The 54,219-nt window shown below is 72.1% G+C and carries 54 protein-coding genes and 1 pseudogene; 23 read left to right on the top strand and 32 right to left on the bottom strand.

Going from position 1 to position 54,219, the window contains the following annotated elements; all coding sequences use genetic code 11:
• Window positions 1-222: 222 nt before the first annotated feature.
• Window positions 223-1,032 carry a Crp/Fnr family transcriptional regulator gene (locus tag MFF61_RS24990; protein WP_238240346.1) on the bottom strand — a complete coding sequence of 270 codons (810 nt, stop codon included), beginning with the start codon at window positions 1,030-1,032 and terminating at the stop codon, window positions 223-225.
• Between the two features lie 67 nt (window positions 1,033-1,099).
• A complete protein-coding gene (locus MFF61_RS24995) occupies window positions 1,100-2,197 on the bottom strand; it encodes a two pore domain potassium channel family protein (protein WP_373324797.1) in 1,098 nt (365 codons plus the stop codon).
• A 421-nt stretch (window positions 2,198-2,618) separates the two neighbouring features.
• Between MFF61_RS24995 and MFF61_RS25000 the strand changes: the two genes are divergently transcribed.
• A complete protein-coding gene (locus MFF61_RS25000) occupies window positions 2,619-3,794 on the top strand; it encodes a zinc-dependent alcohol dehydrogenase (RefSeq protein ID WP_238240349.1) in 1,176 nt (391 codons plus the stop codon).
• A gap of 27 nt (window positions 3,795-3,821) precedes the next feature.
• Window positions 3,822-4,412, top strand: coding sequence for a hypothetical protein (locus MFF61_RS25005; RefSeq protein WP_238240497.1), 591 nt, complete (start codon window positions 3,822-3,824; stop codon window positions 4,410-4,412).
• A gap of 219 nt (window positions 4,413-4,631) precedes the next feature.
• On the opposite strand, the gene MFF61_RS25010 is transcribed toward MFF61_RS25005, so the two are convergent.
• Window positions 4,632-4,799, bottom strand: a complete 168-nt coding sequence (locus tag MFF61_RS25010) for a hypothetical protein (protein WP_238240350.1) — start codon at window positions 4,797-4,799, stop codon at window positions 4,632-4,634.
• On the opposite strand from MFF61_RS25010, the gene MFF61_RS25015 reads away from it, so the two are divergent.
• Window positions 4,786-5,910 (top strand): L-dopachrome tautomerase-related protein, encoded by a 1,125-nt coding sequence (locus MFF61_RS25015; protein ID WP_238240351.1) that lies wholly within the window; start codon window positions 4,786-4,788, stop codon window positions 5,908-5,910. The genes MFF61_RS25010 and MFF61_RS25015 overlap by 14 nt on opposite strands.
• Window positions 5,911-6,288: 378 nt before the next feature.
• Here MFF61_RS25015 and MFF61_RS25020 read toward each other — a convergent pair whose 3' ends face one another.
• From MFF61_RS25020 to MFF61_RS25040, 5 genes are all read right to left on the bottom strand, one after another.
• A complete protein-coding gene (locus MFF61_RS25020; RefSeq protein ID WP_238240352.1) occupies window positions 6,289-6,951 on the bottom strand; it encodes a DoxX family protein in 663 nt (220 codons plus the stop codon).
• Window positions 6,952-6,963: 12 nt separating this feature from the next.
• Window positions 6,964-8,523 (bottom strand): PhnE/PtxC family ABC transporter permease, encoded by a 1,560-nt coding sequence (locus MFF61_RS25025; protein ID WP_238240353.1) that lies wholly within the window; start codon window positions 8,521-8,523, stop codon window positions 6,964-6,966.
• Complete coding sequence (locus tag MFF61_RS25030) at window positions 8,520-9,197, bottom strand: ATP-binding cassette domain-containing protein (protein ID WP_238240354.1); 678 nt, start codon at window positions 9,195-9,197, stop codon at window positions 8,520-8,522. Before MFF61_RS25030 ends, MFF61_RS25025 begins: the two co-directional genes overlap by 4 nt.
• 10 nt (window positions 9,198-9,207) lie before the next feature.
• Window positions 9,208-10,098: a putative selenate ABC transporter substrate-binding protein gene (locus tag MFF61_RS25035; protein WP_238240356.1), complete on the bottom strand. Its 891-nt coding sequence runs from the start codon at window positions 10,096-10,098 to the stop codon at window positions 9,208-9,210.
• A 75-nt stretch (window positions 10,099-10,173) separates the two neighbouring features.
• Complete coding sequence (locus tag MFF61_RS25040) at window positions 10,174-11,004, bottom strand: class I SAM-dependent methyltransferase (protein ID WP_238240357.1); 831 nt, start codon at window positions 11,002-11,004, stop codon at window positions 10,174-10,176.
• 94 nt (window positions 11,005-11,098) lie between these two features.
• On the opposite strand from MFF61_RS25040, the gene MFF61_RS25045 reads away from it, so the two are divergent.
• From MFF61_RS25045 to selD, 3 genes are read left to right on the top strand one after another with little or no spacing between them, the layout of a single operon-like run.
• Window positions 11,099-12,172 carry a radical SAM/SPASM domain-containing protein gene (locus tag MFF61_RS25045; protein WP_238240358.1) on the top strand — a complete coding sequence of 358 codons (1,074 nt, stop codon included), beginning with the start codon at window positions 11,099-11,101 and terminating at the stop codon, window positions 12,170-12,172.
• On the top strand, window positions 12,169-12,996 hold the full coding sequence (locus MFF61_RS25050) for a TIGR01459 family HAD-type hydrolase (RefSeq protein ID WP_238240359.1): 828 nt from the start codon (window positions 12,169-12,171) through the stop codon (window positions 12,994-12,996). Before MFF61_RS25045 ends, MFF61_RS25050 begins: the two co-directional genes overlap by 4 nt.
• A 25-nt stretch (window positions 12,997-13,021) precedes the next feature.
• Entirely contained in the window at window positions 13,022-14,068 is a 1,047-nt protein-coding gene (gene selD, locus MFF61_RS25055; protein ID WP_238240360.1) for a selenide, water dikinase SelD, read from the top strand.
• Window positions 14,069-14,570: 502 nt separating this feature from the next.
• Here selD and MFF61_RS25060 read toward each other — a convergent pair.
• Entirely contained in the window at window positions 14,571-15,212 is a 642-nt protein-coding gene (locus tag MFF61_RS25060; RefSeq protein ID WP_306423418.1) for a substrate binding domain-containing protein, read from the bottom strand.
• A 142-nt stretch (window positions 15,213-15,354) separates the two neighbouring features.
• A pseudogene (locus tag MFF61_RS25065) lies at window positions 15,355-15,486 on the bottom strand (helix-turn-helix domain-containing protein); the annotation flags it as partial.
• A 223-nt stretch (window positions 15,487-15,709) separates the two neighbouring features.
• On the opposite strand from MFF61_RS25065, the gene MFF61_RS25070 reads away from it, so the two are divergent.
• The 3 genes from MFF61_RS25070 to MFF61_RS25080 are packed head-to-tail and all read left to right on the top strand — an operon-like array spanning window position 15,710 to window position 17,803.
• Window positions 15,710-16,159, top strand: a complete 450-nt coding sequence (locus MFF61_RS25070; RefSeq protein ID WP_238240361.1) for a carboxymuconolactone decarboxylase family protein — start codon at window positions 15,710-15,712, stop codon at window positions 16,157-16,159.
• 29 nt (window positions 16,160-16,188) lie between these two features.
• Complete coding sequence (locus MFF61_RS25075; protein WP_238240363.1) at window positions 16,189-16,860, top strand: peroxiredoxin-like family protein; 672 nt, start codon at window positions 16,189-16,191, stop codon at window positions 16,858-16,860.
• 10 nt (window positions 16,861-16,870) lie between these two features.
• Window positions 16,871-17,803, top strand: a complete 933-nt coding sequence (locus tag MFF61_RS25080; protein WP_238240364.1) for an EamA family transporter — start codon at window positions 16,871-16,873, stop codon at window positions 17,801-17,803.
• Here the strand turns inward: MFF61_RS25080 and MFF61_RS25085 are convergent.
• Both MFF61_RS25085 and MFF61_RS25090 read right to left on the bottom strand, forming a co-directional pair.
• Window positions 17,775-19,016: an MFS transporter gene (locus MFF61_RS25085; protein ID WP_238240365.1), complete on the bottom strand. Its 1,242-nt coding sequence runs from the start codon at window positions 19,014-19,016 to the stop codon at window positions 17,775-17,777. The genes MFF61_RS25080 and MFF61_RS25085 overlap by 29 nt on opposite strands.
• A gap of 179 nt (window positions 19,017-19,195) precedes the next feature.
• Entirely contained in the window at window positions 19,196-19,660 is a 465-nt protein-coding gene (locus MFF61_RS25090) for a cupin domain-containing protein (protein WP_238240366.1), read from the bottom strand.
• A gap of 301 nt (window positions 19,661-19,961) precedes the next feature.
• Here MFF61_RS25090 and MFF61_RS25095 point away from each other — a divergent pair, with 301 nt between their 5' ends.
• Window positions 19,962-20,621, top strand: a complete 660-nt coding sequence (locus MFF61_RS25095) for a peroxiredoxin-like family protein (protein WP_238240367.1) — start codon at window positions 19,962-19,964, stop codon at window positions 20,619-20,621.
• 4 nt (window positions 20,622-20,625) lie between these two features.
• On the opposite strand, the gene MFF61_RS25100 is transcribed toward MFF61_RS25095, so the two are convergent.
• Complete coding sequence (locus tag MFF61_RS25100; protein WP_238240368.1) at window positions 20,626-21,540, bottom strand: LysR family transcriptional regulator; 915 nt, start codon at window positions 21,538-21,540, stop codon at window positions 20,626-20,628.
• Between the two features lie 392 nt (window positions 21,541-21,932).
• Here MFF61_RS25100 and MFF61_RS25105 point away from each other — a divergent pair, with 392 nt between their 5' ends.
• From MFF61_RS25105 to MFF61_RS34075, 4 genes are all read left to right on the top strand, one after another.
• Window positions 21,933-22,787, top strand: coding sequence for an AraC family transcriptional regulator (locus tag MFF61_RS25105; protein WP_238240369.1), 855 nt, complete (start codon window positions 21,933-21,935; stop codon window positions 22,785-22,787).
• Between the two features lie 77 nt (window positions 22,788-22,864).
• Window positions 22,865-23,170 carry a hypothetical protein gene (locus MFF61_RS25110; RefSeq protein ID WP_238240371.1) on the top strand — a complete coding sequence of 102 codons (306 nt, stop codon included), beginning with the start codon at window positions 22,865-22,867 and terminating at the stop codon, window positions 23,168-23,170.
• A gap of 24 nt (window positions 23,171-23,194) precedes the next feature.
• Window positions 23,195-24,355 (top strand): patatin-like phospholipase family protein, encoded by a 1,161-nt coding sequence (locus tag MFF61_RS25115; protein ID WP_238240374.1) that lies wholly within the window; start codon window positions 23,195-23,197, stop codon window positions 24,353-24,355.
• Window positions 24,356-24,362: 7 nt separating this feature from the next.
• Window positions 24,363-24,752: a sigma factor gene (locus MFF61_RS34075; protein WP_373324798.1), complete on the top strand. Its 390-nt coding sequence runs from the start codon at window positions 24,363-24,365 to the stop codon at window positions 24,750-24,752.
• Between the two features lie 308 nt (window positions 24,753-25,060).
• Here MFF61_RS34075 and MFF61_RS25125 read toward each other — a convergent pair whose 3' ends face one another.
• On the bottom strand, window positions 25,061-25,912 hold the full coding sequence (locus MFF61_RS25125; protein WP_238240376.1) for an IclR family transcriptional regulator: 852 nt from the start codon (window positions 25,910-25,912) through the stop codon (window positions 25,061-25,063).
• A 318-nt stretch (window positions 25,913-26,230) separates the two neighbouring features.
• On the opposite strand from MFF61_RS25125, the gene MFF61_RS25130 reads away from it, so the two are divergent.
• From MFF61_RS25130 to MFF61_RS25150, 5 genes are all read left to right on the top strand, one after another.
• Window positions 26,231-27,445, top strand: coding sequence for a branched-chain amino acid ABC transporter substrate-binding protein (locus tag MFF61_RS25130; protein ID WP_238240499.1), 1,215 nt, complete (start codon window positions 26,231-26,233; stop codon window positions 27,443-27,445).
• 291 nt (window positions 27,446-27,736) lie between these two features.
• Window positions 27,737-28,690, top strand: a complete 954-nt coding sequence (locus MFF61_RS25135; protein WP_238240378.1) for a branched-chain amino acid ABC transporter permease — start codon at window positions 27,737-27,739, stop codon at window positions 28,688-28,690.
• Window positions 28,687-30,009, top strand: a complete 1,323-nt coding sequence (locus MFF61_RS25140; RefSeq protein WP_238240381.1) for a branched-chain amino acid ABC transporter permease — start codon at window positions 28,687-28,689, stop codon at window positions 30,007-30,009. Before MFF61_RS25135 ends, MFF61_RS25140 begins: the two co-directional genes overlap by 4 nt.
• Window positions 30,010-30,762: an ABC transporter ATP-binding protein gene (locus tag MFF61_RS25145; protein ID WP_238240383.1), complete on the top strand. Its 753-nt coding sequence runs from the start codon at window positions 30,010-30,012 to the stop codon at window positions 30,760-30,762.
• A gap of 47 nt (window positions 30,763-30,809) precedes the next feature.
• Window positions 30,810-31,514, top strand: a complete 705-nt coding sequence (locus MFF61_RS25150; RefSeq protein WP_238240500.1) for an ABC transporter ATP-binding protein — start codon at window positions 30,810-30,812, stop codon at window positions 31,512-31,514.
• An 18-nt stretch (window positions 31,515-31,532) separates the two neighbouring features.
• On the opposite strand, the gene MFF61_RS25155 is transcribed toward MFF61_RS25150, so the two are convergent.
• Together MFF61_RS25155 and otsB are read right to left on the bottom strand one after the other, a co-directional pair.
• Window positions 31,533-31,955 (bottom strand): FKBP-type peptidyl-prolyl cis-trans isomerase, encoded by a 423-nt coding sequence (locus tag MFF61_RS25155; RefSeq protein WP_238240384.1) that lies wholly within the window; start codon window positions 31,953-31,955, stop codon window positions 31,533-31,535.
• An 81-nt stretch (window positions 31,956-32,036) separates the two neighbouring features.
• Window positions 32,037-32,789 (bottom strand): trehalose-phosphatase, encoded by a 753-nt coding sequence (gene otsB / locus MFF61_RS25160; RefSeq protein WP_238240385.1) that lies wholly within the window; start codon window positions 32,787-32,789, stop codon window positions 32,037-32,039.
• A gap of 179 nt (window positions 32,790-32,968) precedes the next feature.
• On the opposite strand from otsB, the gene MFF61_RS25165 reads away from it, so the two are divergent.
• Window positions 32,969-33,463 carry a DUF427 domain-containing protein gene (locus MFF61_RS25165; RefSeq protein ID WP_238240386.1) on the top strand — a complete coding sequence of 165 codons (495 nt, stop codon included), beginning with the start codon at window positions 32,969-32,971 and terminating at the stop codon, window positions 33,461-33,463.
• Here the strand turns inward: MFF61_RS25165 and MFF61_RS25170 are convergent.
• Complete coding sequence (locus MFF61_RS25170) at window positions 33,432-33,917, bottom strand: Mut7-C RNAse domain-containing protein (protein WP_238240387.1); 486 nt, start codon at window positions 33,915-33,917, stop codon at window positions 33,432-33,434. The two genes, MFF61_RS25165 and MFF61_RS25170, sit on opposite strands and share 32 nt — an antisense overlap.
• 10 nt (window positions 33,918-33,927) lie before the next feature.
• On the bottom strand, window positions 33,928-34,701 hold the full coding sequence (locus tag MFF61_RS25175) for an SDR family NAD(P)-dependent oxidoreductase (protein WP_238240388.1): 774 nt from the start codon (window positions 34,699-34,701) through the stop codon (window positions 33,928-33,930).
• Window positions 34,702-34,911: 210 nt separating this feature from the next.
• Here MFF61_RS25175 and MFF61_RS25180 point away from each other — a divergent pair, with 210 nt between their 5' ends.
• Window positions 34,912-35,883, top strand: a complete 972-nt coding sequence (locus MFF61_RS25180; protein ID WP_238240389.1) for a TAXI family TRAP transporter solute-binding subunit — start codon at window positions 34,912-34,914, stop codon at window positions 35,881-35,883.
• A gap of 64 nt (window positions 35,884-35,947) precedes the next feature.
• Here the strand turns inward: MFF61_RS25180 and MFF61_RS25185 are convergent, their stop codons facing one another.
• The 6 genes from MFF61_RS25185 to MFF61_RS25210 all read right to left on the bottom strand — a co-directional run bounded on the left by MFF61_RS25185 (window position 35,948) and on the right by MFF61_RS25210 (window position 42,131).
• Entirely contained in the window at window positions 35,948-36,544 is a 597-nt protein-coding gene (locus MFF61_RS25185; RefSeq protein ID WP_238240390.1) for a LysE family translocator, read from the bottom strand.
• A gap of 36 nt (window positions 36,545-36,580) precedes the next feature.
• A complete protein-coding gene (locus MFF61_RS25190; protein WP_238240391.1) occupies window positions 36,581-37,987 on the bottom strand; it encodes an amidase in 1,407 nt (468 codons plus the stop codon).
• A gap of 63 nt (window positions 37,988-38,050) precedes the next feature.
• Window positions 38,051-39,145 (bottom strand): glycosyltransferase family 2 protein, encoded by a 1,095-nt coding sequence (locus MFF61_RS25195; RefSeq protein ID WP_238240392.1) that lies wholly within the window; start codon window positions 39,143-39,145, stop codon window positions 38,051-38,053.
• The gene (locus MFF61_RS25200) at window positions 39,142-39,888 is read right to left on the bottom strand and encodes a lysophospholipid acyltransferase family protein (protein WP_238240501.1); all 747 of its coding nucleotides are present in this window, start codon (window positions 39,886-39,888) and stop codon (window positions 39,142-39,144) included. Before MFF61_RS25200 ends, MFF61_RS25195 begins: the two co-directional genes overlap by 4 nt.
• 56 nt (window positions 39,889-39,944) lie before the next feature.
• Window positions 39,945-41,489, bottom strand: coding sequence for a phytoene desaturase family protein (locus tag MFF61_RS25205; RefSeq protein WP_238240502.1), 1,545 nt, complete (start codon window positions 41,487-41,489; stop codon window positions 39,945-39,947).
• 105 nt (window positions 41,490-41,594) lie between these two features.
• On the bottom strand, window positions 41,595-42,131 hold the full coding sequence (locus MFF61_RS25210) for a histidine phosphatase family protein (protein WP_238240396.1): 537 nt from the start codon (window positions 42,129-42,131) through the stop codon (window positions 41,595-41,597).
• 333 nt (window positions 42,132-42,464) lie between these two features.
• On the opposite strand from MFF61_RS25210, the gene MFF61_RS25215 reads away from it, so the two are divergent.
• Window positions 42,465-42,920: a hypothetical protein gene (locus MFF61_RS25215; protein WP_238240398.1), complete on the top strand. Its 456-nt coding sequence runs from the start codon at window positions 42,465-42,467 to the stop codon at window positions 42,918-42,920.
• 4 nt (window positions 42,921-42,924) lie between these two features.
• Here the strand turns inward: MFF61_RS25215 and MFF61_RS25220 are convergent, their stop codons facing one another.
• The 8 genes from MFF61_RS25220 to MFF61_RS25255 all read right to left on the bottom strand — a co-directional run bounded on the left by MFF61_RS25220 (window position 42,925) and on the right by MFF61_RS25255 (window position 53,693).
• Complete coding sequence (locus MFF61_RS25220; protein ID WP_238240399.1) at window positions 42,925-44,112, bottom strand: ABC transporter permease; 1,188 nt, start codon at window positions 44,110-44,112, stop codon at window positions 42,925-42,927.
• A complete protein-coding gene (locus tag MFF61_RS25225; protein ID WP_238240400.1) occupies window positions 44,109-45,065 on the bottom strand; it encodes an ABC transporter ATP-binding protein in 957 nt (318 codons plus the stop codon). Before MFF61_RS25225 ends, MFF61_RS25220 begins: the two co-directional genes overlap by 4 nt.
• A 20-nt stretch (window positions 45,066-45,085) precedes the next feature.
• Window positions 45,086-46,534 (bottom strand): peptidoglycan L,D-endopeptidase MepK, encoded by a 1,449-nt coding sequence (locus MFF61_RS25230; RefSeq protein ID WP_238240401.1) that lies wholly within the window; start codon window positions 46,532-46,534, stop codon window positions 45,086-45,088.
• 262 nt (window positions 46,535-46,796) lie between these two features.
• Window positions 46,797-48,773, bottom strand: coding sequence for a L,D-transpeptidase family protein (locus MFF61_RS25235; protein ID WP_238240402.1), 1,977 nt, complete (start codon window positions 48,771-48,773; stop codon window positions 46,797-46,799).
• A gap of 135 nt (window positions 48,774-48,908) precedes the next feature.
• Entirely contained in the window at window positions 48,909-50,396 is a 1,488-nt protein-coding gene (locus tag MFF61_RS25240; RefSeq protein ID WP_238240403.1) for a sigma-54-dependent transcriptional regulator, read from the bottom strand.
• 265 nt (window positions 50,397-50,661) lie between these two features.
• Window positions 50,662-51,090 carry an HIT family protein gene (locus MFF61_RS25245; protein WP_238240404.1) on the bottom strand — a complete coding sequence of 143 codons (429 nt, stop codon included), beginning with the start codon at window positions 51,088-51,090 and terminating at the stop codon, window positions 50,662-50,664.
• Between the two features lie 109 nt (window positions 51,091-51,199).
• Window positions 51,200-52,366: a M20 aminoacylase family protein gene (locus MFF61_RS25250; protein ID WP_238240406.1), complete on the bottom strand. Its 1,167-nt coding sequence runs from the start codon at window positions 52,364-52,366 to the stop codon at window positions 51,200-51,202.
• A gap of 115 nt (window positions 52,367-52,481) precedes the next feature.
• On the bottom strand, window positions 52,482-53,693 hold the full coding sequence (locus MFF61_RS25255; protein WP_373324799.1) for a GNAT family N-acetyltransferase: 1,212 nt from the start codon (window positions 53,691-53,693) through the stop codon (window positions 52,482-52,484).
• 102 nt (window positions 53,694-53,795) lie between these two features.
• Between MFF61_RS25255 and MFF61_RS25260 the strand changes: the two genes are divergently transcribed.
• On the top strand, window positions 53,796-54,095 hold the full coding sequence (locus MFF61_RS25260) for a hypothetical protein (RefSeq protein ID WP_373324800.1): 300 nt from the start codon (window positions 53,796-53,798) through the stop codon (window positions 54,093-54,095).
• The last annotated feature ends 124 nt before the right edge of the window (window positions 54,096-54,219 follow it).

The raw sequence follows: 54,219 nt of genomic DNA on the forward strand, positions 1-54,219 counted from the left end.
GGAGGCGGTGCTGATCGCGACTGCGGCCGGCGTGCACCCGACCGATCCCGGCGCCTAGGGCGCGCAGCCCGGCGCCTGCGAGGGAGGCGGGCCGCTACGCTCCCGTGACAGCCAGCGAACGCTAAGCAGATTTCGCAAAAGTGGTCGCCGGTTTTGCGATAAAATCCGCGAAGAAACAAGAACCTAAGCGGACGAAGCGTTGGCTTGCCAACGCAAGTCTGCTTAGAGGTACCCGGCCTTGAGATACGCGACCTCGAACTCCGCGAGTTGGCGCAGCCGCCGCGGCGCGAGGATGTGCAGACAGCGTCCTTGCAGCGAGATCAACCCGTCACGCCGCAGAACTTGCAGCACCCGGTTCACGTGCACGCTCGATAGTCCGAGCGTGTCGGCGAGGTCCAACTGCGTCAGCGGCAGATCATACTGACCATCCGTCACCTGGCCGATCGATCCGAGGCGCTCCATCAGCTCGCACAGGAGATGCGCCATGCGCTCGACACCCGAGCGCATGCCGAGATTGACCACCCACTCGCGCGCCGTCGCCTCTTCGACGAATCTGGCGCGCTGCAGCGCGAGCGCGATGCGAGGGTGCCGGCCGAGCAGGTCGAGGTACGCCGCGCGCGGAACCTTGGCGATGTGACAGGGCGTGAGGGTCTCGAGCGTGTGGTGGAGCGGGTGGCCGTGGAGAGCGCCGCGGTCGCATAGATCGCCGGGGACCAGATAGGCGACGATCTGGCGGCGGCCGGACACGCGGCGCTTGTAGCGGCTCGCGAACCCGGCGAAGACGATGAGCGCGTGGTCGGGCACGCTGTCCTGCTCCACGAGAACGGCGTGCCGCTCGACCGGTCGGACATGGCCGATCAGGTCCACGAGCGCCGTTCGATCCTGCTCCGTGAGCGGGGCAAAGCCATCGAGCTTGCGAGCCAGCGCACAGGCGGGCCGGTCCCCTTCCGGCGTCGGAGCCAAACGAGGTGGTACGCGCGCGCCTCCGGAGACGGCCGACTCCATCACGGCGATTGGGACTGGGGTCTCCATCGGGGCTCCTCCAGGATGACGCCCCTTCTCACTCACCGCCGCGGGGCGAGTACATCCGGCCCGTCCCTTAGGAGCCCTCCGGTCCGCGCGCTTCGATGTCCTTGCTCCGGTAGGCCATCGCGGGAGCAAGCCGCGCGATGTGCGGCCACCATCGCGCGCGCAAGTCGAGGTAGGCCTGCGCGGCCGTCTCGTCTCGTGCGACCGCGATGCCTGCCTCGGCAAGCCGGGACGCTGCCCTCTCCCAATGGGCGCGCCACCGCTGTCGCTCGTGGGGATCGCCCGCCTCTGCCTCCGGCGGATGGTTTGGCAGGAACGCCGTTTCAAGCGTGACGACCAGCATCTGGGCCACGCGCCAGAGTGCCTCGACCGCGGCGGCCTGCTTCAGCCACGCCGTCTCCTCGCCCGCGAGCGTGCTGCGGATCAACGATGCCGTATCGAGCGCGAGGTGGGCCTGCGCCGAGACCGAATAGTAAGGCTGCTGGAACCGGAAGTAGAACAGCACCGGGTAGAAATGATGGGTCTCCTTCATGGCGGCCATCGCTTCGCCGAGCGTGACAAGATGGCTGTAGCCGGCGCTGAACTGCCCGCGGGGTCCGAGCCTTGCCAGCAACTCACCCGCGTCCGAGGTCTCCCCCGAGAGGACATGGAATTGCAGCCCGAGCGCATTGCGCTGCCGCAGGGCGCCGTAGACCTGCATGATGTAGGTCAAGACCAGCGACGTCACTGACATTCCGATCAGCGAATTCGCCAGATAAACGGCGCGGTAGGCATCGGTCATGGGCTTGAAGTCGCTGGCGCCGACGATCGCCATGCTGCTGCCCCCGGCATAGAGCGCGGTGAGGAAATCCGTGGGGGTTGGGCCGTTGCCCGCCTGCACGCCCGTGCCGAGACCGGGATGGATGATGAGCCCGGCGCCGAGCGTCAGGCCGCCGGCCCAGAGCAGGACGTAGAGAAGGAGGATAGCCGGGCCGCAGAATGACAACACGATCGCGCGTCGCCTGCCGGCCGCCTCGGCGGTGCGGCGAAAGGCGATCCAGGCGAGATGCGCGGCACGCTCGGCGATCAGCCCGGTGCCGATGCGGGCATACAGGATGGTGAGGAAGACGTCGACGAGGACGATCCCCATCACGAGGGCGCCTGACGCGCGTTCGAGGACGGATAGCATGGGACAGCCCGCCGCGAGGCCCTGTGCGCCGCAGGCGCCGCTCCCGTGGCGAACCGGCCGCTGCCGTCTCGGTTCCTGCGATGCATCCCTAGGGCGATCCCGGCGGTCGAACGTCCAGGCTCGATCGTGATGCCGCTTCCGTCCGCAAGCCGGGTGAGTCGTCCCGCCGATCGAACGGAGCCACGGCGGTCCAGAAGGCGATTTTCAGCTCGGGGCACCGGCGGTCGAGCACAGCCTCGGTCGCCGTGAAAGCGGCCCGCATCGGAGGTTTCCTAGGGAGTCGTCCGCAGGAACTGGGCGTCGCTCGTCCCGGTTCGGCTCGTTGCAGTCCCGACCACCATCCCCGCGAGGGCTCAAGCCCGACAGGGCCGCACGGCGTCGACGCCGGCTCTCGCACCTCAGCCGATGGGAGAAGAAGGCGATGCGAGCCCTGGTTTGGCATGGGAAGGAAGATATTCGCTGTGACACCGTCACCGATCCGGAGATCGAAGACGGTCGCGACGTGATCGTCAAAGTCACGAGTTGCGCGATCTGCGGCTCGGACCTGCACCTGTTTCACAACTTCATTCCCGCCATGCTCCCCGGCGATGTCATGGGCCACGAGACCATGGGCGAAGTCGTCGAGACCGGGCGCGGGCTCAATGGAAAGCTGAAGAAGGGCGATCGGGTCGTGGTGCCCTTCACCATCGTCTGCGGCGAGTGCGACCAGTGCAAGCGCGGCTACTTTTCCGTCTGTCAGAGAAGCAACCGCAAGAAGCACCTCGCCGACAAGGTCTTCGGGCACACCACCGCGGGCCTGTTCGGCTACACCCACCTCACCGGCGGCTACCCGGGCGGCCAGGCCGAGTACCTGCGCGTGCCGTTCGCCGATGCGACGGTCCAGAAGGTGCCTGACGGTATTCCTGACGAGAAGCTGCTCTTCCTCTCTGACATTTTCCCGACCGGCTGGCAGGCGGCCGTCCAGGCTGACATCCAGCCCACCGACACCGTGGCGATCTGGGGTTGCGGGCCGGTCGGCCAGATGACGATCCGCTCGGCCGTCCTCCTGGGCGCCGAACAGGTCGTCGCCATCGATCACCTGCCGGAGCGGTTGGAGATGGCCGAGGCGGGTGGCGCCATCACGATCAACTTCGACGAAGAGAACGTCGTCGAGCGGCTGAACGAGTTGACCGGGGGTGAGGGTCCCGAGAAATGCATCGACTGCATCGGCATGGAAAGCCACGTCACGCCCTCCATGCCGGATACGATCTACGACCGGGCCAAGCAGATTGTCATGGCCGAGAGCGATCGGCCGCATGTGCTGCGTGAGATGATCTATGTGTGCCGACCGGGGGGCCTGATCTCGATCCCGGGCGTCTACGGCGGTTTGATCGACAAGATCCCGATGGGCGCGGCGATGAACAAGGGCCTGACGTTCCGCATGGGCCAGACCCACGTTCAGCGCTGGACCGCCGATCTCTTGCGCCGGATCGAAGAGGAGCAGATCGACCCCTCCTTCGTCATCACGCACGAGGTCCCGCTCGACAAGGGACCGGAGATGTACCGGATGTTCCGGGACAAGCAGGACAGCTGCATCAAGGTCGTTCTCAAACCCTGACACTTCGCGGGAGAGACCATGACGAACATGTCAAGCATCGCGAACCTTTCGCGCATCGCGCGATCCGAGGGCGATCCGAAGGTCCTTCACTCCGGGCCGAGTTCGCGCGGCGTGCCGGACAGCGTCGCGCGAGGGCTCGGCTGGTTCAGCCTCGGGCTGGGTCTGACCGAACTCCTGGCGCCCGGGCGCATCACGCGTGCGCTCGGAATGGAGGGCAAGGAGGCCCTGGTGCGCGTCTACGGAGCCCGCGAGATCGGCAGCGGCATCCTCTCGCTGTCGGCCGACAAGAAGCTCGGGCTCTGGAGCCGCGTCGCCGGCGACGGCCTCGACATTGCAACCGTGCTGACGGCGCTTCGGCGAGACAACCCGAAGCGCGACAATGTCGTCATCGCTCTGGCCCTGCTGCTCGGCATCACGGCCGTCGACCTGATCGACGCCCAGGCGACCACGGTGCGGCACAGCCGCAGTGCGGGACGGAAGCGATCCTACCGGAACCGCAGTGGTTTTCCGCGCGGCGTCAAGGCATCCCGCGGCGCGGCGCGGGACTTCAAGACGCCGCCCGACCTGCGGCACGCCCCACCGCTCGCTGCGGTCTCGCAGCGTACCTCCGCTGTCTGAGGCAGCTCGGTCCAGGTCGGGACCTTGAGTCTGCCGGAGCGGCTCGCATGCCCGTGGACGTGGCGCCCTGCGTAGAGCGCAGGCCTCCACGAGCCGCCCAGCGCGTGAGGCTACTCAGTGTCGGCCCGACCGACCAGCGTTGGATCGGGCCCCGGCTGATCGAGAGGATCAGCCGGGGCCAGACGAGCTGGAGATGAAGCGAGGATGGAGGTCCAGCGCTCATAGAGCCGGGCAAACGCTGCGCCCCATCGAGCCAAAGGCCGCATCGAGCAGAATAACCGTCATCTCTTCGTTCATGAGGAAAATATCGCCGGTCTGCCGTGCGATGGAGGTACATATGTCCGGGCGCATGACGGTTCCCTTGATGATAGGAATGCTCCTGGCCACCACATCCCTCGCGCAACACAGTGCAGCACCATCTCAGGGAGCAGCGCAGCTGCAGCAGGTCGCCAGCTTTGAGCATCAAGTGACCGGAGTGACCGTTTCGAAGGATGGGCGCATCTTCGTCAATTTCCCGCGCTGGACCGAGGATGCACCGATCTCGGTTGCCGAGGTGACACGCGACGGCCGGATCAAACCTTACCCTGATGACGAGTGGAATTCCTGGCGTAATGCCAAGAAGAACCAGATGTCGGCCGGGGATCATTTTGTCTGCGTTCAGAGCGTCGTGGCCGATTCAAAAGGCAATCTCTGGATCGTCGATCCGGCAGCGCCGGCCACAGCACCTGTTGTGCAGGGCGGGCCCAAGCTCGTCGGCATCGACCTGAAGACGAACAAGGTTGCGCAGGTGATCCGCTTCGACGAGACGATCGCACCTCAGGGCAGCTACCTGAACGATGTCCGGTTTTCCCCCGATGGGCGGCATGCCTATCTGTCAGATGCCGGGGCCAAGGGTGCTCTCGTTGTCGTGGATCTCCAGAATGGCAAGGCGCGACGTGTCCTTGACGGCCATCCGAGCACCCAACCGGAGAAGGATGTGGTGGTGAGGACCGATGGGCATGAGTTGCGCCGGCCCGACGGGCGGGGCGTCGAGTTTGCCGCCGACAGCATCGCGCTCTCTCCCGATGGACGCACGCTCTATTGGAAAGCCCTGACCGGCCGAACCCTCTATCGCATTCCAACGGATGCCTTGGAGAACCCGCGTCTGTCTGCGAGGGACCTCGAAGCCCATGTGGAGCGTGCCGCCGAAACCGAACCGACGGACGGTCTTTGGATCGACGGGCGCGGCCGGCTTTATCTGAGCGCGATCGAACAGGATGCCGTGAAGGTCCGCGATGGGGATCGCGTCAGCACTCTCGTACAGGATAAGCGGCTGCGCTGGCCCGATACGTTCTCGGAAGGGCCCGACGGGACCATCTATGTCACCAGTTCCCGCATCCAGGACATGAGCTGGTTCCGGCCCGAGGCCGGCCCGCGCCTTGCGACGCAGTTGTGGCGCATCGAGGCGACGGGCGCGCGGCCGTCAGGTGAAGGTGGAAAAGCGCCTTCCCGGCCGTAGGCGATATCGGCAGACAGCGGTTCGCGCGGCGTTCGACGTTCTGTCCGTCGCACTGGTCTCATCCCAAGGAAGCTGGAACGGACTGTGTGGACCAGGGGGTTGCCGCCGACCGGAGCTTCACCGCGAGCCACGGACCCAACGGCATTCCAGCCTGTTCGCGGATGCGCGACAGCGATCGCGGTGGAGGGGCGAACCGACCCGGAGGCGGACGTGGTGCGCGGCTCTGAGGCGACCGTGCGCAGTGCGATCACCGACAATGGTCGCGCTCCGCTCGGTGCGGCCGGCATGCGACGCCCGGCCGGTGCCGCCGGGCAGCCCCGTCGATCCCGAGCTTGCCCGGGATCGAGATCGATGCGGCAGCATCCTGGGCCGGTGGGATCAGGTGGCGGTCCTGACGAGGACACCGGCCGCCCCGTAGGTCAGGTGCGGCGGATGGGAGCGGCGCAGCATCCCGTCGAGGCCGAGGCTGCGGCCGGCCCCGAGCAGGGCGAACAGCCCCATCAGGAGCATCAGGAACACGTAGCTCCAGGGCCATTCCTGCGGGTGCTTGTAGAGCCCGAGCCAGAGCTGGGCCACGAACAGCACGCCGACCAGCCCGACGAGGCGTACGCCGAGCCCAAGGATCAGCGAGGCGGCGAAGGTCAGCTCCACCAGGAAGACCGCGACGTTCACGACGTGGAAGTTCGGCGTCGGCAGGACGAGCGTCTCGATCAATCGGCCATGGACCGCGAAGGCGGCATTCCCCACCTCCTGGCCGGTCCAGTAGTAGAGCCCGTTCCCGGTGGAGAAGAGCGGCAGCTTCCAGAACAGGTTCTGGAACCACATCAGCCCGACGAGGACGCGCGCGGCGAAGAGGCCGAGGTCGCGGCCCGTGCGTTGGGCGGGATCGATCGCCCATTCGCGGACCGCCACGGCGAGGCCGCCGAGGAGAAGGAGGGCCAGCAGCCCCATCATCACCCAGCGCCAGGGGCCCAGGGCCGCTTGGTCGCCGTGCGACGCGAGCAGGAAGCCCAGGATGTCGGTGACGGGATCGGTGCGCATGGCTCGGCTCGCTCAGGCGGTGAGGGGTTCGGGGGCGGGCCTCGCATGCGGCCCGGCGAGGCGGACCGGCAGGTCGGCGATGCGCAGGCTCCGCCGCAGGGCCCGCGACAGGGCGTCGACCGCGATCGCGAGCAGCGCGGTCGCGAGGATCAGCACCGCCGCCACGTCCAGGCGCAGTTCCGCGATCGCCGCGTCCACGTAGAAGCCCAGCGTGGCGACGCCGAGAATCCCGAAGATCGCGCTCTCGCGCAGGATGATCTCCCAGCGGTAGAGCAGGTAGGCCAGGAACTGGCCGTAGAGCCGCGGCACCGTCTCGTAGGCGTAGAGGTTGAGTCCGCGCGGGGCATCGGGGCGATAGCTCAGCCCGTCGGCGTGGCGCCCCAGCAGGTAGCCGATGATGCCCGCATTGTGGATGGACAGCGCCAGGATCGCCGGCAGCATCGAGGGACCGAGGAGCTGCAGCGCCACATAGGCCAGCATGTACTCGGGCGTCGAGCGCAGGGTCACGAGCAGGACGCGGCCGAGCGGCCGCCCCAGCGGTCCCGTGAAGCGCCGCGAGGTCAGCGGGAACAGCAGCAGCGCCCCGACCGCGGTGGCGACGAGCGCGATCTGCGCCAGAACCAGGGTCTGCACGGCGCCCGGCAGGATCTGGCCGGTGAGGATCGGCCGGAACCACGCCCACAGGGCCGCTCCGGTCGCAGGCCAGCTCTCGGGAGCGAGGAGCGCCGCGCCGCGCAAGGGAGCCGGCACGATGTCGTGTCCGAGAAAGCGGGCGAGGCTGGCCCCGATCTCGACCGCCCCCACGGTCGCGGGCAGCACCAGCACTGAGCCGGCGGCGAGAAGCGGCAGGGTCCAGCCCCGCACCCAGAGCCGGCGGGTGCCGATGAGCGCGTAGAAGGCCAGGAGCCACGCTCCCGCCTCGCCGTAGCGCCCCTGCCGGAAGGCGGATTCGAGGTAGAAGCCCATGGTCGGCAGGCCGATGAAGCCGAGCACCAGCGTCGAACGCAGCCCGCATTCGAGCCGGTAGAAGGTGTAGGCGCGGATCGCGCCCGCGACCTCCGGCAGGCGCGCATAGGCGAAGGCCGACACCGTGCCGGTGCCGGCGGGCAGCGCCCTCAGGGCTGCGAGGTCGGCCTCCTCGATGATCTCGGCATAGACCTTGGCGCAGATGCCGGCGTAGGGCAGGGCGATGGCGAGGATGCCCGTGGTCGCCGAGAGGCCGAAGACCTGCATCAGGAGGAGCGCCCAGAACAGTTCGTGCACGGCGCGCAGGAGCGCGCAGGCGATCCGGACCGAGCGGAACCGGGCGAACGGAATCGCCAGCAGGAAGCCGGCCCCCGCACCGAGCCCGACGCCGAGCACCGCGAAGGCCACCGTGTAGAGGATGCTGGCGGCCTCGACCGCCAGGAAGTCCGGCCGCACGAGGCCGCCGAGCAGGCGCTGCAGATCCGCCCAGGGATGCAGGCTGGTCACGTGGAGATCGGCGGCGAGGAGCGCCGCGAGGCCGAGCGCCGCGATCCAGCGGCTGACTGCGGCGTAGCCCGCCGCTGGCGTGAGGCCCCGGGACCTCACGCCAGCGACTCCGCGTCCGCGTAGTAGCCGCGCAGGCGCGCCGCATCGAGGCGCGCGGCCGGCGCGTCGAGGACGATGCGCCCCTCCGCGATCATCACGATGCGGCTGGCATGGGCGAGCGCCAGCGGGACGTCGTGGAGGGCCATCACCAGGGTTTCGTGCGTGCGCGCGAGTTCGGCGAGGACGAGGCCGCCCTGCACCCGGTCGAGGGCCGAGACCGGCTCGTCGGCGAGGAGGATCGGCCGGCCGTTGTAGAGGGCGCGGGCCACCGAGACGCGCTGCTGCTGCCCGCCCGAGAGCGCGCCCGCCTTCTCGCGCAGCTTGTCGGAGAGGCCGACGCGGGCGAGCACGGCGGCGACCGCGTCGAGGTCGGCCCGGGCGGGCCAGACGAGATTGCGCAGATTGTGTGCCGTCCGGTTCCGGTCGAGACGGCCCATGTAGACGTTGTGGAAGACGGAGAGCGTGCGCACCAGCGCGGCGGCCTGCGGCACCAGCGCGACGCGCTCCGGGGCCTGGGCGTGGATCAGTCCGATCAGCGTCGACTTGCCGACGCCCGAGCGGCCCATCAGCGCGACGCGCTCGCCCGGCTGCACCGTCAGGTCGATGCCCTGCAGGACCGGCCGCCCGTCATAGGCGGCCGAGGCGTTCGCGAGCTGGATGGCCGCGGCGGGCATCAGTCCGGCGTCAGTCGAGGAGGCCGGTGGACCGGCCGACCTCGATCAGCGGCACATAGGCCTCGCTGGTCACGGGGATGAACTTCGAGCGCCCGAAGGGTTCGAGGATCGCCGGGTCGGTGATGCCGACGAGAGCGGCCTTGAGCCGCTCGGTGAAGCCCGTCCCGTAGACGGCATCGAGGTCGCCGCGCACCGTCCACTGGTAGTCCGGGTAGGCCGGGCTCTCCCAGATCACCGAGACGGTCTTGGGGTCGACCTTGCCGGCCTTGGTGTCGAGGTCCCAGACCGTGTAGTCGACGGCGCCGACCTCGAAGGCGCCGGACTGGACGAGCTGGATGGTGCGGCTGTGGTCGCCCGAGAAGCCGACCCGCGCGAAGACCTCCTCGGGCGTCTTGCCGGGGAAGGCCTGGCGGATGAAGTGCTCGGGCATCAGCCGGCCGGAGGTCGAGGCGCGTGAGCCGAAGGTGAAGGTTTTGCCGGCGATCACCTTGGGAAAATCCGCGGCCCTGGCGAGTCCGGTCGCCGCATTGGCGATGAAGTAGGTCTTGAAGGCCGCGTCCTCGGCCCCCTGCGCGATGGCCTGGGAGCCCGGCACCGCCTTGCGGGCCTGCACGCCGGTGAAGCCGCCGAACCACGCGAGCTGCACCTGCCCGTTGGTGAAGGCGGTGACGGCCGCCGGATAGTTCTTCACCGGGATGTAGCGCACCGGCACGCCGAGCTTGCCCTCGAGATAGGCCGCGACCCGCCCGAAGCGCTCCACGAGGCGGCTCTCGTCCTGGTCGGGGATGCCCGTGAAGACGAAGGGCCTCGCCGGCTCCCGCGGGGCGGTCTGCGCCGTGGCCGCGCCCACGAGGCTCCAGACAGCGGCCAGCACCGCGAATCCACGAAACCAAGCGCGCATGTCTCTCCCTCCGTAGGCCCTCGGATGGTATTCGCGCGCCTGCGGCCCCGGTTACCGGCCGGCGCTACGCGGGCTTCATGCGCCGTCCCGGCGGCCCGTACCGAGGAAGGCCACCGCCCCGAGCCGCACGGAACCGGTGCCCTGGTCCCTCTCCAGATCCGCGACGAAGCGGGCGAGCACCGCCTCCCGTGCCCCGCCTTGCGCCGCGAGCAGGGCCGCGAGCCCCGGCGCGAAGGCGAGCCGCGCGGCGAGCCAGGACGCCGAGGGCGCCACGAGATCGGCCTCCAGCCGCGAGACGGCGATCCGGGAGAGCCCTGCCGAGGCGAGCAGGGCGCGGAAGACGGCTTCCTCCGCGAAGCGCAGCTGCGCCGGGGCGGTGGGCGGCGGCGGTTGCGGCCCGCGCACGGCCGTCACGGCCGCGAGCAGGCGGACGATCAGGGCGTAGTTCTGCGGCTCGGTCCAGGTCACGACGGCGACCTGCCCGCCGGGCGCGAGGCTGCGCACCATCGCCCGCAGGGCGGCCTGCGCATCCGCGCACAGGATGATGCCGAAGACCGAGAGCGCCGCGTCGAAGGCGCCGTCCGCGAGCGCGAGGCGCGCGGCATCCATCACCGCCACCGAGACCGGCAGGTCCCCGGCCCGCGCCTGGATGCGGCCGGCCATGCCCTCGGCCGCATCGACCGCCAGCACCTGCGCGCCGGCCCGGGCGGCCATCAGCGCGGCGCCGCCGCAGCCGGCCGCCACGTCGAGGCAGCGCGCGCCGGGATGCAGGGCGAGCGCGCGCAGCGCCTCCTCGGCGAACCGGTTCGTCAGCGGCTCGAACACGGCCTCGTAGGCGGCGACATGCGCGCTCCAGAGGCCGGCCCGCTGGTCCGGTTGCGCCTCCGCTGTCGCGTCGGGTGTCACCGCGCCGCCTCCCCGTGCGAATACCGCGATGGTACAGGGCACCTGTCCGGTGTCGACTGCGACGCTTTGCGTCCGGATCGGGGGGATCAGCGGGATGGCGAGCAGCGTCACGGGCACGGAGCGCAGCTTCTCGCTGGGGCTCGGGCTGACCAACGAGTGCAACCTCGCCTGCAGCTTCTGCTATCGCGACCCGACCCGCGTGGATCGCCTCGGACCGGATCAGATCCGCGCCGTGCTCGACCGGCTGCCCGTCCGCTCGGTCAATCTCGGCACCGGCGAGAACGGCATGCATCCGCGCTTCCCCGAGATGGTCGCCCTGCTCCGGGCCGAGCCGATCAAGCTCACCATCACGTCGAACGGGCATTCCATCGCGGTGAGCGACGACGCGCAGGTGCGGGCCTTCGCGGATGTCGAGTTCTCGATCGACTATCCGACGCCAGAGGAGCAGGACGCGCAGCGCGGGCCGGGCAACTGGGACCTCGTGATGGAGCAGGCCGCGCGCTGCCGCCGCCTCGGCGTCGGGGTCACCTTCATCGCCGTGATGATGCGCACGAACTACGACCGCCTGCATGAGATCGCGGCGGTGGCCGCCCGCTTCGGGGCGCCCCTGCGGATCAACGTCTACCAGGCGGTGCGCAGCGACGCCTTCGCGTTGACCTACGAGGAGTACTGGGAGGGGTTCGCCACGCTCTTCGCCCACACGCAGGCGATCGCCATCGGCGAACCGCTGGTGCGGGCGATGGCCGGCCTGCCGCCCCGCCGCGGCGGCTGCGGCGCGGGCACCGTGCGGGTGACCCCGCGGGGCACCGTGCAGCCCTGCGTCTACTGGGGTGGACCGGGCCAGGGGCTCGACGTGCTGATCGCGGCGGGGCCGGCAATCACCGAGACCGAGCCCTTCGTGGCCGCCCGCGCCCTGCCGGAGCCCTGCCGCGGCTGCGCCCACGAGGCCGCCTGCCACGGCGGCTGCGCCGGGCGGCGGCGCCTGCTGCAGCGGCTTCACGAGGTCGATCCCTATTGTCCCGTGGTGCGCGGCGACGACCGGCGACTCGCCGTCACGATGGCACCGGCCCGCGACCTGCCGAAGCTCGAGAGCGCCTGCACCACCATCGTCCAGGCTCGGGACTTGGTGCAGGATCCGGCGCAGGACTCGGCGCAGGACCCGCCATGACGGCGTTCCGGCCCATCGCCGGGCTCTCCGAGATCGCGGGCGATGTCGATCTTCTCCTCTGCGACGTGTTCGGCACGCTGCACGACGCCGAGCGCAGCTTCGCCCCGGCGCTCGACGCGCTGGCGTGCTTCCGCCGTGGCGGAGGGGCGGTCGTGCTGGTCTCGAACGCCGCCGAGCCGCGGGCGCATCTCTGCGCGACGCTGGCCGCCAGGGGCATTCGGGGAGTTTTCGACGCGCTCGTCAGCGCCGCGGACGTCACCCGCGACGCGCTGCGGGAGCGTGCCGTCGTCCCGGAGCCCGGCGCGGCGCGGGGGCCGGTCGAGGCCGTTCACATCGGGCCGGAGCGGGACCGCGTGCTGTTCGACGGGCTCGGGATCACGCTCGGCGGCTCGGCCGCGGCGCCGATCGTCTGCACCGGCTATCCCGAGGACGACGCCGAACTCGACGAGATTCTCGTTCGCGCCGTGCGGCGGGGTGCGCTCATGCTCTGCACCAATCCGGACACCAGCCTCGTCGTCGGCGGCCGCGTGCTGCGCTTCGCCGGCCTCGTGGCGCAGCGCTACCGGCACCTCGGCGGATGCGTGGTCGAGACCGGCAAGCCCGGTCCGGCGATCTACGCCGCGGCCCTGGCGGCGGTGCGCAGGGCCACCGGACGCATGTTTGACCCGGCGCGCATCCTGGGGATCGGCGACACGCCCGCCCTCGACGCGGGCGGGGCCCTGGCCGCCGGCTTCTCCGCCGCCCTGCTGGCCCCGCCGACGGGCGACCTGCCCGACCTGGCGGGCACCGGCCGCCGCTACCGCCTGTCCGCCCTCGTCTGGTAGCGATCCAACCCACAGGAGGAGCCCCATGTCCGACGCCCCCGTCCGCCTCAGCACGCTGGCCCATGGCGGCGGCTGCGGCTGCAAGCTCGATCCGGCCGTGCTGCGCACGCTGCTCGCCGATCAGCCCGTCGCGGGACCGTTCGAGCGGCTGCTGGTCGGCAACGAGACCGCGGACGACGCCGCCGTCTGGGCGCTCGACGACGGTACCTGCGTCATCGCCACCACCGACTTCTTCACCCCGATGGTGGACGATCCGCACGATTTCGGGCGCATCGCCGCGACGAACGCGATCTCGGACGTCTACGCGATGGGGGGCCGGCCGATCATGGCGCTCGCCATCCTGGGCATGCCCGTCGGCAGGATCGCGCCGGAGATGGTCGCCGCGATCCTCAAGGGCGGCGCGAGCATCTGCGCCGAGGCCGGCATCCCGGTCGCGGGCGGCCACTCGATCGACACGCCGGAGCCGATCTACGGCCTTGCCGTCATCGGTACCTGCCGCCGCGAGGAGGTGCGCCGCAACGCCGACGCCAAGCCCGGCGATGCCCTGATCCTGACGAAGCCGCTCGGGGTCGGCGTCTACTCGGCGGCGATCAAGCGCGAGGGCCTGCCGGAGGGTGGATACGCCGACTTCATCGCCACGACGACGCGGCTCAACCGGGTCGGGGCCGACCTCGCGCAGGACCCCGCGGTCCACGCGATCACCGACGTGACCGGCTTCGGCATCCTCGGCCACGGCCTGGAACTCGCCCGCGGCGCCGGCCTCACCGTGGTGATCGAGGCGGATGCCCTGCCGCTCCTGCCCGCGGCCGAAGCGCTCGCCCGGGACGGGTTCGTCACGGGTGCGTCGCACCGCAACTGGGCCGCCTTCGGCGAGGCGGTCGACCTCCCGGAGGGCTGTCCCGCGTGGCGCCGTCACCTGCTCACCGATCCGCAGACCTCGGGCGGCCTGCTCGTGGCCTGCGCCCCCGCGGCGGCCACCGCCGCCCTGGCCCGGATCCGCGAGGCCGGCTTCGATCAGGCGAGCGTGATCGGACGCACGGAGGCCGGGTCCGCTCGGATTCGCATCGTCTGACGGACCTGGCGGGGTGAGGGGCACGTCCGGCAGAACGGGAGCGTTCTCGCAGAGGCGAGCCCGCTCCCGAGGTGGGCCGCAAATCGACCTCACATGCCGCGGTCGACGCCCCACCACCCGATCGACCCGTCGCCGCGTCGGGGACGCTGATCGCTCTCGGTCCCGACCTTTCCGTCGACGCTCCGGTCCGGCCTGTGTGGCGCGCGCGGGACGCTCTCCTGCCGCAATCGCGCCGGGGGCTCTCCGAACCGGGCAGGGTCCGGGGCCGCGGCCCCGGATCTGGCGAAAAGCAGGACCCCTGCGATCGCCAGCGTGATCCTGAAGCGTTGCATGGCGTCCTCCGCATCGGACGGCGTGACGCGCCGCCCGATCTCGTACTGGCTTCGCCGCGGCCGCCCGGGCCGTTACGGTCCGGTGTGCAGCGAGCCTGCCGGTCCCTGCGGCCCGCCAGGGCGGAGCGAGGCGGGATCGGGCACTCGCCCGGCCGGGCGCGGCCGGATGCTCACGCGTCCGCGCCGTAATCGCTGAGAACCGGGTCGATCCGGAATTCCTGGGCGAAGAAGGCGATCGCGGCCCGCACCTTCGCCGGGACGTAGCGGCGCGAGGGGTGCACGGCCTGGATCGGCAACGGCACCGGCTCGTAGGCCTTCAGGACCACCACGGCCGATCCGTCGCGCAACTCGTCGCGGAACAGCCATGTCGGCGTCACCGCGATGCCGCAGCCGGCCAGGACCGCCTCGCGCACGGCCTCGGAATTGTCCGCCATCACGCGTCCCGACACGCGCACCGCCATCGCCCCGTCGCGGCCTGCGAAGTGCCACTCGCTGCCGGTCGCAAGCCGCGAATAGACGATGCACTCGTGCCGCGCGAGGTCGGCGGGCGTCTCCGGCACCCCGCGGCGCGCGAGGTAGTCGGGCGCGCCCACCGTCACGCGCCGCGTCAGGCCGATCCGGCGCGCCACCAAGCTCGCGTCCGGCAGGGCGCCGACCCGGATCGCGAGGTCAATCCCCTGCTCGACGAGGTTGGCGAAGCCGTCGCTCATCAGGAGTTCGATCCGCAGGTCGGGATGCTGGTCGAGCAGGCGTCGCAGCCGCGGCGCGACGTGGAGGCGTCCGAAGGCGACCGGGCAGGAGATCCGCAGCAGGCGGCGCCTCCCGGCCCGGCCCCACGCAGGCCTGCGCCTCGTCGAAGGCGTCGAGGGCCGCGGCCGCGCGCGCCACGAAGGCTCGGCCCTCCTCGGTCAGGGACAGGGTGCGGGTCGTGCGCTGCAGGAGACGGACGCCGAGCCCCCGCTCCAGGCCCGCCACCTGCTTGGAGATGGTGGGCTGCTGCGTCCCGCGCTCCCGCGCCACCACCGAGAACGACCCCGTCTCGGCCACCCGCAGGAACACGCGCATCGCCTCGATCCGGTCCATCATTCCATTCCAGCATAAATCCTAGGTCCAGGCGCAGCGTACCGCGGCGCATCGGAATGCGCGATCTCCAGGGCACCGCCACGCGCAACCGAAGAGAGACCGATGCGCATCTTCGCCCTGCACACGACCGACACCGCCCCCCGCAGCCGCCAAGGCGCAGCTCTCCGCCATCGAGACGGCGTGGGGCTTCGTTCCGAACCTGCACCGCACCCTCGCCGAGAGCCCGGTGACGCTGCAGGCCTACGACGCGCTGTTCTCGCTGTTCGGCCAGTCGTCGTTCACCGCCGCCGAGCAGCAGGTCGTCTATCTGGCGATCAACGTGTTCAACGCCTGCGAGTACTGCACCGCCGGCCATTCGGTGCTCGCCCGGAACGCCGGCCTGCCCGCCGACGCGATCGAGGCCCTGCGGGAGAGCCAGCCGCTGGCCGATCCGCGTCACGAGGCCCTTCGCCGCTTCGCCGAGACGGTCGTGCGCGAGCGCGGCCGGGTGGGAGAGGAGGATCTCGCCGCCTTCTTCGAGACAGGTTTTTCCCGCGCCCAGGTGCTGGAGGTGGTGCTGGCCGTCGCGACCAAGACGATCTCCAACTACACCAACCACATCACCCACACGCCGAACGATACCTTCATGGCCGCCACCGCCTGGACGGCGCCGCACCGCCGCGCGGCCGGCGCCTGATCCCGCACGCGAGCCCCGGAGACCGTTCGATGACCAGCCTCTCCCTGCAGGACACTCTCGACCAGTTCCGGGTGTCCTGGGCCGAGCGCGTCGGCCCCGCCATCGCCCGCACCATCGAGGCGGACAACGCCGCGCTCGCGGCGGGCCCGCACCTCGCCCGGGCGCTGCGGCCCGGCGACGCCTTCCCGCGGGTCGTCCTGCCGGACGCGCGCGGCCGCCCCGTCGATCTCGGCGCGCTCGCCGACGCGACTCCCCTCGTCGTCACGATCTACCGCGGCGGCTGGTGCCCCTACTGCAACCTCGCACTGCGCGCCTACCAGGCGGCGCTGGCCGAGATCGCAGGCTTGGGCGCGCGGCTCGTCGCGGTGAGCCCGGAGGCGCCCGATCACGGCCTCGACACGGCGCAGACGAACGCGCTCGCCTTCCCGGTCCTCTCGGACGAGGGAGGGCGGCTCGCCGAGGCGCTCGGCATCCGCTTCGTCCTCTCGCCGGAGATCCGGGCGCTCTACGCGCGCTTCGGCCACGACCTGCCGGCGCGGCATGGGGGCGGCGACTGGTCCCTGCCCGTGCCGGCGACCTACGTGGTGGCGCGGGGCGGGCGCATCGCTCTCGCGCATGTGGAGGCCGATTACCGCCGCCGCCTCGATCCGGGCGAGGCCCTGGCCGCGCTCCGCCGCCTCGCGGCGGCGCGGGCCGCGTGAGGAGGCCGCCATGACGACGCTCCTCCTCGCGCGCGGGCGGGCCGCGCGGCTCGCCCTCGACCCGACCCTGGCCGGCCTCCTCGGCGGCCTCGTGGCCGCCCTGAGCTGGGGCGGCTACCTCGCTCTCATGCGAGCCGGCGTGAAGTCCGGCCTCGCCGGCCCCGATTTCCTGATCCTCCGCTTCGGGGTGGCGGCCGTGCTCACCGCGCCCCTCCTGGTCTGGCGCTGGCCGCAGGTGCGGGCGATCGGTCTGAAGCGCTCCCTCGCCCTGGCGCTGGCCGCGGGGCCGCTCTTCATCCTCGTCGGCAGCACGGGCTTCGCGTTTGCGCCGCTGTCGCACGGCGCCGTGGTGCAACCGGCGACCGTCGCGGTCGGCGGGCTGATCCTGGGGACGCTGCTCCTCGGCGAGGCGATGACGGCCCGCAAGGCGCTCGGGGCGGGGGCCGTGATCGCTGGCGTGCTGCTCGTGGGCGGTGCGGCGCTCACCGCGGGGGAAGCGGGCGCGTGGATCGGCGACCTGCTCTTCGCGGCGGCAGGCGGGCTCTGGCTCGTCTTCACGCTGCTGCTGCGGCGCTGGCGCATCGACCCGCTCGCCGGGGCGGCGGTGGTGAACGCGATCTCGGGCGCGGTCGTCGTGCCGGTCTACTTGATCGCCGTCGGCCCGGAGCGACTCACGGCGCTGCCGCCGGGTGCACTGGCCATGCAGGCGTTCGTGCAGGGCGTCCTCGCGGGCGCCGTCGCGGTGGCGGCCTTCGCGGTGGCGGTGCGCGAACTCGGCGCGGGGCGGGCCGCCCTGTTCCCGGCCCTCGTGCCGGCAACGGCGGTGCTGATCGGCATCCCGGTCGCCGGCGAGGTTCCGGGCATTCCCCAGGTCGCAGGCCTCGTCCTCGCCACCGCCGGGCTGGTGCTCGCCGTCACGCGGGGGCGGGGCGGGCCGCGGTGACGCGCCCGGCGCCGTCGCGCCCATCGAAGCGGGCGCCGCAGAGCGCCGCTGCGGCGAGCGCCGCGCCAATGACCGCCACGCAGGCCGGCCAGCCGAGGCGGTCGAAGGCGGCGCCGAGGACGAGGCTGCCGAGGAGGCCGCCGCCGAAATAGGCGGCGAGGTAGAGGCCGCTCGCGGCGCCGCGGTCGCCGTCGGCGGCCTGCCCCACGAAGCTGGTCGCCACGGCCTGCGCGAAGAAGGTGCCGGCCGCGACGAGCGTGAGGCCGGCGAGGACGGGCGCCAGGGACGGCACCAGCAGCAGCGGCAGCCCCGCCGCCGCCACGCCGAGGCCGAGCCAGAGGGACCGGCGGGCCCCGAGCCGCGGCACGATCCGGCCCGCGAGCGGCGTCGTCGCCATCGCGGGCAGGAAGACGAGGTAGACGAGGCCGAGCGCCCCCTGGTCGAGGCCGAAGGGCGCCCGTGCCAGCACGAAGTTCACGAAGGTGAACGCGCCGATGAAGGCGAAGAGGATGCAGAACCCGACCGCGAGGGCTGCGCGCACCCGGCCGTTGACGAGGTGCCGTTTGAGCGTCGTGAGGGCCGCGCGCCGCTCGAGCGGCATGGGAACGAGCGCCGTGGCGTGGGTGAGCCCGACCGCGACCAGCCCGGCGCCCGCGAGGTTGAGGCCCGCCAGCACCAGGAAGGTGGGGCCGAGCCCCAGCTGGTCGGCCGCGCCCGCGGCCAGCAGGCGTCCCACGAGGTTCGAGGCGACGTTGCCGGTGACGTAGGCCGCGAAGGCGCTCGCGGCGACGGAGGGGCCGCAATGTTCGCCGAGATAGGCGAGCGTGAGCGTGAAGGCGCTCGCCATGCACACGCCCTGCGCCACGCGCAGCAGCGTGAAGGCGGTCAGGTCGGGCGCGACGGACAGGAGGGCGGTCGGCAGCGTCAGGAGGACGAGGCTCGCCACGATGCCCCGCCTGCGGTCGAGGTAGCGTCCCGCCAGGGCCACGCCGAGGCTCGCGGCCGCCATGCCGAGCGTGCTCGCGTTCACGGCGAAGCCCATCGCGGCGGGGGTGACCGCGTAGGCCCGCGCCAGGGCCGGCAGGATCGCCTGGGCGGCGAAGAGGTCGGCCAGCGTCAGGAAGGCGATCAGCCCGATCAGGAGGGTGCGGACGCGCTGCGGCGACAGGCCGGCGGGCCGCGCGGCTGGGCCGAGGGCGGGGGAGGTGGTCATGGCGGGGATCCTTCTCGGAAGGGCGCCGGGCAGGACCCGGGCCGCCCCGCACGGCGCAGGCTCGTGCCGGCGGTCATTGCCGATGACCGCCGGTTCGGTTTTCGGTTGTTCGCCAGATCTTCGATTTGGCATCGCGACGTCGCAACGGCCCGACGCGTCAGCATCCCGGGCCGTCGGCATCACATCGCGTGCGGATCCTCCTTCTCCGGGAAGAGGTCGGCGGAGATCAGGATCACGGGCTTCTTCGACTCGTTCTTCCACCAGTGGGCGACCGCCTTCGTCTCGCGTGCGACCTCGCCGGCGCGATGGACGATCGGCACCGCGCAGGTCGTGGCGTGCTCCATGATCGTGCCCTGCACGACGTAGATCAGGGCGGGACGGTTCTCGTGGCTGTGGAAGGGCACGACCCCGCCGGGCTGGACGACCAGCCGGCGCAGGCGGAAGCTGCGGTCCGGCGCGGCGACGTTGCTCTCCTTGGCGAGGTCGAGGGCACCGAGCACCGTGTCGGTGACGCCCACGGGCGCGCTCGGCCCGGTCCCTGCGCCACCGGAGCGGCCCTGGCCGGCGGGACACTCGCCGGCCGAGGCGGGCCCGGCCGCGAGCAGGCCCAGCAGCAGCGGGAGGAAGATCCAGTCCTTGCGCATCGTCGGTCTCCGTGAGCGCGATGCAGCCGTCCCACACGGCTGTCATGCACGAACGATGGCGGGCCCCCCTGCCGGCGTGAAATGCCGATGCGGTCTCGTCTCCATAGGCAATCGCTATGGGAATCATCGTACCGGCCGCCGTAGCATCGCGGTTGTTCGGGGCCGGACGAGCGGGCGCCGCCGCAAAGACGAGGGAGAGCGCCATGACGCGACCGGATCCGCTCGGATCCCGACGTGTTCTGCTCTAGCGGACTGGACGATAAGACCGCGCGAGACCGCGGGCGACGATCGGGAGGCCGGGATGCAGGAGACCGGAACGGTCACGCCGCTGCGGGCACGCCTCGGCACTCGGCTGGGCCAACTCGATGGCGCCTATCGGGCGAGCATGGAGGCGGCGATCGCCCACCTGCGGCGCAGCGGCATGGCGACGCGCGCCAAGCTGGCCGGTGACCGCGCCCCCGATTTCGCCCTGCCCGATCCGGACGGGGCGATCGTCTCGCTGGCCGAGCGGCTGCAGGCGGGGCCGGTCGTGCTCAGCTTCTTCCGCGGCGAGTGGTGCTCGTTCTGCCGCATCGAGATGGACGCCCTGATCGCGGCCTTGCCGGATCTCGCTGCGGCGGGCGCGAGCCTCGTGATGGTTTCGCCGCAGGGCTCCTCCGAGACCCTGCTCGCGCGCAGCCGCGGCGTCCCGGGCCTCACCGTGCTGAAGGACCCGATGAACGGCGTCGGGCTGCAATACGGGCTCATCTTCCGTATGCCCGACATTCTGCGCGAGGCGCTGCTCGCCCTCGGCGTCGACCTCTCGCACGTCTACGGCACCGACGCGTGGCTGCTGCCGATCCCCGCGACCTACCTGATCCGCCGGGACGGCACGATCGCGCTGGCCCACACGGATCCGGACTTCACGCGGCGCCTCGACCCGCAGGACATCCTCGCCGCGCTCCGTGCTTTGACCGGCTGATCGGTCAGGCGACGCGCGCGGCGTCGGACGGCCTTCGCCGGCCTGCCACGTCCGCCTGCCGCACCAGCGCGGCGAGCGCCGGCGAGTGGCGGCGGCCCGCCACCGTCGTGAGGGCGACCCGGTGGCGCAGCGGCAGATCGGCAAGGGGGCGGAACGGCAGCGACCGGGCGCGGGTGATGCTCTCCGGCCACAGGATGCAGCCGAGGCCCTGCCGGACGAGACTCGCCAGCCAGCGCTCGTCGCCGCTCGAATGGCGCGCCACCCGGTTGATGCCCCGCGCGTCCATGGCGGCGGCGATCGCCTCCTCGTGGCGGCAGCCGAGCCGCACGATGAGCGGCTCCCCGTCGAGGTTTTCCAGCACGACCTCGGTCAGCGCCTCGAACCGGTGTCCGGGAGCGAAGGCCACGCAGAACAGGTCCTCGGCGATCCGCCGCAGGTCGAAGCGCTCGTGGCGCACGACCGCAACCCCGTCGAGCGGCGCGAGCAGGGCCGCGTCGACGTCGCCGGCGATCAGCCAATCCTCGACGAGGTTCGCCGGGCCGATCTCGACCTGCAGGGTCAGCCCGGCGATCTCCGCCGAGACGCCGGCGAGGAGCGGCGCGCCCGTCTCGGCCGCGATGGAGGAGCAGGCCCCGATGGTGAGCTGCCCGGTCTCGCGCTTGCGGAAGCTCTGCGCTTGGCGCTTGGCCGTCTCGGCCGCCTCCAGGGCGGCCTGCAGGTGGGGCCGCATCAGGCGGCCGAGCTCGGTCAGGTGCGTGTGGACACGCTCGCGGCGAAAGAGCGGGCCGCCGAGCTCGTCCTCCAGCTTCTGGATCGCGCGGGTGAGGGAAGGTTGCGCCACGTGCAGACGCTCGGCCGCGCGGGTGAAATTCAGGTGCTCGGCCACCGCGAGGAAGTAGCGGACCTGGTGCATCTCCATGCGGTCACCCCACCCCGTTCGGGTCCGGTCGCCGCCAGGCGCGGTCGCCCTCGACGTCGCACGCGATCCCGTCGCGTCGCCGAGGGGCCGCCTGCCCGCGTTCGTGCGGCCGGTCAGCCGACCCGCCGCGATCGTCATCGTGCGCCCGATCGGCGGAACCGTAATCGATCGACCGGATGAAGGCGAGCGGAGCACCGCACTTCCGCAATCCCGTACCTCTCGCGAGGCGTGGCGCCGTTCCCTTACGGCAACGTCCCGGCCGGTCTGGACATCGGTCGAGGAGGCCCATCGGCCCTGTCCTCGCCCGCACCCCTGTTACGATTCCGCCAGCGCGGGCGATTTCCTCCTGAATGCACTGCGTCCGGTCGCTCGGCCGGATAGAGGGGAAGACCATGACCGAACTCCCGGCCGGTGACCGGGCGTCCTACCGCCTCCTCGACATCCTCGACGGCACGCATGCGCTGCGCGCGGAGTTCAGGCACCGCCGCTTCCGCCCGCATTTCCACGACACCTACGTCATCGGCGCCACGGAGCAGGGGGCCGAGATCTTCGAGGCGCGCGGCGGCCGCCACGTCTCGCCGGCAGGGTCGCTGCGCCTCATCAATCCCGGCGAGGTCCATACCGGCGCGCCTCCGCGCGCCGGGGTCTGGGGATACCGCTGCCTCTATCCCTCGGTCTCGCTCATGGCCGGCATCGCGGCCGAACTCGGCCGGAGCGCTCCGCCGTTCTTCCCAGACATGGTGGTGCCGCATCCCGCGCTCGCCGCCATGCTCCTGCGGGCGCTCGCCGGCGCGGAGGGGCCCGCCTCCCGCCTCGGCCGGGAGGCGCGCCTGCGCGTCGCGCTGGCGCAGATCGTGGTGGCCCAGGGCGCCGAGCGCCCGGAGATCCCGCCGATGCGCCGGGCACCGCAGGCGGTCGAGCGCACGCGCCGCTTCATCACCGATCACCTCGCCCAGGATATCGGCCTCGCCGAGGTGGCGCAGGCCGCCGGGATGAGCCGCTTCCACCTCCTGCGGGTTTTCAAGGCCGAGACCGGGCTGACGCCCTTCGCCTTCCAGGCGCACGCCCGGGTCGTGCAGGCCCGCTCGCTCCTCGGCCGCGGCCTGAGCGTCAAGCAGACCGCCGCGGCCTGCGGCTTCGTCGACCGCAGCCACTTCGCCCGGGTCTTCCTCGCCATCGTCGGAGTCACGCCCGCCGCCTACCGGGACGCGGTCGCCCCCACGGCGCAGCGGGTATCGAAACCATAGCCACTCGCGAATTCTGGCGGAGCCCGCGCGGTGCTCTGATGAGGGTACCGCCGGATGGCGGCGGGCCGGAGATCGCCATGAACCGCATCCTCATCGCCGGGCTCGCGCTCTGCCTCGCGGGTCCCGCCCTCGCCCAGAGCACCGGCAGCGGCCAGCAATCGGGCGGGCCTGCCCGGGACCGGATCAGCGCGACCGGCGGCCGCCCGCAGCCCGTGACCGCGCCCGACCCGAAGCGGCTCGGCTCCGGGAGCCACGCCGGCGGCCCGCTCAACAACCGGCTGTCCTCGACCGGACCCGGCGGCGCCGCGCCGGTCGCGCGGCGCGACCCCGCTCTGCGCCGCTACGGCTCCGGATCGCGCGCGGGCGGTCCGCTCAACCGCTGAGCCGTGCGGCCGAGGGAGGGCGCCATGGACCTGACGAATCCGCTGCACGCACCGGCAGGGGAGGGACCGGACCTTCGCGCCTATGGGCGGGTGGTCCTCGTGCTCCAGGGCGGCGGCGCCCTCGGCGCCTACCAGGTCGGCGTCTACCGCGCCCTGCACGAGGCCGGGATCGAGCCCGACTGGGTGATCGGCACCTCCATCGGGGCGATCAACGGCGGCCTGATCGCCGGCAACCCGCCCGAGCGGCGCCTGGAGCGTCTCTGCGCCTTCTGGCGCCGCGTCGAGCACGATGCGGTGCGCGGCCGGCTCTCCGCCTGGCCCGGCCTCGGTCCGCTCTCCGCGCACTGGGCGACGCTGATGCAGGGCGTGGCGGGCTTCTTCGCGCCCAACCCCTTCGCGCTCGCCAGCCCCCACTGGCCACTCGGCCCCGAATCGGTCGGCTACTACTCGACGGCGCCCCTGCGCGAGACCCTGGCCGACCTCGTCGACCTCGACAGGCTCAATGGCGGCACGTGCCGCCTGACGGTCGGGGCGGCGAACGTGCGCACGGGCCAGATGCGCTATTTCGACAGCCGCGACGAGACCCTCGACCTGCGCCACGTCATGGCTTCCGGGGCGCTGCCGCCGGCCTTCCCGCCGGTGCGCATCGGTGACGACCTCTACTGGGACGGCGGCATCCTCTCGAACACCCCCGTCGAGGCGGTGTTCGACGACAATCCGCGGCGCGACGGGATCGTGTTCGCGGTCCACATGTGGAACCCGTCCGGCCCCGAGCCGCGCACCCTCTGGGAGGTCGTCAACCGCCAGAAGGACCTTCAGTACGCGAGCCGCGCCCACAGCCACATCGCGCGCCAGAAGCAGATGCACCGGCTGCGCCACGTGATCGCGGAACTCGCCCGCCGCCTGCCCGGCGACGTCGCGGCCGATCCGGAGGTCAAGGCGCTCTCCGCCTACGGCTGCGTGACCCGCATGCATGTGGTGCGGCTGCTCGCCCCACGGCTCGAGGCGGAGGACCACCTGCGCGACATCGATTTCAGCCCGACCGGGATCCGCATGCGGGAAGAGGCCGGCTACCTGCACGCGCGGCGCGTGCTCGCCGAGGCGCCCTGGACCCGCGAGGTCGACGCCCTCGAAGGCTTCGTGCTGCATGAGGCCGATGCGGGCCACGCCGCCGTGACGTGGTGAGGCGCCCGTGACGCAGACGGCCGACGGCACCGAGATCGCGGCGCGCCTCGCGACCGCCATGGCCGCCGCACAGGGCGGGGACGCCCGCGCCTATCGGATCCTGCTCCGCGACTGCGTGCCGATCATTGCGGCCGAGGCTCGGCTCCAGGGCGTCGCCGCGTCCGCGTTGGACGCCATCGTGCAGGAGACGCTCCTCACGCTGCATCGCGTGCGCGCCACCTACGATCCGGCTCGTCCCTTCCTACCGTGGCTGCGCGCCCTCGCCCGGCACCGCGCCGCCGATCACCTGCGCAGGGCCCGCTGCCAGCGAGCGGACATCCATGCCCATCCGGCTCTCGACAACCTGATGCGGACGGCTGCGAGCACGGACGTCTTCGCCGTCGAGGCAGACGGCTGACCTCTGACACCGTCTCCGCTTGATCAAAGCGGAGACGGTGTCAGCAAGCCCGCGCGGTGGAGCCCAAGGCTCCACGCGACTGAGCGAAGCCCGCATCCGCCATCCCGAAGGGATCAAGCGGATGGGGTATGGGGCGCTCACCGACCCGAGCAGATCGGCCCGTCGCCTGGTTGGCCGTCCCGGAAATCCAGGGAACGAACCCACGGACAAGGATGGCTCGCTCATCGGGCTCGCCTCGGGGCGCCTTCGGTCCGTCATTGCTCCACAAGGTGACCGATCGTCAGCAGAAGCGCCCCGTGCGAGTCTGCTCAGTCGACGATGCCGAGCGCGCGCATGCGGGCGATCGTCTCCATCAGCTTCGGCCCGGTGTCCCGGCGCAGCACCGCCTCGGTCATCAGGAAGGCCGGGCCGCTCACGTTCACCGAGAAGATGCCGCGCGCGCCGGGGCTGTGGATCGGGGCCGCCACGGCGTTGATCTCGGGCCGCCAGATGCCGACGCCGACGCAGAAGCCGTGCTCGGCGACCTCGGCGAAGCAGCGCTGCATCGTCCGCTCCAGCGCCGGCCACTCGGCCCCGCTCTCGCGCCGCAGGCGCTCGACCAGCGGCCCGCGCTGCTCCTCGTCCATGCCGGCGAGCGTCGCCATGCCCATGACGCTGCACGCGAGCGGCAGGTGGAAGCCGACCTCGCTCGACAGGGTGATGGTCTGGCCCTTGCCGCGCCAGAGCTGGACGTAGACGCAGTGCAGCCCGTCGAGGAGCCCGAGCGCCACGTGCGCCTGCACGGCGGTCGCGAGGTCCTGCAGGTAGGGCTTGGCCATCTGCGGGAAGGAGTTCTGCCGCAGGAACGCTGCCGACAGGGCGAGCACCGCCGGCCCGAGGCCGTAGCGCTCCCCGTCCTGCCCGTGCACGAGGTAGCCGAGGCTGAGCAGCGTGTGGGTGAGCCGCGATACCGTGGGCTTGGGCAGCCCCGTGCGCGCGGCGATCTCCCGGTTGCCCAGCATCTCGGAGGCATCCCGGAAGGCGCGCAGCACCTGCAGCCCGCGGGCGAGCGCGGTGACGAACTGCCGGTCGCCGTCTTCGAGATCGAGGAGCCCGGCCTCCTGCGGTGCGGTTGCGCCCGTCCGGCGCGGCTCGCGCGTCGGCACGAGGGCTTCTGCCATGATGATCCCCTTGTCAACCGGCCGTTGCGTCAGGTCCGGCCCGTCCCGCAGCCTGCCGGTCTCCGGCCGGTTCGGCAACATGTTTCGCGATGCGGATCGGCATTTCGCTACTTGACCCGATCCGGCCGCACGGGCACGTTTCGGAACGAACGCGAGAGACGGCCGTCGTGACGCGCCGCCCGTTCTCGCGGGAGAGGCGCGGCGGCGCGAGACCCCGCCGGCGACGCCGAACGCGGCGCGCAGAGACCAACGACTCGAATTGCCGAGATCGAGGAGGAAACAGTGAACGGATCGATCGCGGGCCGTGCGCTCGCCGGCATGATTGCGCTCGGTGCAGCCTTCGCGGGCACGACGGCCCTGGCCGCCCCCGCCACCCTGAAGATCGCTTTCGTCGATCCCCTGTCGGGCGGCGGCGCCAGCACCGGCGAGGCGGGGCTCAAGACCTTCCAGTACATGGCGGAGCAGAACAACGCCAAGAACCCCGACCTGAAGTTGGAGGTGACGGGCTACGACAACAAGCTGAACCCGCAGGAAAGCCTCGTCCAGATCCAGAAGGCGATCGATTCCGGCGCCCGCGTCGTCGTGCAGGGCAACGGCTCCAGCGTCGCGGCCGCGATCATCGATTTCGTGTCCAAGTACAACGATCGTAATCCCGGCAAGGAGATCCTCTATCTCAACTATGCCGCGGTCGACCCAGCCCTGACGAACGCCAAGTGCAACTACTGGCACTTCCGGTTCGACGCAAATTCCGACATCAAGATGGCGGCCCTGACCAATTTCATTAAGGGCAAGCCCGAGGTGAAGAAGGTCTACCTGATCAATCAGGACTATTCGTTCGGGCAGGCGGTGCGCTCGGCCGCCCGGGCGATGCTGAAGGAGAAGCGGCCCGACATCCAGATCGTCGGTGACGAAGTCGCTCCGCTGCAGAAGGTCAACGACTTCTCTCCCTACATCGCCAAGGTGAAGGCCTCGGGCGCCGACTCGATCATCACCGGCAACTGGGGCCAGGACATGTCGCTGCTGCTCAAGGCGGCGGCCGATGCGGGTCTCCAGGCCAATTTCTACACCTATTACGGCGGCGGTGCCGGCGCCCCGACCGCGATCAAGCAGACCAACCTCGCCGACAAAATCTTCCAGATCGCCGAGGGCTACGCCAACATTCCGTACCCGCCCGGCCACGAGTTCGAGAAGGCCTTCCGCGCCCGGGTCGGCCAGGAACTGATCTATCCGCGCGTCGTCAACCTGATGAACATCTTGGTCAAGGCGGCCGGACAGGCGAAGTCGACCGACCCCAAGGCGATCGCCAAGGCGATGGAAGGGATTCACAACGACACCCTGTACGGCCAGGACAGCTTCATGCGGCCCGACGACCACCAACTGTTCCAGACGATGTACATCTCGAGCTTCGGACCGATCGATACGGCGAAGAACTTCGACAGCGAGAACACCGGTTGGGGCTGGAAGGGCATCGGCGAGATCGTCGCCAAGGATACGGTGGTGCCCACCACCTGCAAGATGGACCGGCCGAGCTGACGCTGTGACGGCTTGGCGGAACGGCGTCGGGCCGTTCCGCTCAAGCCCCCGCTACGGTATCGGTGTCGCCGCGTTCAGGATCGCGTCGGGATCGATGCCGGGAGGCTGATGCGGGGCCACCGCGCCAGCCGCCTCGACCTCATCGACCCTGAGTCGTGCCCGCTTCGGGGACGCGGTGCCGCCATGCCTCGCCGAGCGGGGAGGGGCTCGCGAGACCCGGTGGCCGGCCGGTGACGCTCCGGTCCGGTGTCGTCCCGCCGCCTTCGTCGACTTGCGCCAGGAGGCCGCCCGTTGCTCGAACTCTTGATCGTCTCGACCCTGAACGGCGTGCTCTACGGCATGCTGCTGTTCCTGATGGCGAGCGGTCTGACGCTCATCTTCAGCATGATGGGCGTGCTGAACTTCGCCCATGCGAGCTTCTACATGCTCGGGGCGTTTTTCGGCTATCAGATCAGCCGCTACACCGGCTTCTGGATCGGCCTCGTGGCCGCGCCGCTGGTGGTGGGAGGCCTCGGGGCGCTCGTCGAGCGCTACGGCCTGCGCAACGTCCATCGCCACGGTCACGTCCCGGAACTGCTCTTCACCTTCGGTCTCGCCTACGTGATCGAGGAGGTGGTGCAGATGATCTGGGGCAAGCTCCCGGTCGATTACCGCGTGCCGCCGCTCCTCGACTTCCCGGCCTTCACCATCTTCGACACCAACTACCCGGCCTACAAGCTGTTCATGCTGGCCGTGTCGGTGGCGATCTTCGTCGGCCTGCTGCTCGTGCTGGCCCGCACGCGGATCGGGCTGATCATCCAGGCGGCGCTGACGCACCCGAACATGGTCGGGATGCTCGGCCACGACGTCGCGAAGGTGTTCATGCTGGTCTTCGGCGTCGGCACCGGTCTCGCCGCGGTGGCCGGCGTCATCGCCGGGCCCTCCCTCGTCACCCAGTCCAACATGGCGGGCCTGCTCGGGCCGATCCTGTTCGTGGTCGTGGTGGTGGGGGGCCTGGGCTCGCTCACGGGCGCCTTCGTGGCCTCCCTGCTGATCGGGCTGGTCCAGACCTTCGCGGTCTCCCTCGACGTGTCGGTGTCGAGCGTGGCGCAGGCCCTCGGCATCACGGCGCAGCCCGCGGGCGGCGTGCTGGGCGACCTCTGGACGGTGACGATCGCGCAGATCGGCCCGGTCATCCCCTACCTCCTGCTGGTCGTCGTGCTGATCGCGCGGCCGACCGGGCTCCTCGGGAACCGCGAAGCATGACCGACCTCGTCGAACGCGCGCCGGCCGGCGACTGGGCCGGGGGTCAGACCGAGAAGGCGGTGCGACCGCGCACGGGCGGGCGCCTCGGCCACGTGGTGCCCTGGGTGATCGCCGCGGCGATCCTGCTCGCCGCGCCCCAGATCTTCACGAGCGGCGGCTCGCTCACGATGATGAGCCTGATGGGCATCATGATCGTGTTCGCCCTGTCCTACAACATGCTGCTCGGCCAGACCGGGCTCTTGTCCTTCGGGCACGCGGTCTATTACGGGCTCGGCGCCTTCTTCACGGTCCACGCCATGAACGCGGTGACGGCCGGGCGCCTGCCGGTGCCGCTCGCCGCCATGCCGCTCGTCGGGGCGGTCACCGGGCTCGCCTTCGGCATCGTGCTGGGCGCGGTCTCGACCCGCCGGGCCGGCACCGTGTTCGCGATGATCTCGCTTGGCCTCGCCGAACTGGTGGCCTCGGGCTCGCACATCCTGCACAGCTTCTTCGGCGGCGAGGAGGGCATCACCACCAACCGCACCAAGATGCTGCGCCTGTTCGACCTCAGTTTCGGGCCGCAGATCCAGGTCTACTATCTGATCGCCGTCTGGTGCCTGATCTGCGCGGTCCTGATGTACGCCATCACCCGCACGCCGCTCGGGCGCCTGTGCAACGCGGTACGCGAGAACCCGGAGCGGGTCGAGTTCATCGGCTACGAGCCTCAGACGGTGCGCCTGACCGCCTTCTGCCTCTCGGCGATGTTCGCGGGCGTGGCCGGCTCGCTCGCGGCCATCAACTTCGAGATCGTCAACGTGTCGTATCTCAGCCTGCACCAGTCCGGCGTGGTGCTGCTCGCGGCCTTCATCGGCGGCATCGGCCACTTCGTCGGCCCGGTGATCGGGGCCGTGGTGGTGACCCTGCTGCAGGTCTCGCTGAGCGACCTGACGGAGATCTGGCAGCTCTATTTCGGGCTCATGTTCATCGCGATCGTGATGTTCGCACCCGGCGGCATCGCGGGCCTCGCGATGATGCACGGGCCGCTGATCCGGGCCGGCACCGCGCACAGGCTGATCCCGTCCTACCTGCTGGCGCTCGTGCCCGCGCTCGTGATGCTGGCCGGCCTGATCGCGCTGATCGAGATGGCGTTCCGGGCCCTGGTGAAGGCCGGCGACGGCACCGCCATGACCCTGTTCCGCATCCCCCTCGACGTCGCCGGCCCGCTGCCCTGGATCATCGCGCTCCTCGTCGCGGGCGGCGGCTTCCTGGCCTTCCGGGCGACCTGGCCGCGGGTGGCGGAGGCGTGGGACGCGGCCGCGACCGCCGCCAAGGAGGCCTGAATGGCAGCCCCCGCCGTCGAACTCTCGGGCGTCACCAAGTCCTTCGGGGCGACGCAGATCATCGCGGGCGTGGACCTCGCGGTGCCCGCGGGCGAGCGCCACGCCATCATCGGGCCGAACGGGGCCGGCAAGTCGACGCTGTTCAACCTGATCAGCGGCCGCCTCTCGCCGACGAGCGGCACGATCCGCCTGGAGGGCGCCGACATCACCGGCCAGCGCCCCGCCGCCATCAACCGGCGGGGGCTGGCGCGCAGCTTCCAGGTCACGAACATCTTCCCCAAGCTCAGCGTGTGGGAGAACGTGCGCTGCGCGGTGCTCCGCGCGATGGGCTACCGGCCGATCTTCTGGCGCGGCATCGAGCACCTGCCGGGCGTCGCCGCCCGCACAGCCGAGATCCTTGACAGCATCCGCCTCGGGCACCGGGCCGCGATGCCGGCCGGCATGCTGGCCTACGCGGAGCAGCGGGCGCTTGAGATCGGCATCAGCATCGCCAGCGACGCCCGGGTGATCCTCCTCGACGAGCCCATGGCCGGCATGAGCCACAGCGAGAGCGAGCACGCCACCGCGCTGATCCGCGAGGTGACGGCCGGGCGCACGCTCCTGATGGTCGAGCACGACATGGCGGTGGTGTTCGGGCTCGCCGACCGCATCTCGGTGCTGGTCTATGGCCGCATCATCGCCACGGACACGCCCGAGCGCATCCGGGAGAACCGCGCCGTGCAGGAAGCCTATCTGGGAGTGGCCGCCGCATGAGCGCCGCCGTCGCCAGCCCGCCGCAGGCGCGCGCCCTGCCGCCCGAGATGGCCCCGGCCCTCCTCGAGGTCGAGGACCTGCACGCCTATTACGGCAAGAGCCACATCCTCCAGGGCGTCAGCTTCCGCGTCGGGGCCGGAGAGATCGTCTCGATCCTCGGCCGCAACGGCGTCGGCCGCTCCACCACCCTGAAGGCGATCATGGGCGACGTGCCGCCGCGGGGAACGATCCGCTTCAAGGGCCAGCCCATCGCCGGCCTGCGGCCGCACGTGGTGGCCCGCCGCGGCCTCGGCTACGTGCCGGAGGAGCGGGCGATCTTCCCCAAGCTCACGGTGCGCCAGAACCTCGCGCTCGGCGAAAAACCCGGCACGGGCGCGCGCTGGAGCTACGAGGAGATCTTCCGCCTGTTTCCGCGGCTGGAGGAGCGCATCGACACGCCCGGCGGCGTGCTCTCGGGCGGCGAGCAGCAGATGCTCACCATCTGCCGCACCCTCATGGGCAACCCGGACCTCATCATGATCGACGAGCCGACCGAGGGGCTGTCGCCCCAGATGGTCGCGCGCGTGGGCGACCTCATCGGCGAGATCGCCGCCAGGGGCGTGGCGGTGCTGCTGGTCGAGCAGAAGCTCACCATCGCCCTCAAGCTGTCGCAGCGCCTCTACGTAATGGGCCACGGGCGGGTGGTGTTCGAGGGCACCCCCGCCGGGCTGATGGCGAACGAGGCGGTGCGGCGGGAGTGGCTCGAAGTGTGAGCCGCCCCCGCCCGGGGCTCAGCGCACGCCCAGGAGTTCCACGTCGAAGACCAGCGTGGCGTTCGGCGGGATGACGCCGCCCGCGCCGCGCGCGCCGTAGCCGAGCTCCGGCGGGATCAGCAGCGTGCGCTTGCCGCCGACCTTCATGGTCGAGAGGCCCTCGTCCCAGCCCTTGATGACCTGGCCGGTGCCCACCGCGAAGCCGAGCGGCTGGCCGCGGTCCACGGAGCTGTCGAACTTCTTGCCCTTCTTGCCCTTGTCGTCGAGCCAGCCGGTGTAGTGGACGCTCACGGTCTGACCGGCCTTCGGCTGGGGGCCGGTGCCCACCACCTCGTCCTTGTACTTGAGGCCCGAGGGGGTGGTGACGAAGTCGGCGGAGGAAGCGGCAGCGTTCATGGCGATCAGCACGGCTCCGGCTGTCAGGAGGGAGGAGAGGCGCATTGCGGGCGCGGGTCCTGTCTCTGGAGGGTCGGGCGCCTGCGTTAGCACGGGTGCGCCGCCCTGCCGAGGGCGCCGGCCGCGTCAGGCGCGCGGCAGCGCCTCCGGATCGATCGGGGCGCCGTCCGCCCAGGCGAGCAGCACGCGGCGCACGTCCTCCGGTTCGAGCAGGCGGCGGGTCGCGATGGTTTCGCCGCCGCCGACGCGGACGCTGAGGCCGCCATCCGCGTTCACCGTGGCGAAGGCCTTCTCGTCGGTGAGGTCGTCGCCGAGAAAGACCGCGCGGCGGCCCGCATAGGGCGCCTCCTGCTGGAAGCTGCGGATCGCGTGGCCCTTGGTGGCGGTGGCGGGCAGGATCTCGCCCACCGCCTTGCCGAGCTGGAGCCGGTACGCCTCCCCGAGGTCGCGCGCCACACCCTCCACGGCCGTCTGCGCCCTCTCCGCATCGGTCGGGGTGGCGAGCCGCCAATGCACCGCCACCGAGCAGCCCTTGTCCTCGATCAGCACCGCGTCGAGATCGGCCACCGCCCGCTGGAGGCGCGCCACCCCGGCCCGCAGAGCGGGATGCGCCTCGGGCTCGCAGCCCGCCACCGCGCTGCCGCGGCGCAGCTCCACCCCGTGCAGGCCGCCGACATCGAACCGTTCGGGGGCCAGGAAGCCGTCGATTGTGGCGATTGGCCGCCCGGTGACGATGGCGAGCGCGCCCCCGAGCCGGGAGCGCAGGCGCGCGAGGGCGGGCGGCAGGGCGGGCGGCACGATGACCTGGTCCGGCCGCGGGGCGATGTCGACGAGCGTGCCGTCGAAGTCGAGGAACAGCGCGTAGGCGGAATCGGTCACGGCTCGGCACTCCGGGGCGAATTCCGATCCTGCCGCCGGCCGGTAACGGCCGTGCGACGGGAGGACCGGCGGCCCGGCTTAGAGCCAAGCGGCGCCCCGATGCAATCGCCGCGGGGCGGCATGCCGCGGCGCGCACCGGCGCGGCCCGCGCCATTGTCGCGCGACCACGAGGAGGCGCCATGCGACCGCAGCCGATCCCGCCCGGGCCGGGCCAGGAGAGCGTGTGGGATTATCCGCGCCCGCCGCGGCTGGAACGGGTGGAGGCGCGCCTGCGCGTGGACCTCGGCGGGATCACCATCGCCGACACGCAGGCGGGCTGGCGGGTACTGGAGACGAGCCATCCGCCGACCTACTATCTTCCGCCCGGCGACATCCGGCCCGGGGTGCTCGGGCCGCCGCGCCCGGCCGGAACCTGCGAATGGAAGGGCCGGGCGGTCCTGTTCGACGTGACGGCCGGCGGGCGCCGTGCGCCCGGCGCCGCCTGGGCCTACCCCAGGCCGACGCCGGGCTTCCTGCCGATCACCGACCACGTCGCGTTCTACGCCGGCCCGATGGACGGGTGCTACGTCGGCGACGAGCGGGCGGAGCCGCAGCCGGGCTCGTTCTACGGCGGCTGGATCACGGCGCGCGTGGTCGGCCCGTTCAAGGGCGGTCCGGGGTCGATGGGCTGGTAGCCGCGAGGCGATCGAGGGTGGCGCTCATCCGCCGGACGTGGCTTCCCGGCCAGTAGATCCGCCCGCAGGCCGGGCAGGCCCTGAACGGACCGGCTCCGTCGCGGCTCGCCGCGGGGAGCGCCGCGACCGCGCCCGTCATGGCCTGCCGCAACGGCGTGTTGTCGATCAGGCAGCGCGTGAAGGGCGCGAGCCGCCAGTCGATCCTGCGCAGCCGCGACAGGTGACGCGCCTGCGCCTCGGGTCGATCCTCGGGGAGGAGCAGGCCGCTCTCCGCCGCGGTCTCGGCGAGGTGGCGGTCGCGGGCGAGCAGGGTGCGCCCCTCCCGCCGCGCGGCGGCGAGGAGGGCCGAATCGGGCGTTCCGGGCGCGGCCAGGGCGGCGTCGTGCCCGGCGGCGCGCAACAGGCGCGCGAGCCGGCCCAGCATCTCGTCGCAGAGCCAAGCCTGCAGAACCAAGCCCCCAGAATTACGCCCCGCCCCAGTTCATGGTGAGCCCGCCATCCATCACCCAGGTCTGACCGGTGACATAGTCGCCGTACTCGGACGCCAGGAACAGGGCGAGACGCGCGATCTCGATCGGCTCGCCCGGCCGGTGCCAGGGAATCTCCTTCATCGAGGCGTCGCGCTTGCCCGGGTCGTCGAGGCGCTCCTGCGTCATGGGCGTGGCGATCAGGCCAGGCGCGATGGCGTTGACGTTGATCCTCTGCTCCGCGAGTTCGATCGCGAGGCTGCGGGTCAGCGAGCCGAGGCCGGCCTTCGCCATGCCGTAGGGCGCCGAGTGCGGCGTCGGCAGGTGCTGGGCCACCGAGGAGATCGTGACGATGCGGCCTCCGCCGCCCCGCTCGCGCCGCTGGCGCACGAAGGCGCGGGCGCAGTGCAGCGGACCCTTCAGGTTGGTGTCGAGGATGACGGCGACTTGGTCATCGGGCAGGTCGGCGACGGGAACCTGCGCACCCATGCCCTTGCCGGCATTGTTGACGAGCACGTCCGGCACGCCGAGTTCGCGCGCCACCCGGGCGAACAGGGCGTCCACGGCGGCCGCATCCCGCACGTCGAGGGGGGCGACAAGGGCTTGGCGTCCCGCGGCCTCGATCCGCCGCCGCGTCTCCGCCGCCCCATCCGCATCGGTGTGATACGTGATGCAGAGATCGGCCCCGGCCTCGGCGAACAGCGTGGCGATGGCCTGTCCGATGCCGGAATCACCCCCGGTCACGAGGGCGATCTGGTTGTCGAGCTTCATGCGGCGGCTCCGGGCTGTCGGACCGCAACGTGCCGCCGCGAGCGCCGTTCCTGCGGCCTGCGCCTCCGGCACGAGCGCGACATCGTGCCGGACGGGCGCCGACGGCGGAGTCGCCCGGACGTCGTGCAAGTATTCCATGGTCGACGGGCCGGGCCTCGTCTAACATCGCGCCGTCTCACCGTACGGAAGCCCACGGCACGGAGGTGACGAATGAGACGCGTGTCCCGACTGGCCGCCCTCGTCGCGGCCCTGCTGATCTGGCCTGCGGCCCTCTTCGCGGGCGAAGCCCACTGGCCCGCCTCGCTGACGATCGGGACGGCCTCGCCCGGCGGGACCTACTACGCCTACGGCGAAGGTCTCGCCAAGATCCTCACCCAGAAATTGCGGTTGCCGGTGGTGTCGCGCGCGACCGACGGACCGAACCAGAACATCCAGCTCCTCGAAAGCGGCGAGGTGCAGATCGCCTTCGTCACGCTCGGCGCGGCGCAGCAGGCCTGGAACGGAACCGCCCCGTGGACGGCGGGCAAGCCGCTGCGCTCGATGCGGGCGATGTTTCCGATGTACGACACACCGTTCCAGTTCATGACCCTGCAGGAGTCCGGGATCCAGAAGCTGGCCGACCTCAAGGGGCGGCGCGTCGGCGTCGGACCAGAGACCGGGACGGCGGGCACCTACGTCCCGCAGGTCTTCCGCACGCTGGGGATCGAGGCCACGCTCGTCCACGGGGAATGGGCGAATCTCGCCGCGCAGGTGCAGGCCGGGACGCTCGATGCGCTCGCGGTCGCGGCGGGCGTCCCGTTCCCGTCCTTCACCGAGCTGGAGCGCAAGAGCCGCGTCCGCTTCCTGACGCTGTCGCCGAGCCAGATCGTCGACCTGCGCCTCGCGATCCCGGAACTCGGCCTGTCGCTCGTGCCGGCTGGCCTCTATCCCTCGCTGCCGCAGCGCTACGTCACGGTCGGGCTCTACAATTTCGCGGTCGCGCATAGCAGCCTGCCGGACGATCTGGTCTACGCGATCGTGGCCGCCGTGTTCTCGGAGCATGAGCGCATGATGGAGATCCACTCGGCGGCCGGCGAAACGGTCCCGGCCAATTTCGTGCGCAACACCTTCCTGCCGTTCCACAACGGAGCCAGCCGCTGGTACCGGAACCAGGCCGTGCTCGGCACCGTCGGCACGGACTGACACCGCATCGAATGCTTGCTTCCGCGGGCGGAACAGCAAGCCGGCGGCCCGGGCGACCGGGCCGTCAGAAGACCTGGACCACCGAGAGGGCCAGCAGCAGGCCCATCGCGACGTTGAAGGCCCGCAAGGCGCGGGGCGACCGCTCCAGCACGCGGCCGATCCCGACGCCCAACCCGGCCCACAGCGCCACGGTCGGCACCGACACGAGGCCGAACACTGCGGCGATCACCACGATCTCCGCCACGGCGTCGCCCTGCGGGGTGGTGTAGGTCGTGGCGGCACCGAGCGCCATGATCCAGGCCTTGGCGTTCGCCCACTGGAAGGCGGCGGCCTGCCAGAAGCTGAGGGGCCGGGCCGGGCGTTCGGCCGGTCCGGCCTTCCCGTCCGCGCTGGCGATGCGCCACGCGAGGTACAGGAGGTAGGCCGCACCCGCGACCTTGAGGACGAGGTGGAGTGCCGGCACGGCGGCGAACACGCCGCCGAGGCCGAGCCCCACTGCGACGAGCAACAGCGGGAAGCCGAGCGCGACGCCGAGCATGTGCGGGAGGGTGCGGGCGAAGCCGAAATTCGCCCCCGATGCCGCCAGCATGACATTGTTCGGCCCGGGGCTGACCGAGGTCGAGACCGCGAAGGGGATCACCGCGGCCGCGAGCGCCCACATGGCCTCACCCCTCTGCCGTGCGGATAGGGCGGCGCGTCATGTCCCGCGCGGCGCCTCCAGGGCCGGCCAGGGCCGGGCCGCCTCGAAGGCGCGGGCGGCCGCGAGGACGCGCGCATCCTCGCCCATCGGCCCGACGATCTGCAGGCCCACCGGCAGGCCCGCCCGCGTCAGCCCGCACGGCACCGTGGCGGCCGGCTGGCCGGTGAGGTTGAACGGGTAGGAGAAGGGCGTCCAGGCGAGCCAGTCGTCCCCGAACGTGCCGTCCGGCGGCGTGAGATGGCCGGCCGTGAAGGCGGGCGTGGCCACGGCCGGCGTGAGCAGCAGGTCGTAGCGGGCGTGGAAGCGCGCCATCGCGGTGAAGACCGCCGCGCGGGCGTTGAGCGCCGCCAGGAAATCCGGGGCGTCGATCCGGCTGCCGCGCTCGGCTGCCGCGCGCAGGGCCGGCTCGACCGCCGCGCGGCTCGCCTCCGGCAGGGCGCGCAGCACGCTCCAGGCGCCGACGAGCCAGATGCCGTTGAGCGTCTCGACCGGATCGGCAAAGCCCGGATCGGCCTCCTCCACCACGGCGCCGAGGTCGGCGAAGGCCGCGGCCGCCCGCGCGGTCAGGTCCACCACCTCCGGGTCGACGGTGCGGGCGAAGCCGAGCCGCGGGCTCCAGGCCACGCGCCACCCCGTCACGCCGGTCTCCAGCGCCGCGCCGTAATCGGGCGGCGCGGCGAGGCTCGCCAGCATGTCGCGGGCGTCGGGCCGGGCGATCGCCTGCAGCATCAGGGCCGCGTCGCCGACGCGGTGGGCGAGCGGGCCGAGATGGGCCACCGGCCCGAACGGGGAGGGCGGATAGGCCGGCACGCGGCCGTAGCTCGGCTTGAGACCGAACACGCCGCAGAAGGCGGCCGGGATGCGGATCGAGCCCGCCCCGTCGGTGCCGAGATGGGCGATGCCGAGCTGGAGTGCCGCCGCGGCCGCCGCGCCGGCCGAGGAGCCGCCGGTGGTGACGGACAGATCCCACGGGTTGCGGGTGATCCCGGTGAGGGTCGAATCGCCCAGGCCCTTCCAGCCGAATTCCGGCATCGTGGTCTTGCCCAGGGGGATCGCGCCGGCCTCCAGCAGCCGGTCCACCGCCGGGGCATTCTCGGCAAGCCGCGTCTCGGGCGTGGTGCGCGAGCCGCGCCGCATCGGGTGTCCCGCCCAGGCGATGTTGTCCTTGATCGTCATCGGCAGCCCGTCGAGGGGGCCACGGGGCATGCCCGCCGCCCAGCGCGCCTCGGATGCCGCCGCGGCCGCGAGCGCGGCCTCGCCGTCCACCAGAATGAAGGCGTTCACCGCCGGGTCGTGGCGCGCGATGCGGGCCAGCGCGTCCGCCACCACTTCGCGCGGCGAGAGCCTGCGCGTGCGGTAGGCGGCGAGCAGGGCCGCCCCGTCGAGCGACCGGATTTCCGTCATGCGCGTCTCCTCTTCCCGGACAGGCTCAACTCGATCGGACCGTCCGGCAAGGCCAAGGCTGCCTCACGCCACCGGATAGGTCCGCCCCTTCCAGGTCGCCGCCCCGGCTTGGCGCGGGCGCAGCAGCGCGTTCCACTGCAGGGCGAGCGTGGTGGCGACGGCGAGCGGGTGCAGCGGAATCGTCCACCACGCCTCGCGGGCCTTCACGGTCACGGCTGCCCGGGTGGCCATCGTGGCGAGCAGGGCCGGAAGCCCCGCCGTCTCGCCCGCCAGCACCAGCAGCCAGGGCAGCAGATGCCCGCCGAACAGGAGCAGCGTCCAGACCGGCAGCGCGCGCGGCGTCGCCATGCCCTCGTGGGCGTTCTTCGAGAAGCCGGCCCAGGCCTGCCCGAACGAGGCGTACATCCGGCAGGCGGCCAGGGGAGCGCCGTCCACGAGATCGGTGCGCAGGCCCGCCCGGCGGAAGAGGCGCGGCAGCTGCACGCCGTCATGCAGGCTCGCGCGCACCGCCGCGTGCCCGCCTGTCGCCCGGTAGGCCTCGCCCTCGATCAGCACGAGCTGCCCGCAGGCGGCACCCAGCGCCGGATGGGGCACGCGGCGCGCGAGCGGGATGGGCAGGTAGCCGAGGAGAAGCAGGTTGATCATCGGCACGGTGAGCCCCTCGCCGAGGCTGCCGGTGATCTGGCGGGGCACGCCGCTGAGGAGGGCGGTGCCGCGGCGGCCGGCCGCGACGGCCAGCGCCGCGGCGGCATCCGGGCCGAGGCGCACGTCGGCGTCGATGAACAGCAGGTGGCGGCCGCGCGCCGCCTGCGCCAGCACATGGCAGGCGTGGTTCTTGCCGGTCCAGCCCTGGGGCAGGGGCGGCACCGCGATCAGCCGCAGGCGCGGATCGCGCGCGGCGAGCGCGGCCACGATCCCGGGCGTGTCGTCCGTCGAGTGGTCGTTCGCCACGATCACCTCGATCGGCACGCCCCGGCTCGCGAGCGCCGCCCCGAGCGTCTCGGGCAGGTTGGCGGCCTCGTTGCGGGCCGGGATCAGGATCGACACGAGGTCGTCCCCGGCCGCCGGTCGCGGAGCCCGCAGGGCGAGCAGGTTGCCGGCCGCGAGCGCGGCCGGGATCAGCGCCAGGACCAGGGCGATGAGGGCGAGGGTCGTCACGCGGGTGTGTCCTTGCCGTGGCCGGGCGCGAAGCGGCGCCCGCCGAGCGCGGCCCCGAGGCGCCGCCACGCATCGTAGATGCCGCCCACACCCCGCCGCCCCTCGACGAGGGCGACGAAGCGGCCGGGCTCGCGGCTGCGCACGTCGGCGCCGAGCCGGTCGAGGGTGGCGGTGAGGTCGGCTTCGAGCCGCGCGAGCCGCGCGGGCCGCGGCAGCCCCAGGAGGTCGCGCGCCGCCAGCGGTCTGCCGAAGGCGGCACAGGCCTCCGCGCCCCGCTCCGCCCAGAAGGCATATTCGACGGCGAGCGGCAGGAAGACGGCGTCGGGGGCGATCTCGGGCAGCCGCGCCACGCCGGGGCGCAGCCCGAGCGGGCGCTCGCGCACGTCGGCGAAGCGACCCTGCGCGGTGATCCACAGGACGCGGTCGGGCCGGGAGAGGATCGCGCGGGCCGCGTGAAGGAAGTCCGCCGCGCCGCGCGGGCTGTCGAGGTCGACGCCGAAGGCGCCGATCCGGCCGAAGATGCCGTATTTCTCCAGCATCGCGGCATCGAAGGGCGCGTAGCCCTCCCGGTCGGGAAACAGCTTGGCGGACAGCAGGATGATCACCGCCGCATCCCACCACGCCGGATGGTTGCAGTACACCACCAGCGGCCCGGGCAGGCCGCTCGTCGCCGGCAGGCCCCAGGTGCTCACCCGCAGGGCATTCAGGTGCCGGCGCAGGTAGCGGTCGAAATAGACCGCCATGAAGCGCCAGAGGGCGGGGGAGCGCCGAAGGGTCGGATCGGGGCGCGTCCCGCCTCTCACGACGCGGTCCGCAGGGCCTCGCCGCGCGCGTCCTGACCCCGCGCATCCTGGTCCATGGCGTCGGCGGCGATCCAGCCCGACATCATCACCATCGGCATGCCCGGCCCCGGATGGGCGGCCCCGCCCGCGAGGTAGAGGCCGCGCACCTCGCGCGAGCGGTTGCCGGGCTTGAACGCCCCCATGATGCGGCCGTGCGAGGCGAGCCCGTAGATCGCGCCGTTGAGCACCTTGTAGCGGGAATGGATGTCGGCCGGCGTCAGGTGCCGCTCCACCACGATGCGGTCCTCGATGTCGTGGAGGCCGGCGGTGCGCTTGAGCTTGTCGAGGATGGTGCGCCGGTAGGCCGGCAGCATCTGCGTCCAGTCGTGGTGGGGCCGCAGATACGGCGTGTGGACGAGGACGTAGAGCGCCTCGCCGCCCTCGGGCGCCACGGAGGGGTCGGTGACGCTCGGCGCGGCGAGGTAGGCGGTGGGGTCGGGGGCCGGCTCGCCGCGCTTGTAGATCGCGTCGAACTCCTCCTCGGGGTCGCGCGAGAACACGAAGTCGTGGTGGGCGAGATGGTCGTAGCGCTTGTTGAGCCCGAGGTAGAGCACGACGCCCGAGCAGGCCGGCTCGAAGCTCTTCTTCTCGTAGGTCCGCCCGACCTCGCCGCCGACGAGTTCGCGGTAGGTGCGCACCGAATCCATGTTCGAGATGACGCGGTCGTAGGCCACCAGCCCGTCGCGGGTGCGCAGGCCCGCGACTGCGCCGTTCTCCACCGCCACGCCCTCGACCTCGCTGTCGGGCTTGAGGGTGGCGCCGAGTTCGGTGGCGAGCCGCATCAGGCCCTCGGCCACCGCCCGGGTGCCGCCCATCGGGTACCAGACGCCCTCGGCGGTCTGCATGTGGGCGATGGCGCAGAGCACCGCGGGCGCCCCGTAGGGCGAGGAGCCGACATACTGCACGAAGTGGTCGAGCATCTGCGCGAGGCGCGCGTCGCGCACCTTGCCGCGGATGGTGCTGGCCACCGAGGCGTGCATGCGCAGGGACAGCACGTCGCGCAGTGTGCCGGGGTTCATGTTGGCGCGGATGTTGATGGTGTCGAACAGGTCCTCGACCGGCTTCCAGAAGAAGAACCTTTCCGAGATACCGTGCAGGTGCTCGGAGACGCCGATGAAGCGCTTGTAGCCCTCGCCGGCGCCCGCGCCGGGCACGAACCGGTCCATCGCCGCCGCCATCGCGGCGACGTCCTCCTGGAGGTCGATGCGGCTGCCGTCGTCGAAGAAGCAGCGCCATTGCGGGTCGAGCCGGCGCAGGTCCATGTAATCGTGCACGGAGCGGCCGGCTTCGGCGAAGATGCGCTCCAGCACCCGCGGCACGGTGAGGATCGTCGGCCCCATGTCGAAGCGGAAGCCGCCCTCGCGCAGCACCGCGGCCTTGCCGCCGAGCCACGCGTTCTTGTCGTAGAGCGTCACCGCGTGGCCCCGGGCCGCCGCCACGCAGGCCGCCGCCAGACCACCCAATCCCCCGCCGACCACGGCAACCGTCGACCCAGACCGCATCACGGACGTCACTCCCGCAGCGAAAGCCCGGGGAGCGGGCCCGTCGCACACCGAAAAGCTAGACCGCTCTTGCGCACGGTCAACGCTACACCCGGTCGCGCAGGCTCACGGGGTCACCCGGCCGACGACGGCGATCGTCCCGTCCGGGCGGGGGCGCAGCGCCAGCACCTCGCCCTCGGCCGGAAACACCTCGGTCAGCGCCGTGATATTCACCTGATGGGTGACGAGGACGAGGGCGCCCGGCCCGCGCCAGGCGCCGATGCGCTCGCGCAGCGCGGCGGTCTGGGCGGCGCGGTCGCCCGCGGCGAAGAACGAATCGAGGGGCGGAAAGGGCGTGGCTTCCCCGAAGGCGAGGCGCGCCGTGTCGAGGCCGCGGCACCAGCGACTCGCCAGCACCGCGCCGACCCGCACGCCCTCCCGCCGAAACGCCGCGCCGATCCGCCGCGCCTGCGCGCGGCCCGCCTCGGACAGGTTGCGCTGGGTCGCGCACTCCTCCAGCCGGAATCCCGGCGGGTCGCCGGTTCCGGGGGCCTGGGCGTGGCGCAGGATCGCGACGGCGCCGTCGCCCTTGAGGGATTCCCAGGCCGCGCTCTGCGCCGCAGCCGAACCGGCCAGCCACATGCAGCAGAGGATGTGAAGCACGCCGGAGGCGAGCGCGCCCCGCAACCGCAGAGGCGCGTCTGTGAACCACGTCCGCTGCCGCCGACAGTGCATCGGTCGCGGTCTTTCGATGGCTGATCGATCATCGCCGATCCGAGTCGAGGCGATCATCTGTCCGCTCCGCCGATCTTGTTGACTGCGGTTGATGTAGGGCTGCTGATTCCTTTGTCGAACTCCGTTTCGCGATTCATGAACGAGTGATATGCCGCAAATGTAATCGATGTTGCATATCGTAAATCTCGTTCCGGACGGGGTCGCGTATCCCATCTTCGTTTGAAGCGGCGGCAGCTGAGGTGTTAGATCTCCAGTCGCAGCATGATCGGACGGTACCACCCGGCGAGGCGTCGACCGGGGCGCGCCGGCGCACAGCATAGCATAAGGACGATGAGCATGGACTTGCCTGCGTCTGTGCTGGAGAAGATCCAGTCGAACGACCTGCGTGCCGCGGTCGCGCGAGAAGCGGAGGCACCTCGCACCGTCATCGTCGAACTCGACCTGCCGATGCCCGAGCTCAGGACCGTCGCGCCGGGCAACCGTCACGGAACCGGGCGGGCCCGCTTCTCCTTCGCGCCCGCCGAGACCGGTCCGGAAATCGGCGCCAGGATCGCGGATTCGTCCCGCCACATCGCGGAGATCATCGGCAGGCCGCCGGAGACCTTCCTCGAATCCTCGGCCAGTTTCGTGGTCGAGGCCACCGGATCCCAGATCGGTCAGATCGCCGAGATGCCGGCCGTCTCCGCCATCTGGCCCAATACCCAACGCAGGCGCTGATGCCTCAGGCCGCCCGCCGCGACACCAGCGCCACCGCCGTGCCGAGCCCCGCGGCGGCGATGCCGGCCAGCACGGCCCAGGCCGGCCACGCCGCCGCCGCGCCTTCGCCCAGCGCGGTCTGGTAGGCCTCGATCGCCCAGGCGTTCGGGGTGAACCAGCCGAGCGTCTGCAGCCAGGGCGGCATCAGGAAGCGCGGCACCATGCTGCCGCCGATCGCCGACAGGAGCAGCACCCCGAAGGTCGCGACGAGATGCGCCTGCTGGCGCGTGCGTGCGGCCGCGCTGGCGGCGAGCCCGAGGCCCGCCGCCATGCCGGAGACGAGCACGCCCGTGACGAGCCACGGCCCGAACCGGTCGCCCACGGAGACGCCGTACAGGAGCGCGGCGGCGGCGAAGATCAGGGCGCCCTGGGCCAGCCCCTGGAGCACCAGGAACAGGAACTTGCCCACCACCACCACGGCGAGGCCGCCCGGCCCGGCGGCGAGGCGGTCGGCGATACCGGACTGGCGCTCCTCCACCAGCGAGAGGGCGCCCTGCATGGCGGCGAAGAGCAGGAAGACGGCGGCGATCGCCCCCGCATAGTAGCTCACCCGCTCGTTGCCGCCGGCCCGGGCCGTGGAGGTGCGCTCGACGAGGGCGGCGAACGAGAAGGCTTCCCGCTTCGCCCGGCTCTCCGCGAAGGTCTGGTCGAGGAAGGCGCGCTCGTCGGGGCCGATCCGGCCCGTGCGCTCCACATCCGCGACGATGCGCGAGAGCACCACGTCGGGCAGGGCCTCGTTGAGCACCCGCTGCACCTGGCCCAGCGCGATCGGGGTGGCGAGCGCCCGGGCCGGGTTCTCGATCAGCAGGATCGGCGCGGCCTCGCCCGTGCCGGGGCCGCCCGCCGCGAGATCGCCGCGCAGCACCAGGGCCACGTCGACCTCGCCCCGGCGCACCGCGAGGCGCGCATCGCCGGAGAGCCGCGTGAGCCGCAAGGCCGGATCGGCCTCGAGCGCCGTCACGAGGCGCGCGGTGGTGGCCGTGCGGGCCTCGTCCAAGAGGCCGAGATGGATGCGCACCCGGTCCCCGACCGCGCCCGAGAAGATCGCCGCGAAAACCGAAAAGATCACGCTGGGCAGCACGAAAGCCATCACCAGGGCGGCCCGGTCGCGCAGGAGGGTGAGGAGCATCACCCGGAAGGCGGCCCCGATCATCCGGCGGTCTCCGCGAGCGGGCGGGCGCCGTCGAGCGCGTCGAGGTACAGGGCTTCGAGGCCGGGTTCGCGCACCCGGATCTCGCGCACCGGCACGCCTTTCTGGCGCAGGAACGCGAGGAGCGCTGCGCCGTCGCGCCCCTCCGCCACCGCATCCGAGGCCCGCCACGTCAGCGCGCCGACCGGGTGGAAGCCCGCTGCCCGCAGGGCCGCCGCCGCCACGGGAGAGGCCGGGTCGCTCAGCGCCACCTCGTGCTCGGGAGGCCCGGTGCGCAAAGCAGCGAGCAAGTCCGGCAGACGCCCCTCCAGGCCGATCCGGCCGGCGCGCAGGACGGCGACGCGGTCGGCGAGACGCTCGGCCTCGGCGAAATCGTGGGTGGCGATGAGGAGCGCGGCGCCCCTCGCCCGCAGGCGGTCGAGGAGCCCGTGGATCGCCGCGCGCGCGACCCGGTCGATGCCCTGCGTCGGCTCGTCGAGGAGGATCAGGTCCGGCTCGGCGAGGAGCGCCGCGGCGATGTTCGCCCGGCGCTGGTAGCCGCCCGAGAGCACGCCGACGAGCGCGTCCGCCACATCGTTCAAGGATGCCCGCGCCAGCACGCGCGCCACGGCCTCCCCCCGCTCGCCGCGCCTCAGGCCGGCGAGGCGCGCGAACACGTCGAGGTTCTCGCGCACGGTGAGGCGGGGATAGAGGGCGATCTCCTGCGGAACCCAGCCGATGCGCCGCCGCACGGCGCGCTCGCGCGCGGGCTCGCCGCCCGCCACCCGCAGGCTGCCGCCCTGCGGCGCCAAGCCCCCGGCCAGGAGCCGCATCAGGGTGGTCTTGCCGGCACCGTTCGGTCCGAGCAGGGCGACCGTCTCCCCGGTGAACAGGGTGAGATCGACGCCGTCGAGCACCGGCGCATCGCGGTAGCGCAGCCCGAGGCCGCGGGCCACGACGATCGTTTCGGGCCGCATGGCCGAAGGCCCGTGAGGGCTCAGCGTCGGGCCGGCAGGGGCTTCACCGCCGCGCCCGAGAAGCGACCGGGCGCGACCTCGTCAAGGCCGCGCGGCTGGAAGCGGGCCGCGACCTCGCCCGCCGGGGCGCCGATGAGGCCGGCCGGCGGCGTGCCGCGGGGCGCCGCGCGGGTCTCGGAGAGACGCACGGGCCGGCCCGGCGCCGAGGCCGGATCGGCGGCCGCCGCGAAGAGGGCGCGCAGCTGCGCCTTGGCGTCGCCCGAGGCCGCTTCCGCGGCCGGGGAGCGGGCCGGGCGCGGCTGCAGCATCGCGCCGAGCGCGGCCGGGTCGGCAGTCGCGACCTGGATCGCCGCGGGACGCGCGGGGGGCAGGGGCGCCGTCACCAGGGCCTCGGCGAGGCCGACGAACTCGGCGGGACGACGCGGCGGCAGCGGCGCGGCGGCCTCGATCGGGGCCGGGAGCGCCGGCGCGGCGGCTTGGCGCACGGCCTCGGGCACCTTCGGGACCTCCGTGGTCCTGGGCGCTTCGGCGGGGGCCGCCTGGGGCGGGGGAAGATCGGCCAGCAGCGCCGCGCGGGGATCGGGGGCGGCCGCGTAGGCCAGCGCGCTGCGGGTGCCGCCGTCCTCCGCGCTCGCGAGGGCCACCGGGCGCACTCGCGCGGGCGCCCGCGCGGCCACCGGGGCCGGGGCCGGCGCGGTCTGCGAGCCGCCGCCGAACAGGGCCGTCCAGAGCTGGCGGATGACGTTGGGGCTCTCCTCCTCGTCGAGCGCCGCCATCGCCTGGCTGTAGCCCATCACGGTGCCGCCGCGGGCGATGATCTCGGCCTTCGCCTCCTCGTAGCCCGGCATCATGCGGCCCTCGCGCGGCAGGTGCACGGTGCGCCCGTCGGGGAAGAGACGCGCCAGCTGATCGTAGGGCATGCGCGGCCAGGAGCGCACGGAGCCCACGTCGAGATGCACGAAGGGATTGTGGGAATGCGGATACCAGCCGACCCCGCCGCGCTGCATGCGCATGCCCACCGCCCGGATGTCGTCCACCGAGACGTCGGTGAGGAAGAAGTCCATCGCCTTGCCGAGCATGTGCTGGCTGTGCTCGGCGACTGCCCGGGAGCGGCGGCGCAGGGCCGCGTTGGTCTGGGGCGAACGGTAGGCCGAGACGACGTGGACGGCGTCGCGCGATCCGGCGGACCGGTGGGCCTCCCAGACCACGTCGAACAGGCGCGGATCCATCTTGGTCGGCTCGTCGATGCGCCAGTCACGCAGCAGCCAGTTCAGCTGCTCCAGGGCGGCCCGGTCGTAGCGCCCGTCCCGCCTGAAGGTGACGGTCAGGCTTTCCTTGGTGTGTTCGTGCACGATCGAGAGCGTGCGGGTGTCGCCGTTCGCCACGGCGTCCTGGGTGCCGCGGGTGCCCACCACGAGGGCGCCGAGGGCGGCCGCCACGAGCGCGGCGCGGCGCGTGGAGCGGGACACGCGAAGGAGGGGCTCGTTGTCCGCGCGGCGGGACCGGGGCAGGCGAAGGGTCTCGGCCGCCTGACGGCCGGCACGCAGCAGCGCTCGCACGATGGTCTCCACCCCCGCAATCGCCGCTCCAGTGCGGCCGCCATGGTGAACCCAAGGTTGCCGAGAACCGTGAAAGGACGGTTACCGGGTCGCTCGGTCCCCCTTTCCGGGCGTGGTTAAGCCTTAACCGTGGCGAAAATCGGCCGCGGCTCACGCGATCGTGTGGATCGCGCTACCACCAGCCCCGCCGGGCCGGCGCCTCGTCGTTCGGCCAGCGCCAGCCGCCCGCCGGAGCGCCGCCGGGCGGCGGGGACGCGGGCGGCTCGACCTGCTGGGCGACGGCGCGGGGCGGCCGCGGCGCCTGGGCGAGCGTGCGGGCAGGCCGCGTCTCCTGCGGCCGGGTCTGCCGGTGCGGCGGCTGAACCGCATCCTGGCGACGAACCTCCCGGGACCGCGTCTCGTGCGGGCGGGCATCCGGGGCCGGCAGGGCAGGGGGCTTCGCGCCGGGCTTGCGGCCGGCCTCGGGCGCCGCCGCGGCCTCGGCGGCAAGACCGAGCGCCACCTTCACCCGGGCGTTGATGCCGTAGAGGTCGTCGATGCCGCGCAGGGACCCGGTCTCGTCCGCGACGAGCGTGAAGTAGGCGAGGTGGACCGGCAGCTTCTCGGGCAGCATCACGGTCCGCTCGCCCTTGCCGATCAGCTTCTTGAGCCGCTCGGTCGGCCATGTCGGCCCGAGCACGACCTGGGCGAACCGGAAGGGGTCGTCCACGCGCACGCAGCCGTGGCTGAGCGCCCGGGCGCTGCGGGCGAAAAGCGAGCGGTTGGGCGTGTCGTGCAGGTAGACCGCGTGGTCGTTGGGGAACATGAACTTAATGAAGCCGAGGGCGTTGCGCTCGCCCGGCGGCTGGCGCACCGCGATGCTGTTGCCGCGCCGCACCACCTCGTAGCCCAGGCGGGCCGCGTAGTTCGGGTCCCTGGCGAGGCGGGGCAGGAACTCGTTCTTGAGGATCGAGGGCGGCACGTTCCAGGATGGGTTGACCACCGCATAGGTCATCTCCCCCGAGAAGACCGGCGTCGGGGATTCGGGCTTGCCGACGATCACCCGCGCCTCGTCGAGGACCCGGGTCCCGTTCATCACCCGCACCTTGTATTCGGGGATGTTGACCCACACGAAGGTGCGCCCGAGATCCGCCGGCAGCCAGCGCCAGCGCTCCATGTTGGCCAGGATGTCCGCTTCCTGGCGCCCGGGCGACGGGCCGGCCAGGGCCGCCACCGTCTCGGGCGTGAGGATGCCGTTGGCGGCCAGACCCCGCTCGCGCTGGAAGCGCTCGACGGCGCCCGCCACGGCGGCATCGTAGGTGTCCGCATCCGCGGCGCTGGCGAGACCGAAGCGGGCGCGGATCAGCGGCACGCGGGCATCCCGCATGCCGGCCTTGAGCACGGGACCCTTGGGCAGGCGCACCATCGGGCCGGCGCGGCCGGGCGTCTGCGCGCGCAGGGCCGCGAGCTTCGCCTTGAGGGCGCGGTAGCCGGGATGCGGCGGGTTGAGGGCCTGCAGCAGCGCGCCCGCGCCGGGGCCTGCGCTCGCGAGCGGGCCGAGCAGGGCGTCGGGCGCCGGCAGATCGAGCTTGGGGGTGATCAGGCGCGACAGCCGCGAGGGGTCGATGCGTCCGCCCCGCGCGTCGCGGGCGTAGAGCGCGGCGGCGGCCGAAAGCTTCACGTCCGCCTCGGCGAGGTCGGCCGGGCTGCGGGTCGGCAGGCCGAGCAGCGGGATCGGGTAGTTGAGGGGATCGAGCCCGTCCTCGCCCGCGGCTTCGAGCCGCGCGATCACCGCCCGCGCGGCCTCGGTCCAGGCCCCGTCAGCGAGCCAGACCGGCTTGAAGGCGCCGAGCGCGTAGAAGGCCTGCACCGCCTCGCGCTCCTTGCGGCCGAGGCGGCGGATCAGCGGCACGTTGGCATCCGCGAGCTTGGTCGCGATGGCCGCCGCGACCGGATCCTCGGGCAGCGGCGGGGGCGTGGGCGCCGCGGCCGTGGCTGCCGGGGGCTCGGCGGGCGACGGCAGCGCGGCGGCCGGCGGCTCGACGGCCGGCGCATCGCTCGCGGGTGCGGCGGCCGCAGCGACCCCCGCCGGGGGCTCCTCGGCCCGCGCTGCCGCGAGACCGGCCATCAGCACCGCGACAAGTGCGGCGGTCCTGCGCCCTCGGAGCATCGTCGTCTCCCACCCAACCCGCGGCCGGACCATGCGGCCACGCTGGCAGTCTAGGTCAAGCCGGGCCTTGGCGCACCGTGCGCCAGCGCACATGCGCGACGGCCCTACCGCATGGAACCGAAAGAGGGCGCGGTGTCAGGCCGCGTCCTCGGCCTTCTCCTCGTCGATGCCGAGATCCTTGAGCTTGCGATAGAGGGTCGAGCGGCCGATGCCGAGGCGGCGCGACACCTCGGACATCCGTCCGCGGTAGAATTGCAGGGCGTACCGGATGATCTCGCCCTCCAGTCCCTCCATGGTCTTCATCTCGCCGGTCTCCTCGGCGACGAGCGAGAGGGCATGGGGATCGCGGACCTCGACCCGCACGATCTCGCGCACGGGCGGGGCCTGGGCGAGGCCGTCGGGCAGGCTCGGCGCGGCCGGGATGCGCACGTCGAACCCCTCGACCTGGGCGGCGATCTGCGGGAATTCGGTGACGGTGAGTTCGTCGCCATCCGCCAGCACCACGGCGCGGAAGAGCGCGTTCTCGAGCTGGCGCACGTTGCCCGGCCAGTCGTAGCGGGTGATCAGCGCCATGGCCTCGGGGGTGATCCCCCGCACCCGCTTGCCCTCCTCGGCGGCGAAGCGGGCGCAGAACGAGCGGGCGAGATCCGGAATGTCCTCGCGCCGCGCCCGCAGCGGGGGCAGGGTCATCGGGAAGACGTTGAGGCGGTAGTAGAGGTCCTCGCGGAAGCGGCCCTGCTTCACGAGGTCGAGGAGCGAGCGGTTGGTCGCCGAGACGAGGCGGATGTCGACCCGCACGCTCTTGCGCCCGCCGACCGGATCGACCTCGCCCTCCTGCAGGGCGCGCAGCAGCTTCACCTGCGCGTCGAGGGGCAGCTCGCCGATCTCGTCGAGGAACAGCGTGCCCCCCGACGCCTCCACGAACTTGCCGACATGCCGCTCGGTGGCCCCCGTGAAGGCGCCCTTCTCGTGCCCGAACAGGGTCGATTCCACGAGGTTGTCGGGGATCGCCCCGCAATTGACGGTGACGAAGGGCTTGCCGCGCCGCTCTCCCGAGCCCTGGATCGCACGGGCCAGCACCTCCTTGCCGACGCCGGATTCGCCCTCGATCAGCACCGGGATGTTCGACTTGGCGGCGCGCTCGGCCAGCCGGATCACCCGGCCCATGTCGGGGCTCTTCGAGGTCAGGTCCTTGAAGGAGAGCGAGCCGGTGGCCCGGCGGCGCATGCGCCGAATCTCGTCCTGGAGCTGGTCGACCTGAAGGGCGTTCTTGATCGAGACCTGCAGCCGCTCGGCACCCGCGGGCTTCACCACGAAATCGACCGCCCCCGCCCGCATGGCGGCGACGACGGCGTCGATCGAGCCGTTGGCCGTCTGGACGATCACCGGCGTGTCGAGGGCGCTGCGGCGCATCTCGGCGAGCACGCCGAGGCCGTCGAGGCCGCCCGGCATCACGAGGTCGAGGAGCACCACGTCGATGCCGGGATCGGGCGTGCGCAGGAGGCTCAGGCCCGCCTCGCCGCCCTCGGCCACCACCGCCTCGAACCCGAGGCGGCGCACCATCGCCTCCGCAAGGCGCCGCTGCACGGGATCGTCGTCGACGATCAGCACGGTGGTGGTCATCCTGCTTCCTTCGGTGGACGCGACCGCCGCCGGCTCCCGCGGGGCGCCTTGAGCGCCCCGGGTGGGGGTCGAATCGCGTGGGCTGTTCCGTTTCGAGGCGGATGCTCGCCCACAACCGTAAAGTCGCGCTTAACGGCGTCCGCCGATCGCCGGTTGACCGCCGGAAAAGCGCTCAGGATCTCCGCTGTCTCGATCGCGGATCGCAGGCCCGGCGACCGGCCGGGAGCCGAGACGGGTCGCGGGTCGGCCCGCCGGGGGCCGTCCCTCAGCCGGACAGCGCCGCGCGGATCTTCTTCGCGTGCGCGGCCAGCAGCTCGCCGTTCGCCATGCCGCCCGCGTGGCGGCGCAGTGGCACGCCCTCGAAGCGCGGCACGATATGCACGTGCAGGTGGAATACGGTCTGGCCCCCTGCCGGCTCGTTGTACTGGTAGATCACGAGCCCGTCGGCCTGGAACGCCGCCTTGGCGGCGGCGGCGACCTTCTGGACGGTGGCGAACAGCCGGCCCAGCACCGCCGGATCCGCATCGAGCAGGCCGCGGCTCGGCGCCTTCGGGATCACCAGGGTGTGCCCGTCGCCCTGCGGCATCACGTCCATGAAGGCGAGGGTGTGCTCGTCCTCGTAGACGGTGTGGGCGGGGATCTCGCCGCGCAGGATCTTGGCGAAGATGTTCTGCGGATCGTAGGGCTGCGTCATCGGACCTCCTCGGCGGGCCGGCACGGCGATCGCGTGCGGGCCTGCCAGCCTCTCGTGATGGCGGATCGATCATCGGCGCGCGAGGCGCCGCAGCGACCGGTGCCGCGCCTTACAGGCCGGCCGCCGAGCGGCGCTCCACGAGGCGCGCGAGGTAGGCGGCCCCCAGCGGGATGATGCTGTCGTCGAAGTCGTAGGCCGCGTTGTGGAGCGCGGCGCCCGACTTCTGGCCGAGCCACGCATAGGCTCCCGGCACCGCGAGCAGCATGTCGGCGAAGTCCTCGCTGCCCATCTTGGGCTCGGGATCCGCGTCCACCTTGTCCGCGCCGAACAATTCGGTGGCGACGTCGAGCGCCGCCTGGGCCTGGACCTCGCTGTTGCGGAGCACCGAGAAGATGTCGCGGATCTCGACGTGAACCTCGGCGCCGAAGGCCTTGGCGATGCCCGCACAGGTCTCGCGCATGCGCTCGCCCACCATCGCGCGCACGCCGTCGTCGAAGGTGCGGATGGTGCCGGCGAGATGCGCCTCCTCCGGGATCACGTTGTAGGCCGCTCCCGCATGGACCTGGGTGATCGACACCACCGCGGAATGGACCGGGTCGGTGTTGCGGCTCACGATCGACTGCAGCGCCTGCACCAGGGCGGCCTGCACCACCACCGGATCGACGCCGCGGTTGGGCTGCGCCGCATGCGCCCCGCGCCCGACGATGCGGATGTCGAAGAAGTCCGCCGCCGCCATCGCCGGGCCGCGGCGCACCGCGAGGCGGCCGTAGGGGCCGTTCGGCTGGTTGTGCAGGCCGTAGACCTCGTCGCAGGGGAAGCGCTCGAACAGGCGGTCGGCCAGCATGGCGCGGGCCCCCCCGAGCCCCTCCTCGGCGGGCTGGAAGATGAAGACGGCGGTGCCGTCGAAGTCGCGGGTCTGGCTGAGGTACTTGGCGGCGCCGAGCAGCATCGTGGTGTGCCCGTCATGCCCGCAGGCGTGCATCTTGCCCGGCACCGTCGAGCGATGGGGCAGGTTGGTCGCCTCCTCGATCGGCAGCGCGTCCATGTCGGCGCGCAGTCCGATCCGTCGGTCGCTGAGGCCCCGCCCCTTGAGGATGCCCACCACGCCGGTGCGACCGACGCCGCGATGCACCTCGATCCCCCAGCCGGCGAGCTTGTCGGCGACGATGCCGGCGGTGCGCGTCTCCTCGAACCCGAGCTCCGGGTGGGCGTGCAGGTCACGCCGGATGGCGGTGAGTTCGTCGAGGTCGGCGGCGATGCGGTCGAGAGGAGACATGCGGAAAACGCTCACGCTGGCGCCCGGGCGGGCAAAAATGGCGGCGCATCCTTCACCGGCAGGACGGGCGAGTCCAGCCGGGCCGGCGCAAGGCCCTGGTCGGGTCTCCCTCTGGTCAGGTCTCGCTCTTGCGGAACGGCACCTCGTCCTCGTACTCGCGCACCGCCTCGCGCACGTAGCCCGCCTCGCGGCGCAGGTAGTCGGCGATGGCGGCGCGCAGGCCTGGATCGGCGACGTCGTGCGCCGAGCGGGTGACGACGGGGCGGTAGCCGCGGGCGAGCTTGTGCTCGCCCTGCGCGCCGGCCTCGACCCGGGCGAGGCCGCGCCGGATCGCGAAATCGATCGCCTGATAGTAGCAGATCTCGAAATGCAGGAAGGGATGGTCCTCGATGCAGCCCCAGTTGCGCCCGTAGAGGGCGGCGTCGCCGATCAGGTTGAGGGCTCCGGCGACGGCGCGGCCCTCGCGCCGCGCCATCACCAGCAGGATCCGCTCGGGCATGCGCTCGCCGATGAGCGAGAAGAAGCGCCGGTTGAGGTAGGGCCGGCCCCACTTGCGCGAGCCGGTATCCATGTAGAAGCGGTAGAAGGCGTCCCAATGCGCCTCGGTCAGGTCCGAGCCCGTGACCCATTCGACGCTGAGGCCCTTGGCCAGCGCCTCGCGCCGCTCGCGCCGGATCGCCTTGCGCTTGCGCGAGGCCAGCGCCCCGAGAAAATCGTCGAAGGCGGCGTAGCCCGCATTGTCCCAGTGGAACTGCTGGTCGATGCGCTGCAGGAAGCCGAGCCGGCCCGCCTCGTCCCACTGCGTCTGCGGCAGGAAGGTGACGTGGATCGAGGAGGCCTTCACCTCCTCGCGCAGGGCGCGCAGGGCCGCGGCGAGCGCCGCCACCCCCTCCTGCGGCGCCTCGCCGGGTGCGATCAGGAAGCGCGGTCCCGTCACAGGCGTGAACGGCACGCTCACCTGGAGCTTCGGGTAATACTCGCCCCCCGCGCGCCGGTAGGCGTCCGCCCAGCCGTGGTCGAAGACGTACTCGCCCTGCGAATGGGACTTGAGGTAGCAGGGCGCGACGCCGACGAGGCGCCCCTCGCGCTCGGCCACCACGTGCAGCGGCAGCCAGCCGCTGCGGCCGGAGACGCAGCCGGATTCCTCCAGCGCCGACAGGAAGGCGTGGGTCAGGAAGGGGTTGTGGGTCTCGCCCGTGCCCTGCAGCGATTCGGCCGAGAGGGCGCAGCGGTCCCACTCCGCCGCCGGGATTCCGGAAAGCCCCGGCACGACGCGGACGGTCAGGGCGGCCGGGGCCGGGCCGCCGCAGCCTGTTTCACCGCTCATCTCCATCGCTCCCGAACTAAGTGCCCCTGACGCGCCGGCAAGCCGGGCGAGGGACCCAACCGGGGGGATGCGGCGTTTGTGCCGACGACTGGAGGAGACCCCGTGAGCCCGACCGCCGAAGCCTGGGACGCCCGCATGGACCGCCTGCTGGACCGCCTGCCGGAGCGCGGGCGCGCCACCGTCGCGTGGCTGCGCGCGCCGTCGCGGCGCTGGATCCGCATTCCGGCCGCGCTCCTCCTGATGCTGGGCGGCGTGTTCTCGATCCTGCCCATCCTCGGCCTGTGGATGCTGCCCCTCGGGCTCGCGCTGCTGAGCGAGGACGTGCCGGCCCTCAAGGTGCCGCTGGAGCGCGCGGCGCGCTGGATCGAGCGGCAGTGGCGGCGCTGGCGCGGCCGCGCGTGACCCATGCGCCACGCAAGACCAATCCTCGCCGTCAGTCGGTCATCGTTCAGACTTGATCCATCATCATGTGCCGATGCTCACAGAACCGGGCGCCCGTTTGCCGGATGCTGGCGCCACGTTCGAA

It is taken from the genome of Methylobacterium isbiliense, assembly GCF_022179325.1.
In the GTDB taxonomy this organism is placed as follows: domain Bacteria; phylum Pseudomonadota; class Alphaproteobacteria; order Rhizobiales; family Beijerinckiaceae; genus Methylobacterium; species Methylobacterium isbiliense.

Excerpts from the sequence above, each read along its gene's own strand:
- MFF61_RS24990 (WP_238240346.1), bottom strand. The coding sequence starts at position 1,032 with ATGGAGACCCCAGTCCCAATCGCCGTGATGGAGTCGGCCGTCTCCGGA.
- MFF61_RS24995 (WP_373324797.1), bottom strand. The coding sequence starts at position 2,197 with ATGCTATCCGTCCTCGAACGCGCGTCAGGCGCCCTCGTGATGGGGATC.
- MFF61_RS25000 (WP_238240349.1), top strand. The coding sequence starts at position 2,619 with ATGCGAGCCCTGGTTTGGCATGGGAAGGAAGATATTCGCTGTGACACC.
- MFF61_RS25005 (WP_238240497.1), top strand. The coding sequence starts at position 3,822 with ATGTCAAGCATCGCGAACCTTTCGCGCATCGCGCGATCCGAGGGCGAT.
- MFF61_RS25015 (WP_238240351.1), top strand. The coding sequence starts at position 4,786 with ATGCTCCTGGCCACCACATCCCTCGCGCAACACAGTGCAGCACCATCT.
- MFF61_RS25020 (WP_238240352.1), bottom strand. The coding sequence starts at position 6,951 with ATGCGCACCGATCCCGTCACCGACATCCTGGGCTTCCTGCTCGCGTCG.
- MFF61_RS25030 (WP_238240354.1), bottom strand. The coding sequence starts at position 9,197 with ATGCCCGCCGCGGCCATCCAGCTCGCGAACGCCTCGGCCGCCTATGAC.
- MFF61_RS25035 (WP_238240356.1), bottom strand. The coding sequence starts at position 10,098 with ATGCGCGCTTGGTTTCGTGGATTCGCGGTGCTGGCCGCTGTCTGGAGC.
- MFF61_RS25045 (WP_238240358.1), top strand. The coding sequence starts at position 11,099 with ATGGCGAGCAGCGTCACGGGCACGGAGCGCAGCTTCTCGCTGGGGCTC.
- MFF61_RS25050 (WP_238240359.1), top strand. The coding sequence starts at position 12,169 with ATGACGGCGTTCCGGCCCATCGCCGGGCTCTCCGAGATCGCGGGCGAT.
- selD (WP_238240360.1), top strand. The coding sequence starts at position 13,022 with ATGTCCGACGCCCCCGTCCGCCTCAGCACGCTGGCCCATGGCGGCGGC.
- MFF61_RS25075 (WP_238240363.1), top strand. The coding sequence starts at position 16,189 with ATGACCAGCCTCTCCCTGCAGGACACTCTCGACCAGTTCCGGGTGTCC.
- MFF61_RS25080 (WP_238240364.1), top strand. The coding sequence starts at position 16,871 with ATGACGACGCTCCTCCTCGCGCGCGGGCGGGCCGCGCGGCTCGCCCTC.
- MFF61_RS25085 (WP_238240365.1), bottom strand. The coding sequence starts at position 19,016 with ATGACCACCTCCCCCGCCCTCGGCCCAGCCGCGCGGCCCGCCGGCCTG.
- MFF61_RS25090 (WP_238240366.1), bottom strand. The coding sequence starts at position 19,660 with ATGCGCAAGGACTGGATCTTCCTCCCGCTGCTGCTGGGCCTGCTCGCG.
- MFF61_RS25095 (WP_238240367.1), top strand. The coding sequence starts at position 19,962 with ATGCAGGAGACCGGAACGGTCACGCCGCTGCGGGCACGCCTCGGCACT.
- MFF61_RS25100 (WP_238240368.1), bottom strand. The coding sequence starts at position 21,540 with ATGGAGATGCACCAGGTCCGCTACTTCCTCGCGGTGGCCGAGCACCTG.
- MFF61_RS25105 (WP_238240369.1), top strand. The coding sequence starts at position 21,933 with ATGACCGAACTCCCGGCCGGTGACCGGGCGTCCTACCGCCTCCTCGAC.
- MFF61_RS25110 (WP_238240371.1), top strand. The coding sequence starts at position 22,865 with ATGAACCGCATCCTCATCGCCGGGCTCGCGCTCTGCCTCGCGGGTCCC.
- MFF61_RS25115 (WP_238240374.1), top strand. The coding sequence starts at position 23,195 with ATGGACCTGACGAATCCGCTGCACGCACCGGCAGGGGAGGGACCGGAC.
- MFF61_RS25125 (WP_238240376.1), bottom strand. The coding sequence starts at position 25,912 with ATGGCAGAAGCCCTCGTGCCGACGCGCGAGCCGCGCCGGACGGGCGCA.
- MFF61_RS25130 (WP_238240499.1), top strand. The coding sequence starts at position 26,231 with ATGATTGCGCTCGGTGCAGCCTTCGCGGGCACGACGGCCCTGGCCGCC.
- MFF61_RS25140 (WP_238240381.1), top strand. The coding sequence starts at position 28,687 with ATGACCGACCTCGTCGAACGCGCGCCGGCCGGCGACTGGGCCGGGGGT.
- MFF61_RS25145 (WP_238240383.1), top strand. The coding sequence starts at position 30,010 with ATGGCAGCCCCCGCCGTCGAACTCTCGGGCGTCACCAAGTCCTTCGGG.
- MFF61_RS25150 (WP_238240500.1), top strand. The coding sequence starts at position 30,810 with ATGGCCCCGGCCCTCCTCGAGGTCGAGGACCTGCACGCCTATTACGGC.
- MFF61_RS25155 (WP_238240384.1), bottom strand. The coding sequence starts at position 31,955 with ATGCGCCTCTCCTCCCTCCTGACAGCCGGAGCCGTGCTGATCGCCATG.
- MFF61_RS25165 (WP_238240386.1), top strand. The coding sequence starts at position 32,969 with ATGCGACCGCAGCCGATCCCGCCCGGGCCGGGCCAGGAGAGCGTGTGG.
- MFF61_RS25175 (WP_238240388.1), bottom strand. The coding sequence starts at position 34,701 with ATGAAGCTCGACAACCAGATCGCCCTCGTGACCGGGGGTGATTCCGGC.
- MFF61_RS25180 (WP_238240389.1), top strand. The coding sequence starts at position 34,912 with ATGAGACGCGTGTCCCGACTGGCCGCCCTCGTCGCGGCCCTGCTGATC.
- MFF61_RS25185 (WP_238240390.1), bottom strand. The coding sequence starts at position 36,544 with ATGTGGGCGCTCGCGGCCGCGGTGATCCCCTTCGCGGTCTCGACCTCG.
- MFF61_RS25190 (WP_238240391.1), bottom strand. The coding sequence starts at position 37,987 with ATGACGGAAATCCGGTCGCTCGACGGGGCGGCCCTGCTCGCCGCCTAC.
- MFF61_RS25200 (WP_238240501.1), bottom strand. The coding sequence starts at position 39,888 with ATGGCGGTCTATTTCGACCGCTACCTGCGCCGGCACCTGAATGCCCTG.
- MFF61_RS25205 (WP_238240502.1), bottom strand. The coding sequence starts at position 41,489 with ATGCGGTCTGGGTCGACGGTTGCCGTGGTCGGCGGGGGATTGGGTGGT.
- MFF61_RS25215 (WP_238240398.1), top strand. The coding sequence starts at position 42,465 with ATGATCGGACGGTACCACCCGGCGAGGCGTCGACCGGGGCGCGCCGGC.
- MFF61_RS25220 (WP_238240399.1), bottom strand. The coding sequence starts at position 44,112 with ATGATCGGGGCCGCCTTCCGGGTGATGCTCCTCACCCTCCTGCGCGAC.
- MFF61_RS25225 (WP_238240400.1), bottom strand. The coding sequence starts at position 45,065 with ATGCGGCCCGAAACGATCGTCGTGGCCCGCGGCCTCGGGCTGCGCTAC.
- MFF61_RS25235 (WP_238240402.1), bottom strand. The coding sequence starts at position 48,773 with ATGCTCCGAGGGCGCAGGACCGCCGCACTTGTCGCGGTGCTGATGGCC.
- MFF61_RS25240 (WP_238240403.1), bottom strand. The coding sequence starts at position 50,396 with ATGACCACCACCGTGCTGATCGTCGACGACGATCCCGTGCAGCGGCGC.
- MFF61_RS25245 (WP_238240404.1), bottom strand. The coding sequence starts at position 51,090 with ATGACGCAGCCCTACGATCCGCAGAACATCTTCGCCAAGATCCTGCGC.
- MFF61_RS25250 (WP_238240406.1), bottom strand. The coding sequence starts at position 52,366 with ATGTCTCCTCTCGACCGCATCGCCGCCGACCTCGACGAACTCACCGCC.
- MFF61_RS25255 (WP_373324799.1), bottom strand. The coding sequence starts at position 53,693 with ATGAGCGGTGAAACAGGCTGCGGCGGCCCGGCCCCGGCCGCCCTGACC.